The organism is Labrenzia sp. C1B70 (assembly GCF_000475395.1).
Lineage (GTDB): Bacteria > Pseudomonadota > Alphaproteobacteria > Rhizobiales > Stappiaceae > Roseibium > Roseibium algicola.
Genome location: NZ_AXCE01000061.1, coordinates 227,263 through 282,041, shown reverse-complemented (window position 1 = coordinate 282,041; position 54,779 = coordinate 227,263). Strand labels below are relative to the sequence as shown.

Below are 54,779 nucleotides of genomic sequence, written 5' to 3'. Positions count from 1 at the left end.
CCGAGAAATTCGCGCTTACGATCTACGCTTTCACGCATCACTGATGCCACCACAGCTTCGTTCCCATGAATGATCGAATTTGACTGATTTATATTGAAGATAATGTAGTTTCTGAAATTCGCAAATATGCGAAACCCATCCTCTATTGCCTCCTTTAGGTCTTTGGGATCCACTGAAGAATATTGTTCAGAGTGAATTCGAATGCGTTTGCTAATTCGACTGATCTCTGCGCGAAAATGATCTAAACGCCGTTGAACATCGCTACTGTGAATAAGTGTTAGTGTTGCCTGCGTTCTTTCAGATGATATCTTTCCAATTGCCACCGCAAAAAATGCTAATCCTACAAAAACGGATATTCCTGCCAGAATTCTATTCACTCCCAAAGGTACGTAGTCGCCATAACCAAGCGATGAAAACGTAACCACGGAAAAGTACAACGCATCAGAAAACGCTAAATGTTTCATATTTTGCGAGGTGGAAAAGCCACCGCCAAAAGGCGAATAGTAGAAAAAAACTGCTGTGAGAGTGATGTAAAGAGCAAGCGCTAGTATCAAATCCGAATAACCCAGCCGATCAACGAAGCGCCCCAATCTTGTTGTCATGAGCGGTTTCGAGTGAGCAACCTCGATTGGTCGCGATGATTTTTCTTCTGGGTTAGACATTGGCTCTTGAATAAGTTTGATTGCGACGAGGATTCTTAACACTCGTATGTTGTATATGTCTTACTGAATCAATGAAGCCAGCATTCATATAATGAGCAGGACCAGTCAAACGGCGCCCGAAGTTGGCCTCCACGCCCCTAAGAAGAGTGGTTTTAATCAGCCGCTTCGAATACTGTTCAATCCGGCAAACAGCGTTATTCCATATTGCACATTATGCGAATCCGACAGCTTTGAAGTCGCGGGAAAGGCCTCTCCGGTCAACCGGTTCAAATCCGTGTCCCATTAGTCAAGACTTACCAAGCAGGGCCAATCTCGGCCCATAGCCGCCATAGCAGTAGTCTCAATCAACGCCCGTTTTGCGCTCCCATATAGGTCGGGCACCACGTTGAAGCTTACGTCCGAGAGCAGACATTCATTTGAAGTGCAGCAAATTCAAAGGTTGGGCGGGGATTGGTCTTTTGCTGCGGATCGCACGAATGACCGAAATGGGATCGCTTGCAGAATTGCAGCTTGCTTACTCCATCCTGCAAATACAGGCATTCACACGGATCAGGTGCCGGTTGATCTCGAACCTGAGTCGACATTTGGTTTCTTCAAATATTAGTGCAATGCATGGCAAGATTGCGGAAATTAAACGCCACTTCCCTTCAACCATGTTTTCAATCTCCGACATATGAGACTAAACCCAACGTTGGACATAATTTTACTTTCCCGTCACATTATCGGTCGCCGAGGTGTCGAATACGGCAGCGTATGCAAATGATATAACGCGGGGGGCATCGTGATCCGAGAAGCAGTTTTGAGCCGCTTCGACCGTTCGACGGAAGTTGGAAGAACGGAACCACTCCGAGTAGGGGTATTAGTCGATGACGAAGCTGAACACGATGTCGTGTTGAAAGTTTCGGTTGGTCCTGAATGCAGTATAGAGGGCCTTGCAAACGAAATGCTGGGCTCACTTTTGGCTGCTGATCTGGGATTGCCGGTATGCGAACCTTATTTTGTGAGAATTGAAAGGGACTTTCTCGAAGCCGTGACCGAACCTTCGCTGCGGCAACGCCTCGAGAATTCATGCCCAGTTGCGTTCGGTTCCCAACACGCTGGGGTGCAATGGAGACGATGGCTTCAGTCTGATCGGTTATCAGTAAATCAAATTGATCAAGCGATATCGGTGCTGGCGTTCGACGGCTTTATTGGTAACAGTGACCGCAATCCGAGAAATTCGAACATGCTCGTAAGAAATGAAGATTGGCGGCTCATTGATCACGAAAGCGCATTTCGTTTTCGGATGAAGCTGTTCCCTCGTTGTGAACCATGGTCGCCGGGCAACCTACAGATGATGTGCAACTTCGGTGAGGACAGCGAGCACATTTTTGCGCGCCAACTTGCCGGAAGAAACGACCTTGATTTTGCGCCGACAAGAGCCCGATGGGAAGGCTTGTCAGATGTCAGGTTAGCGCAATATGACGCGGCACTACCCGACGAATGGGAGGAGGTTCGTCCTTTCCTAAGCGAGGCTTTGGAGCATATTAAACAGATCAGGGATCAGATCGACCGTTGCATAGGAGAGATCGAGAGAGTGCTGTCATGATAAGAGAGCCTTATACATATGCGATTTTGAGATATCGACATGATGCAGTTGCTGGAGAGCAGATCAATATTGGAATAATTCTCTACGCACCGAAAAGCGGTTATCTCGGGTCTAAGTTCAAGAGGGCGCTCAGCCGGATCACGAAAGTTTTTCCAACCGCTAGCGGTCCAACACTTCGTCACGATATTCGACAAATCGACCGCGCGTTCATGAACCTTGGCAAACACCGTGAGACGGCCGATCTTTTGTCAAAAAGTATGAACGCGCTCTCATTCGGTCACAAAGTTATTGCCGTCGATGACAGTTCTCTTGTTTGGAGTGAACTAGGCTCTGGCGTGACGACAAACCCTCAGAAAACGCTGGACGATCTCCATCAACGCTTTATTGGCCAATACGATGAGGAATCCGTCCATCGCCGAGCAGATGGAGACATTTGGAAGCCTTTTCGCGACAAATTGTTGGAACGAAAAATCGACGGAATATTCCAAAAGAAAGTAATTCGTTCGTCACGCAACGAAGTTGAGTTCGAGCACGCTTGGAAGAACGGAAAGTGGCATTGCATTCAACCACTGTCGTTCGATTTGACAACTGAAGAAGGAGTTCAGGACAAAGCTGCTCGATGGGTCGGAACGATGGTCGGACTTTCCAAAAGCACCGAAGACTTTAAGACGTACTTCCTAGTTGGAGCGCCATCGGATAAAAACATGTTGCCCGCGTATAAACGAGCACTGGAATTCCTACACGATGCACCTCTTGACCCGGAGATAATTCCGGAGAGTGAGATGGATAGCCTCGCTGACGATTTGGCCGATAAAATTAATGCCGATCACTGATTGGTGGAGTAATCTGGGACTTCTGAAGTGTTTCTCTCCAATCTGCTGAAATAACTCAGTCGGCTTTGGCGACCTGCTTGCTAAAGGGGCAACGTACAAATGGCGACCGCGAAGCGGACATGACGAGTTGGCAACATGAAAGTTCTGTAGGGGCCGAGAGTGGTGACCAAGCTATGGCAAGATCATGATCGGGACGCTGTATCGCGGCAAGTCCACTCCGAGCCTTCGACGACACCAAAACGCTCGCGGTTAACGCCGTTTGTTTTCCGAAACGTGGTAAACCTCATAGCTTCATAATAGGCATCCACCACTGCTTCGGTTAGGTATGCCTGTTTCAGTAATCGCTCCTATTTTTATTCCGGCCGTCGAGCACCATCTCTTCTCGATAGATGTCACCGAGACGAGCCTCTGCCAGCCATCGGCGAGCTTTCTGAAGCGGGATTTCGTAGGCTGGGTCATTCCGATCCAGAACTGTGATGGTAAAACAAGTCGCTTCGGCTTCCAGCGATCGTGAGGACCATTTTCGGTAAGGTCCGATTATCCCAGCGGGCCCCTTCAACGCCTCTTGTGCAGATGTCGCAGCGCTGATCCATATGCAATTAATAGCTGCATGTGCACTAAGTGCAACCTGGAAGGATTCTGGAATTCCGTATGAGCCAAAAAGCACAGCGTCCACACCTAGCTGTTCGTATTCCATAAACACCTTCCCGTTGATCGTCGCTGCGGAATTGCTAGTCTAGCAATTAGAAGGAAGGGCGGGGCCATGAAAATTCTACTCGCGACATCCACCATCGCATTGGGCCTATGGCTAGGCAGCGCTAGCGCTTCCGCGGCGCCGTTTTGCCAGGGTGCCAGCGATCGAAATTGCTTCACCGGCAAATTCGGGTTGGTTGATATTCCAGACGATCCCAACCACAAGCTGCTCGAGGCAGATTTCGGCTACATCGATGCCAAGGGCGTGGGCTGGCAGACCAACAAGGCAACCAAGACGGACGGGGCATCGATCCCGCCGCTGCTGCAACCTTTCGTGGGGTCTCCATGGGAAGACAGTTACATCCGCGCCGCGGTGATCCACGACTGGTATTGTGATCGACATGTTCGAACCTGGAAAGAAACACATCGCGTTTTCTATGATGCAATGCTCGCCAGCGGTTTACAAAAACCGAAAGCCAAACTTCTATTTTACGCAGTCTACGCTTTCGGTCCGCGCTGGGGCTATCTCGTTCCTGGCCAATCCTGTGCCGCTGGGAACGATTGCATTCAGATGACGGGAACAGAAGCGGCATTCGTTCAACTGCCCGGCGAACTGCAAGATCAATCCGGAGCTGGGGAATTGCGAGCAATTGAGGCGACGATCGTCCTCAAAGAGGAATCCGCGGATGCATTGACCCTTGATCAGCTCATGGCAATCGCCGACAAGGCCCATCCGAAACAGTTACTTAAGGACGAGAAGCCCACAGGCGGCATTGGGATCACGAAGTGATCCACATATGGTCGCAAAGTGAGGGATGAGACGTACATGATTTTCGATGTGAATGAACGGCAGAAGGCGCTAACCGCCCTGCATGGGCAACATAACGTCGATATGAACTGCGTGAACGTTCCAACGATGAGAACCCAGGCCGTGTGGACGGCTTTTGGACTCGATCCTGCCGTGCACTGCTAAACCCACCCAGGTCAGCTTTGGGCCGAAATCGCCTGCGCCGCCGGGACAGATGAATGACTGTTTCGCTCGGATCATCTGTCACGAGCAGCCTGCTTCCTGACAGTCCCACCTAAGACGTTTGTGGCCCCTGGTGAAAAAATGGGGTGTGATCAATTCGGCGGGCGCTGAAACCAAACTGTTGGCTGCGATGCCTGACCACAAGTAGCTGAGAAATTGCTTTCGCGCTCTTGCGGGCCGCAAGCAGAGTTAGCCTGCGATCATGTTGCGACTACGGTACGAAGATCTCGTTGCAAGATGTTGGTAGCGGAGGAGGGACTCGAACCCCCGACACGCGGATTATGATTCCGCTGCTCTAACCGGCTGAGCTACTCCGCCATCCCGTGCGATCCGGGCCTAGGTGGCCCGCGCGACGTGGGGTGCTTATAGTGAGGCGGCGGGCGGGCGTCAAGCGTTGAATTGGCGTCCGGCCGCAAAGTTTTTTGTCTGGCCTCAGGCCGCGGAAACCGGGGCTTTGACCTGTGGAAAATCGATCGCCCAGTCGCCCGTGCGTTCGGTCTTGTGGATCCAGCCACCGCCTAGAACACGGGCTGTTTCGTCATCCGTATCAAAGAAGACGCAGGCCTGGCCCGGGGCGACGCCGGTTTCGCCGTTGGCAAGATCCACGAACGCCTTGCCGTTCAGGATGCGCAAGGTTGCCGGTGCCGGCGGGCGGGTGGAGCGGACCTTGGCGAAGAGCTCGATCTCGTCGCCTTCGTCCAGCGGCTGATCGCCGATCCAGTTCATTTCGCGCAGCAGGATGGTGCGGGTCGCCAGTGCCTCACGCGGGCCGACGACGACACGGCGCTCGTCCGGGTCGAGGCGCACCACATAGAGCGGGTCCCCCGTGGCAACGCCAAGGCCGCGGCGCTGGCCGATGGTGTAGTGGATGATGCCGTCATGCTCACCCAGCACACGGCCGTCCATATGGACGATCTGGCCCGGTTCGGCCGCATTGGGGCGCAGCTTGCGGATGACCTCGGCATAATCGCCGTTGGGCACGAAGCAGATGTCCTGGCTGTCCGGCTTGTTGGCGACGGTCAGGCCGAATTCGGCTGCAAGCTCACGCACCTTCGACTTGGGCATGCCGCCAAGCGGAAAGCGGATGAAATCGAGCTGGTCCTGCGTGGTGGCGAACAGGAAATAGCTCTGGTCGCGGTCAAGATCGGCCGGGCGGAAAAGCGCGCGCTTGTTGCCCTGCTGGGCGGAGCGGACATAGTGGCCGGTTGCCAGTGCATCGGCGCCAAGATCCTTCGCGGTCTTCAGGAGATCGGTGAACTTGACCGTCTGGTTGCAGGACACGCAAGGGATAGGGGTTTCGCCGGCGATGTAGCTGTCGGCGAAACGGTCCATGACCTGTTCCTTGAACCGGCTTTCATAATCCAGCACGTAATGGGGAATGCCGATGGTTTCGGCCGCGCGGCGGGCATCATGAATGTCGACGCCCGCGCAGCAGGACTTCGCCTTGCTGACGGCGGCGCCATGATCATAAAGCTGCAGGGTGACGCCGATGACGTCGTAGCCTTCGGCCTTCATCAGGGCGGCCACGACCGAGCTGTCGACCCCGCCGGACATGGCGACGACAACGCGAGTGTCTTCCGGGCGGCCGGGCAGATCCAGACTGTTTCGCATCCAGTGTACTTCCAGAAGTTTTTGGCCGATCGCGCAGGCGGGGCGGTTGTCCGTCCCGAGCCTTCCACGCCCTGCCGGGCGGGCGGCGATCAAGGGCCCTATTCAAAGTTGGCGGCACTATACAGATAAGGAGAGCGGCTGCCAATTGCTTCCCCCGCATGGCAGGCACGCTTTGCCTGACCGGCAAAGCTTGCCGCCCGAAACCCGAGGCAGTTTCGCGTCGTCTTTGAAAAAGGTGAGTAAAATCAAGGGGTCTGACAGGGTTTAACGTTTGGCCCGATGTTTGCTTTCTATTCCGGTGACGAAATATGCCCGCCGGTGCGGGCCGGGATCTGGGGGCAAGCGTGCTGCCATTTGGACTGACAACGGATGTTTCTGCCGGGGCGCTGGCAGCAGGTGCGGGCAGCGCACTTGCTGGCGGGCAGGCTTCTGCAGGTGCGGCTGCTTCCTCTGTTGGGGGCAAGGCAAACGGATTTGCCGACGAGCTGAGCTCGATCTCGGGGCAGGGCGCCGCGAAGGGCGCAGGGCAAGACAAGGGTCAAGTCAGTGCCGTGGTTTCCACCAAGACCGGCCGGGCGGTCGATCCGGTGAAGTCGGGGCCGGTTGCCGCGCAGATCCAGACCTCCGTGGTGACAGGCGAGCTTGCATCCGCCGTTGCGGTGGATCCGACGGTCCCGGTTACCGATCCTCTTCTTTCCGGTGATATCGTGGCCGGCACTCCGCCGCTCAACGCGGGGCAACCCGGTGATGCGGATCAGGGTCTGCTTCCCTCTGAAGGTGATGAGGCAGCGCAAACCGCCGACGTTGCCCTGGCTGCGGAATTTGTGCCGGTCGCTCCTGTTGCACCTGTTGTTCCGGCTCCTGCTGGCGAAGGCGCGGCTATCACGCCTGCCTCTGTCGATGCGGGCGCGCCCGGTGCAGCTCTGTCGGGAGGCGCAGGTCTTGCAGGCAGCGTTCCGGCAGTGCCTGCCGCTGGTGCCGCGAGCGGGGCTGCGCCTGTTCCCGCGGCAGATGCAGGAGCTGGTGCCGGTTCCGGAGGTTCTGCACCGGCTACGGCACCGAACTTTGCCGGCGCGCTGAACGGTGTTGAGGCAGGTGCCGCGCAGCCTGAAGCAGCCGGACAGACAGCACCTGCTACAGCGGCGGAGGCGCAGGCGGCAGTTGCACGGCCAGCGCCTGCCACGACAGAGCGCCGCTGGCAGAGCGAACTGCCGAAAGAATTCCGGGCGTCGGTAACGCCCGCCGCTCAGCCAGCCGGCCAGCAGCCGGCCGTGACGTTGCCAGTCCAGGCAAATATGCAGGCCGGCGCGGTGGTTGGCGGTCAGGCGCCGGGGCAGGGGGCTGGTGAAGCGCCTGGTCTCCAGGTTGCCGCGGCAACGCCTGCCGGAACTGTTGCTGCGTCTGTCTCGGGAGTCGCCAAGGCTGTTGCGGCATCTGAAGGCGCGCAGGTTCCTGCAGTGCCTGCCGCACCCGTGGTGGATGGTGAGACGTCAGCCCAGCCGGTAGCGGCGAACACGCAAACGGGTGAGGCGAGCGCACAGGCAGGAACCGCGATGAGTGCGGCCACCACGCAGGTTGCCGCCGCCGTGAATGCGGGTGCCGTTCCTGTTCAGCAGCCGGTTCAGGCAACGCCGCAGCCGGTGTCGTCTGAACAGTTGCTGGCTGGTGAGCCTGTTGCCGAGGAAGGTACGGGTCTCGTCAAACCGGTCACGGGTGAAGCTTCCGGTCCGCAGGGGGCAGGCAATACGCAAGATGCTGCTGCCGGACCTGCTGCCAAGGGCGCGGAGCAAACGGGACCTGAGCCGCGTGGCGCGGCCCTGGCTGGTCCTGTCGCTGCTGCGGCGCTGTCGAATATTGCGGCTGACGAAGCGGATATGCCTGCTGAATTGCAGCACACCAGCATTTCCGGCGAGTTCGGTGCGGCAACGGTACGCGGCGGCGATCTGGCAGGGGCAATGCGGACCGAGAGCCTGCAGGCGCCCAGCCAGAGCCAGTCCGGCCAGGTGGCTACCCAGGTGGCCGCGGAGATTGCGCGCAATCTGAAGGATGGTCAGACCCGTTTCCAGATGCGTTTCGACCCGCCGGAGCTCGGCCGGGTCGAGGTTGAGATGAAGGTTTCTCACGACGGCAAGGTCCAGGCCCACCTGCGTGTCGACCGGCCGGAGACGCTGGACATGTTCCTGCGTGATCAGCGCGGCCTGGAGCGGGCGCTGGAAGCGGCAGGGCTCAACCCGGATTCAGACAACCTGCAATTCTCCCTGAGACAGGACGGCGGCCAGCAGTTCGGCTCCGAACAGGGAGGGGATGGACATCAGCCGGCCTCGAATGGTGGCGGAGGCACGGTTTCCGCGGAAGCCGATCCGATGCTTGAAGACATTGTCAGAATGACCATCGCGGAACAGCGCGGCGGCCTGGACATGAAAGTGTAACGGGGCGAGTTGCTGCCTCAGGAGTGAAAAAATGACAACCGTTTCTCCAACTTCCTCTGCATCGTCGCAAACCGGCTCGGCAACCAGCCAGGCCGGCCTCATCGCCGATTACGAACTGTTCCTGAGCATCCTGACGACGCAGATCCAGAACCAGGATCCGCTGGATCCGCTGGACTCGGCCGAATACACCAATCAGCTGGTTCAGTATTCGAGCGTCGAGCAGGCCATCAAGCAGAACCAGAACCTTGAAGAAATCATTGCCTCGCTGACGAGCAACCAGAGCATGAGTTACGTCAGCTATATCGGCAATGAAGTGACTGCTGATGCTTCCACGACGACCCTGTCGGGCAGTCAGGCCAGCTGGAGCTATAATGTGGCGGAAGATGCGACTGGCACCTTCGAGATCCGCAACACCAGCGGGTCCATCGTCTATAGCGGCGACATCGAGCTGGCAGCAGGCGACGGCACCTTCTACTGGAACGGGCAGACTGATTCCGGCCAGCAGGCCGTGAACGGGCTCTACACCATCTCCTTTAATGTGAAGGACGCCTCCAGCCGGCCGGAAACCGTCAAGACGACCGTATCGGGCATCGTCGACAGCGTGGACTGGTCCAGCGGCGAAGCGGTGCTGAAGGTTGGCAGCCAGGAGTTTCCGGTCAGTTCCGTGGTGTCGGTCGCCCGACCGTCCTGATCAGCCACACATTCTCATTTTTTGAAAACCGCTCCGGATGCCTCCGGGGCGGTTTTTCGCGTTTTCTCGATGTTTCAAGGGACTGAGGGTAATCCGCGGGACATTTGCCGGCACAAAAAACAAGAATGAAGTGTGGCCGGAGGAGGGATGCAATTTTCAGGTTAATCGAATTGCCTTGCAAATTGCACGGTCAGGTAAATATGGTTAACGATTTCATATAATACTATTTAGAATTGGACCCTTTATCTTTGCGAAATCCTAAATATCATTCACTAAATTTAGATTTTATAGTTAATAAAAACACAATTTTGCTTTAGGCGTTTGTTAAGCGTCATCTTGTAGTCTCAAATCAGCCTTGGTCATGGTTAGTGTGAGAGTACAATGACCGAACACATTCGTTCGCGTGTAAAATATGTCATCGGACCGGACGGGAGCCCGCTTACCATTGCGGACCTGCCTCCGACTTCGACAAAGCGGTGGGTCATCCGCCGCAAGGCAGAGGTGGTTGCCGCAGTTCGCGGTGGCTTGTTGTCCCTTGAAGAAGCGTGCCAGAGATACACTCTGACAGTTGAGGAGTTCCTCTCCTGGCAAAGCTCGATTGAAAAGCACGGTCTTGCCGGGCTTCGAGCGACCCGGGTCCAGCAATATCGAAATTGACCCGGAACACGGTTTCTGCAATGCGCCGGTGGGGCGCAATCAAAAGGTCGGCACTGCCGGCCTTTTTATTTGTCTTGCTGTCCGTACGGAACTTATCCAAAAATTAATGAGGTAGGCAGTTTTTCCCCACCTCAGTTGCAGTTTGCATTAATCGAAATGGCGGAAACCCGCCGATCCGCCCCTATTGGAAAGGTTTTGTTAACCACTTGTTAACCACCTGGGCGGCAAATTTTGCCCATCGAAGGTGTGGCGTGCCCAGCCGACTCCAATAATAACGGCAGGGGCATGTTTCAAATGCGGGCGGGCATTCGTGAACGGACTTGTAGAATTCATCAGAACCTTGGGGGCGGCACGCATTGCTGCAATGGGGGCAGTTGCCGCCATCCTAGTCGGCGTCTTCGCCTTCATCATCTTTCGGGTGACGGCACCCCAGATGACGACACTCTACAATGAGTTGACCCTTGAGGATTCCGCATCGATCGTTTCCCAGCTGGAAAGCCAGGGCGTGCAATTCGAGATCGCCCGTCAGGGTGCCTCCATTCTTGTTCCGAACGAGCAGGTCGCCCGCCTGCGGATGCAGCTTGCCGCTGAAGGCCTGCCGACCGGCGGCTCTATCGGCTACGAGATCTTCGACCGTTCAGACACTCTTGGCGCCACCAGCTTCGTTCAGAACATCAATCACCTGCGCGCCATGGAAGGCGAGCTGTCGCGCACGATCGGCTCCCTCGACCGCATCCGTGCCGCCCGTGTTCACCTGGTTATCCCGGAGCGCCAGCTGTTCCAGAGAGACCGCCGTCCGCCGTCCGCGTCCATCGTGCTGAACGTTCGTGGTGCCCTCGGCCCGGGCGAAATCCGCGCGGTCCAGCATCTGGTTGCCACCGCGGTTGACGGACTTGAGCCCGACCGTGTCTCGATTGTCGACGAAAGCGGCCGTCTGCTGGCTTCCGGCGCGGGCAACGACGAAGACGGTCTGATGACGAATTCGCTGCAGGAGCGGACTGTCGAGGTCGAAGGCCGGCTGCGCAACCAGATCGAGGAAATTCTGAACTCCGTCGTCGGCCCTGGACGGGCACGGGTTCGCGTCAACGCGGAAGTCGACTATAATCGCCTGACGGAGACCACCGAGACCTTCGATCCGGACGGACAGGTGGTGCGTTCGACCCAGTCCAAGGAAGAAGCTTCTTCCGCCGTGTCCCGGAACGGGCAGGTTACTGTTGCCAACCAGCTTCCGAACGCCGATGCTGGTCAGGGGCAGGCAGAGCGCGACACGTCGTCCATTACCGAGGAAATCGTCAACTACGAGATTTCCCACTCGACCCGGACCGAAGTTGTCGAAGCTGGCAAGATCAAGCGTCTGTCCGTTGCGGTGCTGGTTGACGGCACCTACCAGCCGGACGGCAATGGCGGCAGCACCTATACACCGCGCGCCCAGGAAACCCTGGACCGGATCGCTGTTCTGGTGCGCTCCGCAGTCGGTTTCGATGCCGAGCGGGGCGACGTTGTGGAAGTCGTGAACCTGCAGTTCGCCCTGCCGCCGCAGGACGACCTGCTGGCTGAAAGTGACAGCCTGTTTGATTTCACCCGCAACGACATCATTCGTTTTGCCGAGCTGGGTGTTCTGTTCCTGATTGCCGTGATGCTGCTGCTCTTCGTGGTTCGCCCGCTGCTACGCCGCATCGTGACACCGGAAGAAAAGCAACCGCAGGAGCTGATGATCGGTCCGGATGGGACGCTGGTAGTGGAGACGGAAGTGCCACAAGAAGAATCGGCTGAAGACGAATTCGTGATCGAATGGCTGGAACAGGCCAAGCAGGAAGGGGCCATGCAGGCAAGCTCGATTGCCAAGGTAGGCGACATGATCAAGGACCATCCGACCGAAGCGGTGACCATCGTTCGCGGTTGGCTGGATGAACAGGCGGCCTGACGGTGAGCGATCAACTCCAGAAACAGCTGCAGGTCAGCGCGGACGAAGAAGAGCGCGAGCTGAAAGGAGCGGAACGGGCAGCCGTTCTGCTTCTCGCGCTTGGCGAGTCCCATGGTGCGCCGATCTGGGCAAAGCTTGACGAGATCGAGGTGCGCCAGGTTTCGGCCGCGATGGCCAACCTCGGTCCGGTCACGCCGAACATGCTGGAGAACCTGTTCAAGGATTTCGTGCGCCGCGTCAGTTCCAAGGGATCACTGACAGGGAACGTAGATGCGACCGAGCGGCTGCTGGCCAGCTTCCTGCCGGGCGAGAAGGTCTCCATCATCATGGAGGAAATCCGCGGTCCGGCCGGGCGTAACATGTGGGAGAAGCTCTCCAACGTGCAGGAGAACGTTCTCGCCAACTATCTGAAGAACGAATATCCGCAGACGGTCGCTGTGGTGCTGTCGAAGATCAATTCCGACCACGCCGCACGGGTGCTGGGCATTCTGCCGGAGGAACTGGCGCTGGAAGTGGTCAGCCGCATGCTGCGCATGGATGCCGTCCAGAAGGAAGTTCTGGAGAAGGTGGAGCAGACGCTGCGCGTGGAATTCATGTCGAACCTCACCAACACCTCGCGGCGCGACAGCCACGAGATGATGGCGGAGATCTTCAACAATTTCGATCGGCAGACCGAAGCCCGCTTCCTGGCAGCCCTGGAAGAGGACAACCGGGAAGCTGCCGACCGCATCAAGACCCTGATGTTCACCTTCGACGATCTGTTGAAGCTGGACGCAGCCAGTGCACAGACATTGCTCAGGCACGTCGAAAAGGACGCCCTGGCCATTGCACTCAAGGGCTCCACGGATACGGCAAGGGAATTCTTCTTCGGCAACATGTCGTCGCGCGCCGCAAAGCTTCTGCAGGACGATATGGATGCGCTCGGACCCGTGCGGTTGCGTGATGTGGACGAAGCGCAGACCGGCATGGTGAACAAGGCCAAGGACCTGGCAGCCAAGGGCGAGATCATGATCTCCAAGTCCAAGGGCGAGGATGAAATTATCTACTGATGCGGCAAACGGCAGGCACTTACAGCAGAATGGGACGCATGACCAACCCATCGAAATTTCTGTTCAACGTCGACTTTTCCGAGCCTGAAGAGCCGGAAGAGGTCGCTCCCGTCGAGCCGGAGATACCGATGATTCCGGTCGCCCAGCATGAGGAATTGCTGAAGAAGGCAAGGGCCCAGGCTTTCGAGGAAGGCCGGGTGAAGGCGCTTCAGGACCTGCAGACCAAGCAGGAGACGTTGCTTACGGCGGAAGTCAATCATCTGGCCGGAGCGGTTTCGCGGGTGCTGGAGACCCTGGACGGGCAGGTGGCGGAACGCGAGAAAGATGCCATCAGTCTCGCTTTTCTTGTGGCCAGGCGTCTGTGTGCCCATCTGATCGCACGCCAGCCGCTGGCCGAGACGGTAGCTTTGGTGTCAGAATGCCTGGGACCGCTGCGCAAGGCGCCGCATCTCGTCATCCGTATCGCCGAGAAGGATGTCGAGGCGCTGAAGGCCCAGGTGGATCCGATCATTCACGAAAAGGGCTTCGAAGGACGGCTGGTCATTCTCGGCGAGCCGGAAATCGGCCGCGGCGATTGCCATATCGAGTGGGCCGACGGCGGGATCAGACGCGACCGCAAGGCGATCGAAGCCGAAATCGATGCCAGCATTCGTTCCTACCTGCGAGGGCGCAGCGCGGAAAGACGAGGCAAAACCTCCGACACGTCGGCGGAAAAGGAAACTGACGCATGAGCGACGAGCAAGATCACAATATCCCGCTCGACGAGCTCGAGGCGCCGCAGCGCCGGCTCGACGATGGCGAAATGCATGTACCGCAGTCCGCGGCTGACCTTGAGGCCGTGTTCGATGTTCCTGTGCGCATTTCCGCCGTTCTGGGGCACTCCAGAATGCATGTCTCGGACCTGTTGAAACTGGCATCCGGAACGGTTCTGGAACTCGACCGGAAGGTGGGGGAAGCCATCGATATCTACGTGAACGACCGGCTGGTCGCCCGCGGTGAAGTCGTCCTGGTGGAAGACAAGCTCGGCGTGACCATGACTGAAATCATCAAGACGGATCGATAGGGAAAGTAACGGATGCGGCTGTTAATTGTCGGAACGCTCGGCGGTCAGCTGACGACGGCTTCCAAGATCGCGATGCAGGGCGGGGCCCAGGTCACCCATGCGGACGGTATCGAAGGTGCCTTGAGGGTGCTTCGGTCCGGGCGCGGAGCGGACCTCCTGATGGTCGAGGTTCATCTCGACATTGCCGGGCTGATCCAGAAACTCCAGAACGAACGCGTGCATGTGCCGGTGGTGGCCTGCGGCGTTGAAACGGATGCACAGGCCGCTGTGTCTGCCATTCGGGCAGGCGCAAAGGAATATATCCCGCTGCCGCCCGATCCGGAGCTGATCGCAGCCGTTCTGGCGGCAGTTGCCCAGGAACGTGGCGACCTGATCTATCGGGACGATGCTATGGCATCGGTGGTCAAACTTGCCGAACAGGTCGCGCCATCCGATGCTTCGGTGCTGATCACCGGTGAATCCGGCACGGGTAAGGAAGTCATTGCCCGCCATGTGCACAAATGCTCGAACCGGGCCTCGAAGCCGTTTATCTCGATCAACTGCGCGGCCATTCCCGAACATCTTCTGGAATCCGAACTCTTCGGCCACGAGAAGGGCGCCTTCACCGGCGCCGTTGCCCGTCGGATCGGCAAGTTCGAGGAAGCCGATGGCGGAACGCTGCTGCTTGATGAAATTTCGGAAATGGACGTTCGCCTGCAGGCCAAGCTCCTGCGCGCCATCCAGGAGCGAGTGATCGACCGCGTCGGCGGCACGCGCCCGGTTCCGGTCAACATCCGCATTCTGGCAACGTCCAACCGGGATCTTGCCGAAAGCGTGCGTCAGGGCCATTTCCGCGAAGATCTTCTGTTCCGCCTCAATGTGGTGAACCTGAAGCTGCCGGCTCTTCGCGAGCGGCCGGCGGACATCATGGAACTCGCCCTGTTCTTCATCAAGCACTACTCGGAAGCCAACGGTGTGCCGGTTCGGCCACTGTCCGTCGAGGCCCGTCAGGCACTGATGTCCAATCCGTGGCCGGGTAACGTGCGCGAACTGGAAAACACCATGCACCGCGCGGTGCTGCTGGCTTCGGGTGGTGAAATCGGCGTCGAGGCGATCCGCATGCCGGACGGCACGCCGCTGAGCGTCTCCAAGGGCGCTGCGGAGCGGGCGGCACAGACGGCGGAAGCCGTGACGCGATCCTTCGTCGGACGCACGGTTGCCGACGTCGAGCGTGATCTCATTCTCGACACGCTGGATCATTGCCTGGGCAACCGGACACATGCTGCAAAAATTCTGGGTATTTCAATCCGGACGCTGCGCAACAAGCTGAATCAATATACCGATGAAGGAATAAGCGTTCCGGGACCGGGCGAAGCCCGGGCCTGATCGCACCGGCAAGAACCATTACGAAGGCCACGTCCGTTGATTGACCCGGGCGGCGGTTACAGGAAACCAGACCACACATGTCGGACACGGCAGCAGGCGAACAGCGCAGACCGGAAGGCCCCGCAGCGGAGCAGCAGACGGCTGCGCCCGCCGCGGCCACCGGTCTTGCAGGCTTCCCCGTCCTTCAGGAGATTGTAGATACCCTTCGCCGGGGTGACGTCGGTCTGGCAACCGGCATTCTCGTCATCCTGACGCTCCTGATCCTGCCGATGCCGCCGATGATGCTGGATACGTTCCTGGCGGTCTCCATCATCTTTTCCGTCATGATCCTCATGACGGGCCTGTTCATCCAGCGGCCGCTGGAATTCTCGTCCTTCCCGACAGTGCTGCTGATTGCGACCATGCTGCGGCTGGGTCTCAATATTTCCTCCACCCGGCTTATCCTGGCGAACGGGCATGAAGGCACTGCGGCGGCGGGCAACGTCATTCAGTCCTTCGGCAATCTCGTCATGGGCGGGAACTTCGTCATCGGGATCATCGTCTTCGCGATCCTGGTGATCGTGAACTTCGTCGTCATCACCAAGGGTTCCGGCCGTATCGCGGAAGTCGCGGCACGCTTTACCCTGGATGCCATGCCGGGCAAGCAGATGGCGATCGATGCGGATCTGTCCGCAGGCCTCATCGACGAAGCCGAAGCCAAGTCTCGCCGCAAGGCGCTCGAAGACGAAAGCGCCTTCTTCGGGGCCATGGACGGTGCGTCCAAATTCGTGCGCGGCGACGCCATTGCCGGCCTTCTGATCACCTTCATCAACATTCTCGGCGGCATCTTCATCGGTGTTGCACAGATGGAGCTGACCTTTACCGAGGCCGCCAACAACTACACGCTGCTGACCATCGGCGATGGCCTTGTCTCCCAGATTCCGGCACTGATCGTTTCCACGGCAGCCGGCCTTCTTGTTTCCAAGGCAGGTGTGCATGGCGCTGCCGACAAGGCGCTGACCAGCCAGTTCACCGGCTATCCGAAGGCACTCGGCATGTCGGCCGCGGTTATGGTGATCCTGGCGCTGCTTCCGGGCATGCCCATGGTCCCGTTCTTCGGTCTTGCAGGTCTTGCCGGTTACCTGGCCTTTTCCGTCGGGTCGAAGAAGAAGAAGGCCGCAGCAAAGGCCGAGATGGTCAAGGCCGTGGAAGCTGCGCCGAAGCCGCCGCCAGAACCGCCGATTACCGACGCCCTGAAGATGGACGAACTGCGGATCGAGCTCGGCTATGCCCTGTTGCCGCTGATCAATGGCAAGGCAACGGGCGACAACGATGTTCTGACCGAGCAGATCAAGGCATTGCGCCGCCAGATCGCGGGCGACATGGGCGTGATAATGCCGCCGGTGCGCATCCTAGACAACATTCAGCTTGGCGCGAACGATTACGTCATCAAGGTGAAGGAAGTCGAAGCCGGCCGCGGCGTGCTTTACCCGAACCACTTCATGGTCATGGATCCCGCAGGTGGGCAGGTCAAGCTGCCGGGCACGCACACCACGGAACCGACGTTCGGCTTGCCGGCAACCTGGGTGGAGGCCCAGTACCGCGAGGATGCTTCCCTGCGCGGCTACACCGTGGTGGATCCGGCAACCGTTCTGTCCACGCATCTGACCGAGACGATCAAGGCCAACATCAGCGAACTCCTGACCTATGGCGACGTGCAGAAGCTGCTCAAGGAGCTGAAGGGCGAGCAGGCCAAGCTGGTCGAGGACCTGATCCCGTCGCAGATCACCGTGTCCGGTGTCCAGCGTGTGCTGCAAACCCTCCTGGGCGAGCGGATTTCGGTTCGCGATCTCGGAACCATTCTGGAAGGGGTGTCCGAAGCAACCGGCATGACCCGCAACACGGACACCATTGCCGAGCACGTGCGCACCCGTCTTGGCAGGCAGATCTGCGCCGCCAATCTGGCGCCCGGCGGCTATCTGCCGCTCATCGCGCTATCGCCGCAATGGGAGCAGGCTTTCCTGGAATCCATCATCGGCGAGGGGGACGACCGCCAGCTTGCGATGCAACCCAGCAAGCTGCAGGAATTCGTCGGCAGGGTCCGCGATGCGTTTGAGCAGGCTGCGCAGCAGGGCGAGGTTCCCGTGTTGCTGACATCCCCGCAGACCAGGCCGTTCGTTCGCTCCATCGTCGAGCGTTTCCGTGCCCATACGACGATCATGAGCCAGGCGGAAGTTCACCCGCGGATCAAGCTCAAGACAATCGGTTCGATCTGAGGCGGGGCAATCATCAGTGCGTTCAACAAGGCTCTGTTGAACACCCGCTGATGTCATGCCCGGTGTGCTAGACGACCACGTTAATCCTGGCCATGGCGGCGGTCTGACTGGCGTATGTGCCCAGCCGGCCCTGGTTCTGCAGGACAAACAGCGAATTGGCCTGAGAGGCCTGCGTGTTGATCGATTGCATCACGTAAGCGAGGTTGTTCAACTGGTCGATACGCTTTGCGGCTGTCTGACGCCGCTTTGTCCAGGCCTTGTTGTAGTCGGCCAGGGACACCTTGCGACTGGAGCTGAAACGTTTGGAATAATCTCGTTGGAAGTAGTTGCCGACCTTAGCCATGCGATTGCCTTTTCAAAAGACTGAAACAGCATAGCTCCCGAAGGAATGAACAAGCTCTTAACGCGCGTTTCTACAGAAAACGCTACGTAACTTTTTTCGAGAAAATATCATCTTCCCGGGCCTTTGCCCGGCGGTTTAGCCGGGAAAATCTAGACGAGTACGTTGATGCGGGCCATCGCGGCTGTCTGGTTCGCATAACCACCCAGCCGGCCTTGGTTCTGCATGACAAACAACGTGTTCGTCTGAGCTGCCTGCGTATTAATGGTCGCGAAGGTGGATGCCAGATTCCGAAGCTGCTGCATTTTCTGCGACGATGCCTGACGGCGCCCGTTCCAGGCCTTGTTGTAGTCAGACCAAGTCGACTTCCGCTTCGTGCTGAAAGTTTTGTGGTAGTCCCGCTGGACGTAGTTTCCGACCTTTGCCATGGCAGCTCCTTCCTGGAGATCTGAACAGACTGTGTGCGAAGATGGTTAACAAGCCCTTAAATCAGCGCAATGTGCACAGGGCGGCTTGGCGACAAACGTTCCAGCTGTTAAGCCCGGAAAAACACGCGAGATTCTGGAGTTTTCATGTCGACGCAAGCGCTTAACCTCGATGGCTACACGGATATTCCGGAGGGCAAGGTTGCCTTCGTGGTCACGTTCCTGGAAATGCTTCAGGCACCTGAACAGCCTCTTGCGCCATCACGCCGCGATGTGACATTGCAGCGGTGGCAGACGCCGGATCTTGACAGCTACCGAAAGCTTTTCCGGGAGGTTGGTGAAGACTGGATCTGGTTCGGCCGGCTGGTTCATGACGACAAGACGCTGGAACAGTTGCTCGCCGAGCCTGCCCGCGAGAACTACCTGCCGATCATCGATGGCAAGCCGGTCGGTACGCTGGAGCTGGATTTTGCAAACCCGGAAGAGCCCGAACTTTCCTATTTCGGCCTGGTCCCCGGCGCGATCGGTGGCGGGCTTGGCCGCTGGCTGATGGCCCAGGCGCTGGACATCGTCTGGTCACGCCCGGAAACGAAACGGCTCTGGGTGCACACTTGCACCGGCGACAGCCCGCAGGCGCTGATCTTTTACCAGGCCTGCGGTTTCAAACCCTACAAGCGCGCTATCGAAGTTGCCGAAGACCCGCGTCTGCAGGGGCTTCTCGGCCGCGAGCGCGCCCCGCATGTGCCCGTAATCGAGTGAGGACGCGCTTCAGCGGGGTCTCGAAGGAATGGGGCTGCCCGCTCGCAAGCGCGCCCGTCTAGGCACTTGCCCGAACCCGCTCCGGAAAGGCATCTGCAATGGCCTTGCGGTTTGCCTCCAGCACGCCGCGCTCGGTGATGAGGCCGGTCACGAGACGGGCAGGGGTGACGTCAAAGGCCGGATTTCCGACAGGAGATCCGTCCGCAACGATGTCCACCGTTTCGATCTCGCCTGTGCTGGTGCGGCCGGTGATGCGGCTGACTTCTTCGCCGCCGCGTTCCTCGATCGGGATCTGCCGGATACCGTCCGACAGGGAAAAGTCGATGGTCGGTGACGGCAGCGCGACGTAGAAGGGCACACTGTTGTCCTTTGCAGCCAGTGCCTTCAGATAAGTACCAATCTTATTGCAGACATCACCGGTGGCCGTGGTGCGGTCCGTTCCGGTGATGACGATATCGACCTCGCCATGCTGCATCAGGTGTCCGCCGGCATTGTCGACAATCACCGTGTGCGGCACACCATGCTGACCGAGCTCCCAGGCGGTTAGAAAAGCCCCCTGATTGCGCGGTCGGGTTTCGTCGACCCAGACATGAACGGGAATGCCGCCGTCATGGGACATGTAGATCGGCGCCGTCGCGGTGCCCCAGTCGACGGTGGCCAGCCAGCCGGCATTGCAATGGGTGAGGATGTTGACCGGCTCACCGGCGCGTTTCAGCCGCGAGATCGCGGCAATCAGCTCCATCCCGTGCATGCCGATGGCCATGTTGATGGCGATGTCCTCGTCGCAGATGTCATTGGCCAGCTTGAAGGCGGCTTCCTCGCGGATTTCAGGTGCCAGCCGGACCAGTGTCCGACGCGCCTTGTCGAGGGCCCATTGCAGGTTGACCGCTGTCGGCCGGGTTTCCAGCAGGGACGAGCAGGCAGCATGGAGATTGTCGTCTGAAGCGTCAGTCCGCATGGCCAGCGCGACACCGTAGGCGGCTGTTGCACCAATCAGAGGCGCGCCGCGCACCTGCATGAACCGGATCGCATGGGCGGCGTCTTCCATTGTATGCAGTCGGATGGTCTCGAACGTGTGCGGAAATCTTGTCTGATCGATGATCTCGACCGAGCCGCCATCTTCCGCCAGCCAGATCGTGCGATATTTCTTGCCGTCCACGTTCATGAGCGAAACTCCGCAATCGCAATATGTTTTTTGCATAACCCATGAACAGGCTTCAGGCCAGTCGCGCGTTACTGGCGCGACTGTCAAAAATACCTTAATCTCCGTTAACCATGTTTGGATCATTGCCAGTGGATAGCTCGCAGGTGGAGGCCATGCGGCTGTTTCACTCGGGATAGAGTCAGTTAAGACTTGATTCACCAACGGCAGTACAACGGAGTCACGTGTACCCCATGTCTGAAATGCAGGATAACGTTGTCCCACATACGCGCATGCGGTCCTTGCGCGATGCGATCCGGAAGGTTCAGCTTGGCGAAGTCGAACGTTCGGACGTGGTTGTTGAGCTCCAGGAGACCGAGCGTGCCCGGCTGGACATGCTTGCAGACGAACTCAAGGACGTTTTCAGGGAAATCCCGGAAGATGACGACCAGTTTTCCCTTCAGATCATCTCCGGTTCCACGCCACGGCTCTGGATCGATGCGACCAGCCACGTGGCCGTTGGCGGTGACAGGCGCACCTATAGGTTCCTGAAGGACACGCGCCTCGGCCGGGTGGTCATTCTGGAAACGGCCAACATCGATGACATGGCAGACTGCCTGACCGAATATATTGCCGAACGCGTGCTGGAGCGGGAAAAGGCGCTGGAAGGCGACTGGCTCAACAACCGGCTGCGGCAGGTCGCACTCGACAGCAAGGTCGTGCGTGTCAAGGAAAGCCGTACACCGTGGATGGCGGTCGCAGGTGCCTTCGGGATCGGTCTTGCGGCGGGTGTCATCGGCCTCATTGTCTTTGCCTGGTTCGCCAATCCGCTCTAAGGCGGCTTTTGTGAAAGACGCCCAGCACTCTCCAGTCTCGATCCTGCTTACCGCAAACCTGTGAGTGCCTTTCTGGGCAACTCGTCAGGCCTGCAGGAAGGGCCTCAGGGCCTGCCGCCCGGAATGGCGACTTCTCGTTCCGCGAGCAGCTTCACCGGCTCGTCTGGCGCGGCAAAGCCATGCTCTTCCATTTGGCAGGACCAGCCCTCGTTTGTCTTTTCGATCCGGAACAGGTTGTAGCGCGCCGCCGGTTTCTTGCCGCCAGGTGCGCTCGTGGCAGATGGCACACCAACCACCGGGACAAGCCCGTCCGGTCCCTCGATATGCTCGAAACTGTCGACATGGGTGTGGCCGTGCAGGATCAGCTCGGCACCGGCTCTCTTGACGACGGCGCGCACCCTGGAGGCGTCCGACAGGCGCTTGTGCCAACGGGTGGCATGGGGGAACGGCGGGTGATGCAGCATCACCACGCGGAAGAAACCGTCCCGGCCAAGGTCGTCGAGAATTGCCCGCAGACGCTTGCTCTGCTTGCTGCCGACACGGCCCGTAGCGAACCAGGGGCCGCTGGCACGACCGGTCGTCACGCCGACAAGGGCGATGCCGTCCCGCTTGCGCACATAGGGAAAGGTTGCTTCCGAGTTGGTGCCGTTTGACGGCACATTGCCTGCGCCATCGCCGCGCATGTACGGCCACCATGCCGCACGGGCCCTGCGCACGGCTCCAGGCACATAGGCGTCGTGGTTGCCCGGAACGACGGAGACATCCTCCGGCGGGCCGATATCTTCAAGCCAGGTCCGCGCACCGGAAATTTCCAGGGGCAACGCGATATTCACCAGGTCGCCGGTGACGGCAATATGGTCGGGCGCCTGCGCCTGCAAGTCATCGACGAGTTGTTCGAGATAACTGCCGCCCATGACCCTCGACCGATTGCGGCGCCAGTTGAGGTAACCAAGGATCCGCTTGGAAAAAAGCTGCAGCAGCTTGGGGTCCGGAAGCGGGCCGAGATGGGGGTCGGAAAGATGAGCGAGCGTGAATGTGGACATGGTCGCGCATCTTCAAAACGAAAAGCGCCGCGTCAAGGGGAAATGACGCGGCGCTTTCAAGTGAGTTCAGGAACTGCCGGGAAACCGGTTACTTGACCGGTTTGACTGCCTTTGCGGCTTTCGGCGCTTTCTCGGTGTTATTGTCTGCGGAGCGCGTGGTTTCGCGCAGCGTCGCGCCAACAACATTCACGAATCCGAACATGGGTCTTCTCCGTACAGGTTCCTTCGACCGACCTTAGTTGGTCGGGAAAGTGGTCAGGGTTGCGACGATGCGCGGGTTGGTCAGGTCGATAGCCGGCTTCCACTGGTAATTGTTGCGGTTGCGGCGGCGTTTTCCAAACAGAGCGTTCAACATTTTATTTTCCTTCAGGTTCGGGCGGTCAGAAGGGCTGCCCTCGAATTCATCAACTTGCCCGATATATATGCATGCGGTGCACAAAGGAGGAGCGTTATTCTCACGGGTCAGCCCTGCGGGGATTGCATGGGTTAAAAAAGTTTTATTTCCCCTCTGGATCCGGTAACGTCCTGAAAATGTTGAAGATATTATCAGTCTTGCCGAAGTCGGTGACCACACGCCTGATCCAGGGAATTGGACTTGTCCGAAACCCGTTCACGCTTGGGGTGCGCGTGATCGTTGAAGACCGCAACAGCCGGGTCCTTCTGGTGCGGCACAGTTATGTCACGGGCTGGTACCTGCCGGGTGGGGGCGTGGACAAGGGCGAGACGATGGAAGAGGCTGCCTGCCGGGAGGTTCTGGAAGAAGCAGGTGTCGTCTCGGTCAGCCGCCCGCAGCTTCTCAATATCTTCCTGAACCAAGAAGCGACAGGCCGGGATCATGTCGGGCTTTATCACATGCCCGAGTGGAGACAGGCCGACACCTTCCTTCAGCCCAATGCGGAAATCGAGGAAGCGGCGTTCTTTGAGCTGGAGGCTTTGCCGGAGGGGCTTACGCAGTCCACAGCCCGGCGGCTTGACGAGTTCCGGTCCGGCCGCGAACCGGAAAGCGGCAAGTGGTGAAGCCTGCCACCACCAAGTTTGTCATGTCGTCTTCCGGGTAAGCCGGAGCCGGCTCACCTGGAAGTTTCGTACCTGATCAGGCAGCTGCCTTGAAACGCTCACGGTCGTGAGGGCGGGTGAAATCCAGGGCCGGCCCGACAGGGACGATCCTGGTCGGATTCACGCTCTCATGTGAGCCGTAGTAGTGCTGCTTGATCGTTGTCATGTCGACCGTGTCTGCAACACCCGGGACCTGATAAAGCTCCCGCAGGTAGTTCGACAGGTTCGGATAGTCGTCGATCCTGCGGATATTGCATTTGAAATGCCCGACATAGACCGCGTCGAAGCGCACCAGCGTCGTGAACAGTCGCCAGTCGGCTTCCGTCAGCTGGTCTCCGACCAGGTAGCGCTGACGGGACAGGCGGTCTTCCAGCTCGTTCAGTGCCTTGAACAGCTCCGTGACGGCTTCTTCATAGGCTTCCTGAGTGGTCGCGAAACCGGACTTGTAAACACCGTTGTTGACTGCGTGATAGACGCGCTCGTTGATACTGTCGATTTCGGTGCGCAAGGCAGTCGGATAGAAATCAAGGTGTGAGCCGGTCAGGTCGTTGAACGCCGAGTTGAACATCCGGATGATCTCGGAGGACTCGTTGCTCACGATCGTGTTCTGGTGCTTGTCCCAGAGGATCGGCACGGTCGCACGGCCGCTGTAGTGCGGGTCGGCCTTGGTGTAGACGTGCCAGGCGTATTTCGCGCCGGTCAGCGGATCTATCTCCGGAAACTCCCAGCCGTTCTCCAGCATGAGCGGCTGTACGGCGGAGACGGAAATCAGGTCTTCCAGTTTCTTGAGCTTTCGGAATACCAGCGTGCGATGCGCCCAGGGGCAGGCATAGGAAACGAACAGATGATAGCGATCCGCTTCAGCCTTGAAGCCACCGTTGCCCGTGGGGCCGGCAGTGCCGTCCGCCGTGATCCAGTTCCGAAACGCCGCGTCCTTACGGACGAAGCGTCCACCGGTGGATTTCGTGTCGTACCATTTGTCTTTCCAGACGCCGTCGACCAGCAGTCCCATGATGCGCTCCCTTGTTGTGCTTCGTCTGGTTAGGTTGTGCACACGGGCGGAAAATCAATCAATTGAATGCTCTGTTCCAGCTCGGTGAACAATCAGCGGACCGTTGAGAAGGGACAAAAAAGGCTGGACCGAAGCAGCAATTGCGTGGTAACCGCTTCTCCTCTTTCTGGAAATATCGGCTTTCGAACACGCTGATATCGCAACGAGACTGGGATAAATGACCGCAGGTCTTACGCTTCGACGACGAACCAGCCGACGAGATAACTCTCGTCCGCACCGTCGCGGCTGACCTGATCCTGGATCTTCCTTACGTTTTATCCAGGCACTGGCAGGCGCGCATTTCTCCAAAGACTGCATGCTTGCTGGAACCAGCCAAATGAAACAGACCACATGGGTCATCCGGCCCGAAGACGCGACAGACACCTCCGCAATTGACGATCTGCAGGCCGAAGCTTTCGGCCCAGGCCGGTTCGCGCGAACCGCTTTCCGGATCCGCGAAGGCGTCCCGCACCGTCCGGATGTCTCTTTCGTCGGCCTTGCGGGTGAGCAGGTGGCAGGGTCAATCAGACTGACACCGATCAGGATTGGCGAGAGTGACGCCCTGCTACTCGGTCCGTTGACCGTATCTCCCGACTTCAAGAACCGGGGTCTCGGCAAGGCGCTTATGCGTACGGCGATGGAAGCGGCGGCTGCGGCTGGAGACAAGGTCGTGCTGCTGGTCGGCGATGCGCCTTACTACAGCCCCTTCGGCTTTCAGCAGGTTCCGTTCGGACGCATTACGTTGCCCGGGCCCGTCGACCCGGCGCGGCTCCTCGTCGCGCTGTTGAATGACGGCGACATTCCGAGCGGAATGGTGCACGGCGGAGCCTCTGTTGCGGTCGCTTCCTGAGGTTGTTTCTGCCTGACGCGGGGCGGGGCGACGGTGGGTGTGGCCCATCCTTCGAGACAGGCCTTCGGCCTTCCTCAGGATGAGGTCGAGGGGAAGCTACCGGCCTATCAATATTCTCTTCCTCATCCTGAGGAGGCCTTCAAGCCGTCTCGAAGGATGGGCCCCAAATACAACAGATCGGTTCGTACTTAGCTCAAGCGGATTGCCGACCGCCGCGAGGGTGGTCGGCGCAAAAGCTACCGCCCTTCGCGATACCAGGTCAGGGACAGGGCACCCAGCAGAAGCGCAAGACCAAGCAGTCCGATCATCAGCGGATAGCGGTCGATGCCGTTGAGGACGCTCGCCTCAGTGGCCTTCAGCCCCAGCCAGCCATTGCCGGCGTAGCTCGCTGACGGACGCATTGAAACAATGCGCGGGACGGTCAAGTCTCCGCCGACATCCCGCAAGCGCTCAGACGCTCCACCCGTCGCTTCGCTGAGCGGGGCCAATGGCTCGGTGGTGGACAGAACGTCGGTATATTCACGCGGGTTCTGGGGCCCAACGTGGATCAGCGCACTCATGTCGCCTTCGGTGATCGAGAACAACCCGGTTTCACCGGCAGGCATGCCGCCACGCCACAGGCCTGGTTCCTGTTCGGTCAGAACGATCTGCGACCGGTCGCCTGTCGGCGAGACGACCGTGACTTCCCCGACGGTCTCGCCCAGGGTCTGGCGTTCGATGACCAGTTCCGGTCCGCGCATGGATACATTCAGCGCTTCTTCTTCCAGATCCGGCTCCTTCATCAGCCAGTGGGCCAGACGGCGCAGCAGCGGAACATGCGGACCACCGCCTTCATAACCACGTGCCCAGAGCCAGACGTGATCGGACAGCAGCATGGCCACTCGGCCTTCGCCTTCGCGGTTGAGAACCAGCAGCGGCGTGTCGCTCGGTCCGGACATCAGCGTCTGGCCGGCGTCGAGTTCAGTGTCGACCACGCGGAACCAGCGGCTCCATGCGGGCGGGTCCTGTTCGGATCCGGGCAGCCCACGGGTGACCGGGTGGCGCTTGCCGAGGTCGGCGAGGGTGGCGTGGTAGGGTTGTTCGAGAATGGTGCCGGTCGGACGGGCCGGAAGGATCGGCGCCAGTGGCGTGCGGTAAAGGCTGCCACCTTCGGCGTAATCAGGACCGCCGGCCAGCAGCATTGCACCGCCATCGCGCACATAGCGGGCGATATTGTCGAAATACAGCATCGGCAGAACGCCGCGGCGCACGTAGCGGTCGAAGATGATCAGGTCGAATTCGTCAATCTTCACCGAGAAGAGTTCCCGGGTCGGGAAAGCGATCAGCGACAGCTGGTTGATCGGCGTTCCGTCTTGTTTTTCCGGCGGGCGCAAGATGGTGAAGTGAACCAGATCCACCGAGGCATCGGACTTCAGAAGGTTGCGCCAGGTGCGTTCACCGGCATGCGGTGACCCGGAAACAAGCAACACACGCAGATTCTCGCGGATGCCGTCGATGGTCACAACGGCCCGGTTGTTGAGCGTCGTGAGTTCGTCGGTCAGCGGCTCGGCGTCGAATTCGAAGATATTGTTGCCGCCATGGGCGATCTCAACCGGAATGTCGATCTTCTCGCCTGTCCGGGCCGTGCGTTCGGTGACGACATCGCCATCGCGTTTGACGGTCAGGCGCACCTGGTCGCCAGGTCCCGTGCCACGGCCCTGGTCGACGACAGTCAGGCTGACGATCTGCTCTGAATCGACCAGGCCGAACCGCGGGGCCTTGTCGAGTACGATGCGCCGGTCCCGTTCATCAACCGTACCGGTGATAAGGCCATGAACCGGGGCGTCGAAACCCAGGGCGCCTGCGTTGCCGGGGATGTCGTGGATCTGGCCGTCGGTCACGATGATCGCACCACCAACCCGATCCGGCGGAACGTCTGCAAGACCGTTTGCCAGGGTCTGGAACGCCTCGGTGCCATCGCCCGAACCGGAGTTGCGCGCTTCCAGAACGCGCAGGTCAAAGCCATCAAGGGCACCGATGCGGCGGGTCAGTTCTTCCACGGCCTCATCGGTTGTCGACTGGCGATCGGAGAGGCGTTGGCTCTGGCTCTTGTCGACGACAAGAGCAACGACGCTTGAGAGCGGTTCCCTGTCTTCCCGCTCAACAGCAGGGTTGGCCAGCGCCAGCAACAGCAAGGCCATTGTCAGGGTGCGCAGCAACCAGCCACGTAAATTCAGAAAGCCGGAAAAGGCAGTGAGAAGAACAGCGATAACGCCGCCTGCCACAAGGGCCCAGAGCGGAACGAGGGGATCGAAGGCGAGTGACCAGACCATCTAGTCTCCTATTGTCCCAAACGCTCAAGCAGAGCGGGAATGTGCACCTGATCGGCCTTGTAGTTGCCGGTCAGGCTGTACATGACGATGTTGACCCCGGAACGGAACGCGTAGTCCCGCTGCATGGGATTGTTGGGCACCGTCGGATACATGAACTCACCTGCCTCGGTGATTGCCCAGGCAGCGGCAAAATCGTTGCCGGTAATGAGGATCGGTGACACGCCGTCACCCGCCCGCACCGGCCGGTCGCCCCTGGCTGCAACTTCTTCCAGGCTTTCCACCCAGAGCGGGCTGGTCGCATACCGTCCCGGGAACGAATCCAGCAGGTAGAAAGCCTTCGTCAAAACGTGATCGGGCGGCACCGGCTCAAGCGGGGGAACGTCCAGGTCTTCCAGGATTTCACGCAGCTTCAGCGTTGCCGGCGTCGAGGCAAAGCCGTTGGCCGAGGCATTGATGTGATCGCGCGTGTCGAAGAGGATCGTTCCGCCGTTGCGCATGAAAGTGTCTATGCGGGCAATTGTCTGATCGTTCGGTTTGTCGGCAGCCGCATCAATCGGCCAGTAGAGCAGGGAATAGAACGCAAGTTCGTCGCGTTCGATGTCGATGGCAATCGGTGCCCCAGGTTCAAGCGCAGTGCGTTCCGACAGGAATTGAGTCAGTCCCGAAAGCCCCGCTGAGCTTGCATCGTCGATCTCCGGATTGCCCGTCAGCACGTAGGCCAGGCGGGTTTCCAGGGTCGATTCCAAGGCCAGAAGATCATCCGAGCTTGATTGCGCCCTGGCTTGATCAGCGCCGGCAGAGGCCAGGAGACCTGCTCCGAAAGCCAGAACAAGAGCCGTGGCGGCGGTGCGGCTGCGCAAGCCGAGACGGCTCAGGCCACCGGCCAGCAGGAAGACGGCAATTGTATCGAGGATCATCAGCAGGAAAGCCAGCGTGAAGAACAGGGCTCTCAGATCAAAGGGATCGGAGGTCGGGTATGCAGTTTGCACGGTTCGGTCGCCCAGCGCCGAGAGGTCGAGCGGAAGGAGCTCATCGTCTCGCTGCATCAGATTGAGCGCACGGAAGCCGTCTTCCGTGCCGTAAAGACCGGGCGGTGTTCTGCGGCTAGCTTCCGCATCCCGGAAAACAGATGCGTTCACGGGCGTGACTTCTACCGGCGGCGGGCCGAAACGGCCATAACCGTCCAGCAGGCGCAAGGGCGGCAACACGCTCGTTGCCGGCGTGCCATCTTCGGCGGTTTCAGAGGCGGCGGCCACGTTCGAGACCGACAGGATCCGCCGCAGCATGTTCAGGAAGACGCCAGACAGCGGCAGGTTCGACCAGGAGGAATCCGCTGTGACGTGGAAGAGCACCATCGACCCCGCGCCGATGGGAGCCGCCGTCACGAGGGGAGTGCCGTCTTCGAGCATGGCCCAGGTGCGTTCAGGCAGATCCGATGTCGGCTCGGCCAGTACCTGCCGGGTCACAGTAACCTCCTGTGGGACCCGCAAGCCCGCGAAGGGCGATCCTTCCGGAAAGTCTGCCAGATGTTGTGGCTGTTTCCAGCTGAGTGAACCACCAAGGGACCGGTCACCTGCGCGCAAACGAACGGGAATGAGATCGTCACTGCCACCCGCGGTCCGCGGGCCGGCGAAGCGGACAAGCGTGCCGCCGTTTTCAATCCAGTCGCGAAGTGTCTCGGTCGTCGATTCAGGCAAACGGCCAACGTCGGCCAGAACCAGCACGGAAATGCCCTGCTCGATCAGAGAAGGTACAGCGTCGGCAATATCCGCATCGCGCGGGCGGCGTATGTCCGAGAAGGGTGCAAGGGCGCGCTCCAGATAATAAAGGGGCGACAGCAGCGGCTGATCCAGATCGCCCGACTGGCCTGAAATCAGTCCGACCGTGCGTCGGCGCCAGCTGTCATCCACCAGTTGGACGGCGCCCGCGGCGGCCTCACCGGTGATTTCGACCCGGGCAATGTCGTTGCGCAACTCGCTTGGCAGTTCGAAGCGCGCCTGTGTTTCGGTCGCGCCAGCTTCAAAATTCGCTTGCACTTCGCCAAGGACAAGGCCCTTCAGATCGAGAGCCTGAAGTGTTGCGGAGCCCAGTCTCTGGTCCGGGTGGCGCACAACGGTCAACGACAGGGCGTCGGCGTCGTTGTTGAGGTCCTTCAATCCCATGGGTGTGTCCAGACCTGTCAGGACCGTTATCGGAGCCGTGCCGGAAATCTGTGCGAGATCGGTTAGAAACGAACCTTTGGTGCTGGTGTTGTCCGACAGCCAGATCACGGCACCGGGCGGTGTCTCCTGGGCTGCCTTGCGCAGGCCGATGCTGAGTTCGGCGCGCTGCGGCGGATAGGGACGCGGTTCAAGTGCGCGCAGTTTTTCCAGAGCCGTTGTTGCTGCCTCCGGTGTGAAACTCTGGCCGGGGCCTTCGGCGGAGGCTGCAAACAGGATTGGCTGACCGCTCTGTTCTGCTTCGCTCAGGATCTGCTCGGCTGCATTGACCTGCGCGGTCCATCCCTTTGCGGATGTCCAGCCGTTGTCAACCAGAACCCAAAGGACACCTTCGCCGGTTTCAAGCGGTTCGCTGGAGCGCCAGATCGGTCCGGCCAGGGCAATGATGAGGATGGCTGCCATCAGCAGGCGGAGCAGTGTCAGCCACCAGGGGCTGCGCTGCGGTGTTTCCTCATGCTGATCGATGCCGATCAGCAGCCGGGTCGGCGGAAACCGGATTTCGCGTGGGCGCGGCGGTGTCAGGCGCAACAGCCACCAGATAACCGGAAGCAATGCCAGCGCGGTCAGGATCCAGGGGGCGGTGAATGTCAGAGGCAATCCTGCGAACACGGGTCAGATGCCTCCTTTTGGCAGTACGTCCAGCGCACCGGACAGGGCACTGTGAAGCACGAGCAAAGGTTCGGACGCCGGACGGTCGGTGTGGTGCAGGACATATGTCCAGCCGGCACGCCTTGCGATGTCACGAATTTCCGCGCGGTGGGCTTCCAGCCGGTTGCGATAATCCTCGCGCCATTTTTCCGCGCGTCCGGCGGTCAGCCGAAACCCCTTTTCCGGATCGGTGAATTCGACCCTGCCGTCAAACGGGAAGGTTTCCTCGATCGGATCGAGGACCTGAACCAGGTGACCACGCGCACCAGTGCTGGCAACACGGGCAACCCATGCCGCGACTTCCTCGATCGGGTCCAGAAAATCGGACACCAGAACCACATCGGCAAACCGTTGCACGGCAGTGGTGTCCGGATAGGCGATCGGTTTGGAAAGATGGGTAAGTGCATCGGCAAGGCGTTCAGCGGCGCGCCGGTCGGAAAAGGCTCTGGTGAGGCCAGGCAGTCCGATCCGTTCGCCTGTTTCAGCCAGCATGTCGGCAAGTGCAAGCATCAGCACAATGGCGCGGTCGCGCTTGGCGACACCTGCAAGGCGGGAGCGGAAGACCATGGAGGGCGAAAGATCTGCCCAGAGCCAGACCGTGTGCGCGGCCTCCCATTCGCGTTCGCGAACATAAAGATGATCATCGCGTGCGGAACGGCGCCAGTCGATGCGCTTTGCCGGTTCACCCATGTTAAACGGGCGGAACTGCCAGAAGCTTTCCCCCGGGCCCGCACGCCGACGGCCATGCCAGCCGGCGATGATGGAACTGGCAACATGGCTTGCCTCGACCAGCAGATCCGGCAGGGCATCGGCGACCGACCGGGCCTCGCCGATGACGTTCGGCCAGGTATCGGCATCAATGCCTGTCTGGTTGCTGCCCTGCGTACTGCTCGAATCCATGCGGTCGGCTTCCTGGCTGGTTAAGGGGAGGGGATCAGGCGATCAGTTCCTTGACCCGTCGAATGACGTCGCGAACGGTGTGACCGTCGGCTCTGGCCGCGAACGTCAGTGCCATGCGATGCTGAAGGACCGGTTCGGCAAGAGCCAAGACGTCGTCGACGGAAGGTGCGAGACGCCCGTCGACAAGCGCGCGGGCCCTGACGGTCAGCATCAGTGCCTGGCTGGCACGCGGTCCCGGACCCCAGGCGATCAGGTTGGTGAGATCGGAAGGTGCGGAGCTGTTGTCCGGGCGTGCGGAGCGCACAAGCTTCAGGATTGCTTCCACCACGGATTCGCCTACCGGCATGCGCCGAACGAGCTGCTGGTATTCCATCAGTTCTTCCGCGCGCATGGCTACCTGGGCCTTGGCCTGATCGGCACCGGTGGTTTCCAGCAAGATCCGGCGTTCGGCCTCAAGATCCGGGTAATGCACGTCGATCTGCATCAGGAACCGGTCGAGCTGGGCTTCCGGCAGCGGATAGGTGCCTTCCTGTTCGAGCGGGTTCTGCGTGGCAAGCACGTGGAAGGGGCGCGGCAGGTCATGCGGGTGCCCGGCGACGGTCACATGATACTCCTGCATGGCCTGCAGAAGCGCCGACTGGGTGCGCGGGCTGGCACGGTTGATTTCGTCAGCCATCAGCAACTGAGAGAAAACCGGACCGGGAATAAAGCGGAACGAGCGGCTGCCGTCGGCACCCTGTTCCATTACTTCGGCACCGAGAATGTCGGACGGCATCAGGTCTGGCGTGAACTGGATGCGCCGGGCGTCGAGGCCCAGAACGGTGCCGAGCGTTTCCACCAGCTTGGTCTTGGCAAGGCCGGGCACACCGACAAGAAGGCCGTGGCCGCCAGCCAATATGGTGACGAGCGACTGCTCCACCACATTTTCCTGACCGAAGATGATCCGGGCGATATCGACCTTGGCATCGCTGATCCGGTTGACGGCACGTTCGGCTTGTTCGGCGACGGCGGCGAGATCTTCTTCGCTTGGGCTGGAGGGAGAAATAACGCTCATGGATCACCTTTCCCGCAATCTGCGTTTCGACTGCCTGTCCGGCCCTGGGGCTAACAACACCCCTGACCTTTGTTGCTGCGACTCAAGCAGTCTGACACCATATAAATCAGTAGATAAGGCGCAATTGTGCGCCATACAGTGGAAAGGTCCAAGAATCTTTCCTCACTTTGGGGAAAAGGTCGGGCCTGCGGGAAGCCGGGAGCAGGCGAAGAAGATCCGGGCGGTAGCGGAATTGTCAAAAATTCCGGTACCTTGATGAAGACGACAAGGGCGAAACATCCATGGCGGAGGCAACCGCAAAAACGGACGGGGCACTGCCCGAAGGTTTAAAGGCACTGATGAGCCGGGCGGACACAGGCGGCAAGGGACCACCTCCGGTCGAGAAGTGGAATCCGCCGTTTTGCGGGGATCTGGACATCCGCATTGCCCGTGATGGCACGTGGTATTATCTCGGTTCGCCGATTGGCCGCATGCCTCTGGTGAAGCTGTTTGCCTCAGTGCTGCGCAAGGACGAGGACGGCCGGCATTATCTGGTCACGCCAGTCGAGAAGATCGGGATCACCGTGGAGGATGCCCCGCTTCTGGCCGTCGAGATGGCGGTGGAAGGCGAGGCGGAAGAGCAGCAGCTCACGCTGCGGACAAATCTCGGTGATCTGGTCGCCGTTGGTGCGGACCATCCTCTTCGATTTGAAAAAGAACCGGACAGCGACGGTTTGAAACCCTATGTTCACGTCAGAGGGCGCCTGGAGGCCTTGTTCACCAGAGCGCTGATGTATCAACTGGCGGATCTTATGGAAGAGCAGGAAACAGATGACGACACCCGGATGGGGGTCTGGAGCGGTGGCCGGTTCTTTTCGGTAAATCCCGCCTTCCTGAGCGTTCAGGACTGACCGAATGAACTGTTTCGTACGACCGGAAACCCCGATTGCATGACTGCATTCCTGACCAAACCACCTGCGGATTCCGCACACTGGACTTCCCTGTTCAGGACGCGGCTGGATGATGCAGCGCTTCGCGACATCGAACGCGAGACCGGTGACCACATTCTCAATCCGGACCTTGGTCCCTATGCAAAGTGGGACGGTCCACCGCGCGATGCGGCAGTTCTCATCGGTATCGTGGAACGCAGCGACGGGCCCAATGTGGTGTTGACGCAGCGAACCGGTCACCTGAAATCCCATGCCGGACAGGTTGCCCTTCCCGGGGGCAAAATCGATCCGACTGACAATGGACCTGTTGAAGCAGCGCTGCGGGAGGCAGACGAGGAAATCGGCCTTGCTCCGGAGCGCGTCGAGTTGATCGGCAATCTGGCGCCCTATCTCACCGGTTCGGGGTACCGTGTTATTCCGGTGGTCGGCACCATTCAAGACGGCGCAGCCTTCCGGCCCAATCCCGGCGAAGTCGAGAGCGTCTTCGAAGTGCCATTGGGCTTTTTGATGGATCCCGCGAACCATCAGAAACTCAGCCGCGAGTGGCAGGGAAAACGCCGCTACTTCTACGCAATGCCCTTCGGAGAACGTTATATCTGGGGCGTCACCGCGGGCATTATCCGCTCCTTGTACGAAACGGTCTACCGCTGATGGTTCGTGTGTTCATACTGCATCTGTTACTTTTCCTTCTTCCTTTCATCACCTACGGACTCTGGCTGTGGCTGAGCAAGCGCAACACCGAGCCTGGCCGCTGGTCTGCCAAGCCGATGGCGTGGCTCACGCTGGTGGGCCTCGTTCTGGTCATTACCGGCCTGGTCGGCATGGCATCCTTCGATCACGCACCGGATGGGGCCAATTGGCGGCCATCGGAAATGCGCGATGGTGTGTTTATTCCGGGCCGGTACGAATAACGCGATGACAACGACTGCCGATCAGATCCTGCAACAGGCGGACTGGCTGAAAACACCGGGAATACAGGCGGTGTTTGCGGCGATCGAGCAAGACGGCGACGAAGCCCGCGTTGTCGGTGGAGCCGTTCGAAACACGTTACTCGGTCACCCTGTTCCAGATGTCGATATCGCGACGACTGCCTCGCCCCAAACAGTGATGGAACGCACGCTGGCCGCGGGCTTGAAGCCGGTTGGAACGGGCATTGACCACGGTACAGTGACGGTGGTCAGCAACGGTTATCCCTACGAGGTCACGACGCTGCGTGAGGACGTGGAAACCTTCGGCCGTCAGGCCCGTGTCGTTTTCGGCAGGAACTGGACGCGCGACGCGGAACGTCGCGACTTCACTCTCAACGCGCTCTATGTCGACTGCGATGGCCGATTGCACGATCCACTTGGTGGACTGGACGATTGTCTGAACCGGCGTGTGCGTTTCATTGGTGAGCCGGACAAGCGCATACAGGAAGACTATCTGCGCATCCTCCGTTTCTTTCGGATCTATGCGGCCTACGGTGCCGGAGAGATGGATGCGGACGGGCTCGGGGCCTGCCTGCGCCAGCGGGACGGCTTGCGGCATCTGTCCGCAGAACGTATCGGCCACGAGATGCGGCGGCTGCTTCGCGCGCCTCTGGCAGGATCCGCACTGAAAATGATGAACGATTGCGGCCTTTGGGAAATCGCGACGGGCGGCCTTGCCCGCATCGATGATTACCTGGCACTGCGCAGCCTGGAAGCCACCGCAAGTGATGTGACCGATCCGGAGCTCGGGCTGGTGGTGCTTGCCGGTTTCGTGCGCGAGGACGTGGAGCGCGTTAGCGACCGGCTTCGGCTGTCGAATGCCGAAAGGGACCGGATGCGGACCGCCTGGGCGGCGATGAAATGTCTTCGCCAGGCCGATGGTCTGCCCGAGGCCGAGCACTTGGTGTATCAGTTCGGCCGTCAGGGCGCGGTCGACGGCCTTTTGGGGCGCTGGGCCGGGTTGCGTGCGCAAGGATCAGATCCAACGGAGATCTTTGGCGGGCTGCTGGAGCGGTTGCGGGAGGTTGCCGTGCCTGAATTCCCGGTCAAAGGCGCAGATCTGATTGCAGCCGGGCACTCACCCGGGCGCGCGTTGGGGGATAGCCTCAAGGCTCTGGAGGCCGATTGGCGCGACAGCGGTTTCTCGCTCTCCAAACAGGATTTGCTGACGCGGGCAGGCGCTGCGACTTAATGAAATCTTATTGAGATTGCGTCACATCGTGATGGTGATTTCCTGTTGGGCGGGTTTTCCGGTTAACTTGTCGTGAGAAGGCGTGTGCGGAATACAATGAGGCGATGAATGGAAATTGTCCTGATCTCAGACGGCCCGCTTCCACTCGATTCTCCGGTCAGAAAACTTCCGTTCTTCTTTCCCGCGCGCCTGATCGACATGTCCAAGGTGTCTGCGAAGACGGTCGGCGAAGGCCGTGTCGCTGTCGTGGAGTTGCTGGACGCGACTGATGCGGGGCTGACCGCGCTCAAGAAATCCTGGGCCAGCATTGCGGAAATCCCGGTGATCTGCCTGGTGTCCAAGAAGAACCGGCGTGAAGTGATCCAGGCGGCAGCGCTCGGCAAGACCGACATCATGGAGCGTGACACGCCACTGGCAATTCTGGTGCGCAAACTCAAGGCAATCATTCCCGACGACCCGCTTGCCAACGTTCCAAAAGGACTTCCGGCGAAGACACTTGAGGCCTACAGGAAAGGCAACTCCTTCCTGGAAAGCATCGCGCTGTCTGCAACGGAAGGATCCAACATCCAGATCAGCCTGATGAACGAGGGGGCGGCGGAGATCCTGTCGTCGCTGTCACTTGACGGTCTCTCACCCTGGCTGGAAGCCGTGCAATCTCACCACAGTGGAACCTATTGTCATTCCCTGATGGTGGCCGGTCTCGCCGGGGCTTTTGCGAAGCATCTCGGCTGGAGCAAGGCGGATTGCCAGGAAGTGATTGCCGGCGGTCTGCTGCATGACATCGGCAAGATGCGCATCCCGCTGACCATCCTGGACAAGGCCAACAAGCTGACGGACGCCGAGCGCGCCATTATCGACAAACATCCCATGTTCGGTCGCGAGATTCTGAAACCGCGGCTCGAAGTGTCGGTCGACATCAAGAAGATGGCCATCCAGCATCACGAGTTTCTGGATGGATCAGGTTATCCCGATGGGCTGAAGGGAGACAGGATCTCGCCAAAAGTCCGCCTGATGACCATTTGCGACATATTCACAGCGCTTACCGAGACCCGGTCCTACAAGGACGGCATGCCGGTTCGCGCTGCCATTGGCGTCATGCTGGAGATGGGCAAGAAACTCGACCAGGTCATGCTGAAGCAATTCGCCCAGATGGTCCTCGATCGGGATTTCGGCGAAGTCAGCCGGCAGCCTCAGAAGGTGAAAGGCACCTCGGCCTTCTGAGTTAGGGCCATTTTACAACGGGGGGCATGGACGAGAGGATCGAGGCAACGTTGCCGCCGGTCTTCAGTCCGAAAATCGTCCCGCGGTCGTAAAGCAGATTGTACTCCACGTATCGGCCCCTGCGGACCAGCTGTTCCTCGCGCTCCATGTCGCTCCACGGCTTCTGGAAATTGCGGCGGACGAGTTCCGGATAGATGTTCAAGAAGGCCAGGCCGACATCCCTGGTGAAGGCAAAATCGTCTTCCCAGGTTCCGCTGTTGAGGTAATCGTAGAAAATGCCGCCGATGCCGCGCGCTTCGTTGCGATGCTTCAGGAAGAAATAGTCGTCACACCAGGCCTTGTAGGCATCATAGTCGGCAACATCGTGTGCGTTGCAGGCAGCGCGCATGGCTTCGTGAAAGGCAACGGTATCGGGGTCGTCCTGCGTTCGCCGTGCGTCCAGTACCGGCGTCAGATCTGCGCCGCCACCGAACCACTGACGGGTGGTGACCACCATGCGGGTGTTCATGTGAACGGCGGGGACATGCGGGTTCTGCGGGTGAGCGATCAGGCTGATGCCGGAGGCCCAGAAGCGCGGGTCCTCGTTGGCGCCGGGGATCTGACCGCGAAATTCGGGCGAGAATTCACCGTGTACGGTGGAAATATGGACGCCGACCTTCTCGAAAACGCGGCCATGCATCATGGACATGACGCCGCCGCCGCCCTTTGCCCCGGTGCTGTCGGTGCGCTCCCAGGGCGTGCGTTCGAAGCGCCCGGCGGGCTGGTCGGCCAGCGGACCGGCGAGATCGCCGATCTCGTCCTCCAGGTCTTCAAAAGCCTTGCAGATACGGTCTCGCAACTCCTTGAACCAGGCCGGTGCGGTTGCCTTCTTGTCCTCGATGCCGTCCGGGATGGGACCGCCGCGGTTTTCAGGTGTGGGTGCGTTCATGTGACTGCCTGGACTGGTTGGGGCCTGCCGGGCCGGCGGGCATGCATGTGATTGCTATCTTTGAGTGTACCCTTGGCTTTTAGGAAATGTGCCTGATTGCCGCAAGGCTTCACCCAGCACCATGCCTGTTGAGACGGCGACGTTGAGCGAGCGCATGCCGTCGGCCATGGGGATCGTCAGCCGGGCATCGGCAAGCGTGTGCACGTCCTCCGGCACGCCCGAACTTTCCCGGCCCATCATCAATATGTCGTCTGGCTGAAACGCGAAATCCGCGTAGGGCACTTCCGATTTTGTCGTCAGCAGGATCAGCCTGCGCTTGTTCGAACGTCGCCAGTCATCGAATGCGGCAAACGAGATGTGGCGGACCATCGCGGCCCTTTCCAGGTAATCCATGCCGGCCCGCTTGAGAGCGCTGTCGGAGATCGGAAATCCCGCAGGTTCGATCAAGTGCACAGTGACGCCCATGCAGGCAGCAAGACGCAGGATCGTTCCGGTATTTTGCGGGATGTCCGGTTGGTAAAGGGCAATGTCTGGCATGGGTATCCGCATTGGTTTCGGGAGACCGGCTCAATAGCAGCAGGCATAACATTTGTCACAGGAAGACCGGTTTCAATGCCCGGTACAAGGCCGGAAGCTGCGGGTTTGGGGCAAATCGTTACATATTTTCATTGGGCCAATTTCGCGCGTGGCGCGTAGGATGACGTGAAGAATCGCTCCAGCCTCCATGGAGACGCCACGTGTCCCCGCTCTTTCGCGCTTTTGAATCCTGGATAGATCCTTTCCGGGAGCCGTCCAAATCCGACATGCCCCATGGCGGGTTTGCCTTCCTGATGTATTTCGTCACGCAGGTGCGCTGGCCGTTCATTGCCATGCTCGCCATCGGCGGGGCGACCGCCTTTGTTGAAGTGGCGATCTTCAATTTTCTTGGCCGCATCGTGGATCTTCTGGAAGAAGGCAATCGGGCGACATTCTTCTCCGATCATTTCTGGACACTCATGACCATGGCCTTCGTGGTGCTGGTCGTGCGCACGCTCACCAATTCGCTGATGGCGCTGGTGGAAGAACAGGCGATCGTGCCCGGGTTCTTCAATCTGGTGCGCTGGCAGTGCCATCAGCGGGTGATGAAGCAGAGCCTTTCCTATTTTCAGGACGATCTCGCCGGGCGCCTGTCGCAGAAGGTGATGCAGTCGGGCATGTCGGCGGGCGATTTCATGACCAACCTTTTGCAGGTGGTCTGGTTCATTGTCGTTTATGCCATCACGACGCTCGTGCTGGTCGCGGATCTGGACCTTTGGCTGGGCGCACTCGTGGCCATCTGGCTGCTTTGTTTCACCGCAACCGCCATCATCTTCGTGCCACGGGTTCGTGCTGCGGCAAAGGATTCGGCAAATGCCTATTCGGGCGTGACCGGACGTCTGGTGGATACCTACACCAATATCCAGTCGGTCAAGCTGTTCGGATCATCGGAAGAAGAAAGCCGGGGAGCGCGGGCCTCGGTTGAGACGATGATTGCCAAGATACGGGTCTTCACCAGGCTTTTGACCACAATTCGCATGATCATGACGCTGGTCAACGGAGTGATGATCGTTTCGATTGCGGGCCTGGCGCTGTCCATCTGGCAGGACGGCGGTATCAGCGCCGGTCATGTGGCCTTCACGCTCAGCCTGATCCTGCGGCTGAATATCCTTTTGAACCGGCTGTTCAACCAGCTCAACGGCCTGTTCCGCCACTTCGGATCGCTGCAGGACAGCATGGAGACCATCGTCAAGCCAGTGACCCTGACAGACAAACCGGCGGCGCCGGAGCTGAAAGTTACTGCGGGGGAAGTGCGGTTCGATAAAATCCGGTTCCACTACGGCAAGGCGGGCGGTGTCATCGATCATCTCGACCTGACGATCCAGCCGGGTGAGCGCGTCGGTATCGTCGGCCCGTCAGGGGCGGGTAAAACCACGCTGACAAGCCTGCTGCTTCGGTTCTTCGACGTGGAGGCGGGGCGTGTTCTCATCGACGGACAGGACGTGCGCGATGTGAACCAGGAATCGCTGCGCCGGTCGATTGGCATGGTGACCCAGGATCCGTCCTTGCTGCATCGTTCGATCCGCGAGAACATCCTCTATGGCCGAACGTCGGCCAGTGAAGAAGAGTTGCTGGAGGCGACGCGCAAGGCCCACGCGTCCGGTTTCATCCAGAGGCTGGAAGACAGGCGCGGCCGCAAGGGGTTCGACGCCTTTGTCGGCGAGCGTGGTGTCAAACTGTCCGGCGGTCAGCGTCAGCGCATTGCAATCGCGCGTGTGCTCCTGAAAGACGCCCCGATCCTCGTTCTGGACGAAGCGACCTCGGCCCTCGATTCGGAAGTCGAGGCTGCCATCCAGGAGAACCTGCAAGGATTGATGACAGGCAAGACCGTGATCGCGATCGCGCACCGCCTGTCGACCATCGCCGCCATGGACCGACTGATTGTCATGAACAGGGGTCGGATCGTTCAGCAGGGGACACACGAGACACTCCTGGAAGATGCAGACGGCCTTTACGCGCAGCTCTGGCACCGCCAGTCCGGCGGATTTCTGGAACCGGAAAGCGAATTCGCCTGAGTTGAAGCTCGCCGCAGCAGCTCAGCTCAATTCCTGCTGATCCAGTGCTCTTGCCGAGGCGTAGAACCGACGAAACAAGGCAGTGCAAAACCAGGGGGCCGATCTTGAAATACGTCACGGCATACATCGCAACAATGCTCGTTTTTCTTGCCGTGGACTACGTCTGGCTGACGCAGGTATCCACCCGGTTCTACCTTGACCGTATTGGCCATCTGATGATGGAAAAGCCCAACATCGCCGCCGCGAGTGTTTTCTATCTGGTGTATGTCGTCGGCATAGTGATCTTCGCGGTTGCGCCCGCGCTCAAGGCAGACAGCCTTGTGACCGCCATTATTTTCGGAGCGCTGTTCGGGTTTTTCACCTACGGCACTTACGACGTCACCAACTACGCAACGCTCAGGGAGTGGCCGGTTTCCGTTGTTCTCGTCGACGTTGCCTGGGGGGCGGTCCTGTCCGCGGTTTCGGCCGGTGCGGGCTTCACGATCACCCGGCTGATGTCCTGATCCGCTAGACGCGAAACGCAGGGCACAACAGTCTCGTCAAAAATATCAAGACTACGTAGTTCTCCGAGGACTGGCCGTTACTGAATTTTTACGTGCAGAGCGGTAGTGTTTCATCTTGCGATAACGGCGCTGAGCAACAGCGGCCGTAAGCGGGGCTGAAAAATTACTGTCGGGGTTTCCACGTGACGCTTTCAATCAAGGGCCGGTTCGTCGCCATGGTTCTGACGGCTGCCGCCATCATGATGGCCGGTACCGCATTTGCTTTCTATACCTTCCGCCAGGCCTTCATGGAAAAGATCGGCACACCCGCCGGTGCGCAGGACTTTCTGACAGGCAATGTTGCCGGAAAGATCGACGGGCTTATCCTGGATCAGATGATCACCATCGGTCTGGTCGTGCTGCCGGTCGGTCTGGCCTTTCTGGCATTTGCAGTCATTTTGGCCGTGGGGCTCGCCCGGCCGATGAACCGGTTGCAGACTGGCCTCGACATGCTGTCCGAAGGCAATCTCGACATCCAGATCGACGGTGCCCATCGGAGCGACGAAATCGGAGCCATTGCACGGTCCGTGACCGCTTTCCGGGCCAATCTCGCCGAACGGGCCAAAGAGCAGGCAAGGCAGGAACTTGCCCACCAGGAAGCCCTCAGCGAGGAGCGCAAGGCGCTGATGCAGGATGTTGCCGATGATTTCGAGAAGTCCGTCATCGGTGTGGTTTCTGCCTTGTCGACGGCTGCCAAAAGCGTTGAAGGCAATTCGGCGGATCTGAACAGGGCGGTGAACTCGTCCATGCAGGCGGTTCAGGAAGTACATCAGGCAACATCGGAAGCCAGCAGTTCCGTCGCTTTCGTGACGAGTTCGGCAGACCGGCTGTCCGGTTCGCTGAGCCGTGTGCGTGAGGACGTCGATCAGGCAACGGACATTGCCAGCACCGCGGTGGCGGAAGCCCGGAAAACCGACGAGATTGTCGGTCGGCTTGCGGAAACCGGCCGTGCCATCGGCGAAATCGTCGAGTTGATCAGCCAGATCGCAAGCCAGACCAACCTGCTTGCGCTCAATGCGACCATCGAGGCTGCAAGGGCTGGCGAAGCCGGGCGGGGATTTGCCGTCGTTGCGAATGAGGTCAAGGCCCTTGCCGAGCAGACGACCAGGGCGACCGAAGACATCTCCGCGCAGGTGACGGCGGTGCAGGAAGTCGCGGAGCTTTCCGAAACCGCCATCCGTTCGATCGCGGAAACCATTGGCCGCGTCAGCGAGATTTCCGGAAAAATCCGCGAAGCGGTCGAGGAACAGACAACGGCCACCCACGAGATCAGCAGCAATGCACTGACGGCGCGGACCAGTTCCGATCAAGTGGCCGAAAACGTCGATACCTTGAGCGACGTTATGGAGACCAGCCGGACGGCTACCGATGAAATGAACGGTGCTGCTGCCGAACTCGGGCAATTGTCAAACAGCCTACAAGAACAGGTTCGGCAATTTCTGCAAAGCGTGCGGGCTGCCTGAGAGACTGCCGCGGAACGCCTTGTGTATTGGTATAAATGACAGTAACCCAATAAAATCACTTGCAGTTTAGAGATTGGTTCAGTTTTGCTCCCGTAGAGTAAGCGTAACTAATATCTTGGCTGAAGACGGAATATGGCAGAATTCTTAGCGAATGTGCCGGGTCAACATCTCCTGCTCGCATTGGGCACCGCTCTGGTTCTCATGGCCGTATGCTATTTATGCGGCCGAAAGCAGCGGGACGGCTCGGCTCCTTCCAACGTTTCCAGATTTGGCAACGATGCCGCAATCCTTCAGCTTGTCGTGGAGCATGCCCATGAAGGACTGGTCATGCAGGACATCGACGGACACATCGAATGGACGAACCCGGCCTATTCCCGCATCACCGGTTTCAGCGCTGAGGAAATTCGCGGCCGGCGGCCTCAGGAATTCATCTTGCCGCCGGAAAACCAGCTCTCCCCGGACGAGATTGAAAACTTCCGCTACGACCTGACGAAGTTCCGGTCGGGAACCGAAGAGCTGATCCTCAACCGGCGCAAGAACGGCGAATTGTTCTGGAACCAGCTGACCTTTGCTGTGGTCGAGGGAAAGACGCTGGAAGAAACCAAGATCATTCTGATTTGCCGGGATGTAACCAGCCAGGTAGAGCATGTGAAGGAGCTGGAGAATGCGCGCATCCGTTTGAAACATCAGGCGGAGCATGACGACCTGACCGGCGTTGCCAACCGGGCCAAGCTGAATGCCTACCTGAAGGAGCGCGTTGCAGAAGGTACGGACGGCAGCGCTCAGATCGGAATCATTCATTTTGATCTGGACCACTTCAAGGACATCAACGACAGCCATGGACACGGAGCAGGCGATGCCGTGCTGCGCCATGTGGCCATGGTGATGAGCCGTGTGCTGGGCAACAAGGGGTTGGTCGCACGTATCGGCGGGGATGAATTCGTCGCGGTGGTCGCGGACCCATCCGGCCCAGGCGAAATGGAAGATCTGGGCAGCCGGATCCTTGAGGGACTGGCCAAGCCGGTGAGAGTGGACCGTCACGAGTTGCGGGTTGCCGGCAGTGTCGGGCTAGTGCTGGCGAAAACGGCGACTGCGAGTGCGTCGGAACTGATCAATTGTGCCGATATTGCTCTTTATGCTGCCAAACGTTCGGGCCGTAGCCAGATCTCCTGGTACACGGATGCGCTTGGAGCGGCACATCGCCACCGGCGCATGATCCAGGCACAGCTGGACGAGGATCTTGAAAACGGCGGTCTGTCTTTGATGATGATACCGCAGTACGACCTGGAGAGCCGGCGGATCATCGGATACGAAGTTACTGCCTGCTGGCTGCATCCTTCCGAAGGGCTCGTGGACCCGGTCAGCCTTCTGTCGACGCACGAAGACGTCAAGAGAATCGCCCAGATCGAGCGTTTCGCGCTGCTGGAGGGTCTTTCCCAGGTCCGGCGACTTCGAGAGCTCTCGAATACGGCGTTCTTCCTGTCGGTGAACCTGAGCGGAGCCAGCCTGAAGGAAAAAGGCTTCGTTGAACAACTTCGTCAAGCTGCCTGTGAGGCTGGTTTCAAGACCGACGACATCGTGGTCGAGCTGGACGAAAAAATCATCCGTTTCGACGAACCGGACGGCCTCGCCGGATCTGTCGACCTTCTGAGGGAAATCGGTTGCAGGGTTGCCCTGGACAAGTTCGGCGGCGGACATGGCGGTGCCGGTCAGCTTATCTATCTGAACGCGGATCAATTGAAGCTGTGTCCGATGCTTATTGCAGGGCTTGAGGACAGCAAGGAAAAACGGCAGCTGGTTCAGTCGGTCACCCGGCTTGCCGGCAATCTGGGGCTGAAGATTTCCGCGGCGGGGGTCGATACGACAAAGCAGGTCGATCTGCTCAAGCAATTCGGCTGCACGACGGTGCAGGGCAAGGTCATTGCGGATCCGCTATCGCCGCATGAAGCAGAAATTCACATGCGCGAGTTCGAGCTGCTGGAGTATCAGTCCTAAGCTCTCTGCCGTTGGGAGAGGTTTGGGGGTCTGTGGCCGATGGGCAACAGATCGATATTTCGTGCTGCAATTTGACGCATTTTTGCTTTTCAAGTTCTCCGAAAGCAGGTACCAACATCCCCAGTCAACTCATGGTGGTTGGCTTTGTTTCCCCAGCAGCCGCCCGGCTGCGCAACCAGGAGGGCACTAAATGACAGATCGCTGCATGATCCACCCATATGCCGCTCTCCAGGCTTGCCCAGGTATCACTGTCCGCTTCCGCTAGGAAGCCACAGACCTTCTTCAAATTCCTGACTTTTGCGGTGACCGGCTGAAGCCGTTCCCATTGAGCTGCATGCGTTGCCGCGCGTGTCTGCCGTCACCACGTTTACGATCCCATTTCGGAGATGATCCGATGTCATTCCATTTCACGCCGGACCTGTCCCCAGCGACAGGCCGTCCGGATATTGAAGTGTCTTTACCAGAAGAGCCACGACAGGCTTTTCCCCGCCGTGCGATGCGTGCCGCTGTCGCCGCTGGCGTCTTTCTGGGAACCACTTTTGCGATCGCCGTCGTGTTCTTCATTCCGGTCATCGTCTTCAATCTGAGCCGGATCGAGGCTCTGGAAATCGCCGGCCGACACATACCGGTGACGCAGTTTGCCGATGAACTCGGCGCGCTTTTCTGGGGCACCTTCATCGTGGCTCTCGCCTTTACAAGTTTCATCGCCAGTCTGCTGCTGTTTGCGACTGGCCGCATAATTCGCCCGCATAGAAAACCTGTGCGCACTGACGATGCCCTGGTGCATCTCAATGTGTTACGGTTGAGCGGGGCCGAGAGGTAATCATGTTCGAGCGTTTCGAAAAACTCGTGGACCCCTTCGAGAAGACTGTTCTCGAAGTGCCCCCGAAGGGCTTCTGGGCCTTCTGTTGGTACTACACCAAACCTGTCTGGCCGATCCTGGCCGGTGTGTCGCTTCTCGGCACGCTGGTCGCGATCGTGGAAGTCTATATCTTCACGTTCCTGGGCGACCTGGTCACCTGGCTGGAAAAATCCGATCCGGATACGTTCGTCAGTCAGAACTGGCGCACGCTCCTCTTCATGCTGCTGATCCTGCTGGTGCTGCGCCCGCTGCTGGAGGTTATCTGGCAGCTGCTGTTTCACCAGGGGCTGATGGGCAACTATCCCATGTCCATCCGCTGGCGGGTGCATCGATACCTGCTGCGCCAGAGCGTGTCGTTCTATCAGAACGATTTCGCGGGCAGGATCGCGACGAAACTGATGCAGACAGCGCTTGGTGTGCGTGAGGTCGTCTCGCGCATGGCCGATATCATGGTCTATGTCGCAGTCTACTTCACCGCGGCCGTGATCGTGGTCGCGGGAGCCAATATCTGGCTCAGCCTGCCGTTCCTGGTGTGGATCTGTGCCTATCTGCTCACGATCCGCTTCTTCATTCCGAAGTTGCGGGACGTGTCGAAGGAGCAGGCTGATGCACGCTCCCTGATGACCGGTCACGTGGTTGATGCCTATACCAACATCACCACGGTGAAGCTGTTCTCCCATGCGGAGCGCGAAGAAGCCTATGCGCGCACGTCGATGCTTGGCTTCCTGAAGACGGTCTTCCTGCAGATGCGGCTGGTGACGGGACTGAATATCGTCCTGGTGTTCATCAACATGCTGCTGCTGACCTCCATCGGTGGTCTTTCGATCATTCTGTGGCAGGCCGGCACTGTGACCATCGGCGAAGTCACCATTGCGGTTGCCTTCGTGCTGCGTCTTCAGGGGATGTCCCACTGGATCCTTTGGGAGCTTGCAGGATTGTTCGAGAACATCGGCACCGTGCAGGATGGCATCTCCACCATTTCGCGGGAACGCGAGGTGATGGACGTCAAGAACGCCAAGGCGCTCGAGGTCGGGCAGGGCGAGATCCGTTTCGATCGCATCCGGTTCCATTATGGCAAGGAAGCCGGCGTGATCGAGGACCTCAGCCTGACGATCCATCCGGGTGAGAAGATCGGTCTGATCGGTCGGTCGGGTGCAGGCAAGTCGACGCTGGTCAACCTGATCCTGCGCTTCTACGACCTGGAAGGCGGCCGGATCCTGATCGATGGCCAGGACATCGCCAATGTCCGTCAGGACGACATCCGGGCCGAGGTTGGTGTGGTGACGCAGGATACCTCGCTCCTGCATCGGTCGATCTTCGACAACGTGGCCTATGGCCGTCCGGATGCGACGCGGGAAGAGGTGCTGGCAGCGCTTGAAAAAGCACATGCACTGTCCTTCGTCGACGAGCTGGAGGACATGGAGGGCCGCAAGGGTCTCGATGCTCATGTCGGCGAGCGGGGCGTCAAGCTGTCCGGTGGCCAGCGCCAGCGGGTGGCCATTGCCCGAACCCTGCTGAAGGATGCGCCGATCCTGGCGCTCGACGAGGCGACATCCGCTCTCGACAGTGAAGTGGAGCTGGCCATTCAGGAGAGCCTGTTCGATCTGATGCAGGGCAAGACGGTGATTGCGATTGCCCACCGTCTGTCCACGATCGCGGCCATGGACCGGCTGATCGTGATGGACAAGGGTCGAATCATCGAGGAGGGGTCCCATCAGGAGCTTCTGGAGCGGGGCGGACTTTACGCACAGCTCTGGGAGCACCAGTCGGGGGGCTTTCTGTCCTCGGTTCAGGCCGCCTAAATCCAAAGACCAATGGCAAGAGCGGGATTCAATCGGATTCCGCTCTTGCACTCATTCCCCAAAAAAGGGCAGAAAAGCGGCGCGGCGGTTGTTTTGCCTGCGACATATGCGTTTCGAGGCGTTTGTTGAACTGGACAAGCGTTTCGAAGGGTGCAAAAAGACAAGCCGCTTGGCCGGTGCGGAATAGCCCGTATCCGGCCCCCGATGAGCCCGGCATGGTTCCGTTCCCTTCTTGGGCAAAGAAGGGGTCCCGGACGTGATGCGGGCTTTCGGTACAGGTTGAACAGGTTTCGAGAGGACGCGACCTTGGCACATACGGATCAGGCGGAACCGACCCGCCGCGATTTCCTCTATATTGCGACCGGCGCCATGGGCGTCGTTGGCGCTGGCGCGCTGGCATGGCCGTTCATCGATCAGATGAACCCGGATGCCTCCGCATTGGCTCTGGCTTCCATCGAGGTGGATATCTCTGCCGTGGAAGAGGGGCAGTCGATTACAGTCAAATGGCGCGGTAAGCCGGTATTCATCCGCAACCGTACCGAAACGGAAGTGGAAGAAGCCAAGGCTGTTCCCCTGGCTGATCTTCCCGACCCGCTTGCACGAAATTCTAACCTGCCGGCGGACGCGGAAGCGTCTGACGCCAACCGTGGCGTCGAAGGCAACGAGAAATGGCTCGTCCAGGTCGGTATCTGTACCCACCTCGGCTGCGTGCCGATCGGCAGCTCCGGCGACTTCGGCGGCTGGTTCTGCCCGTGCCATGGGTCTCACTACGACACCGCCGGCCGTATCCGTAAGGGCCCGGCTCCCGAGAATTTGCTGATTCCGCCGCTCGAGTTCGTCAGCGACTCGACGATCAAGATCGGCTAACGGCATAGATTTTTAGGAGACAGCCATGGCTGGACATTCAAACTATGTACCGCAGAGCGCTCCGGCAAAGTGGCTGGAAAGCCGCCTGCCGGTCATCTCGCTCGTTCGCGGCTCTTTTGTTGATTTCCCGACGCCGAAGAACCTGAACTACTGGTGGACCTTCGGTGGCATCCTGTTCTTCGTGCTGATCGCGCAGATCATCACCGGCATCGTGCTGGTGATGCACTACACGCCAAGCACCGATGCAGCCTTCAACAGCGTCGAGCACATCATGCGCGACGTGAACTTCGGCTGGATGCTGCGTTACCTGCATGCAAACGGCGCGTCGATGTTCTTCATCGCCGTGTACATCCACATCTTCCGTGGTCTTTATTACGGTTCCTACAAGGCGCCGCGCGAGATCTCCTGGATCCTCGGCGTGATCATCTTCCTGATCATGATGGGCACTGCCTTCATGGGTTACGTGCTGCCGTGGGGCCAGATGTCCTTCTGGGGCGCAACGGTTATCACCAACCTGTTCTCGGCCATTCCGCTGGTCGGCGAAGAAATCCGCACCTGGCTGTGGGGTGGTTTTGCGGTCGACAACCCGACCCTGAACCGCTTCTTCTCGCTGCACTACCTGCTGCCGTTCATGATCTTCGGTGTCGTTATCCTGCACGTGTGGGCGTTCCACACCACGGGTAACAACAACCCGACAGGCGTTCAGCCGAAGACCAAGCAGGACACGGTTCCGTTCCACCCGTACTACACGATCAAGGATCTGTTCGCGATCATCGTGTTCATGATCCTGTTCGCATGGTTCGTCTTCTACGTGCCCAACTACATGGGTCACCCGGACAACTACATCGAAGCAAACCCGCTCGTGACCCCGGCGCACATCGTTCCGGAATGGTACTTCCTGCCGTTCTACGCGATCCTGCGCGCCATCCCGGACAAGCTCGGCGGTGTTGTCGCCATGTTCGGTGCCATTGCAGTTCTGTTCGTTCTGCCCTGGCTTGACACGTCCAAGGTTCGCTCCGGCACCTACCGCCCGCTGTTCAAGCAGTTCTTCTGGATCTTCGCTGCCAACGCCGTTGCGCTTGGCTATCTCGGCGCCATGCCGGCCGAAGGCACCTACGTTCTGCTCGCCCGGGTCTGCACCGCCTACTACTTCGCCCACTTCCTGATCATCCTGCCGATGCTCGGGTTCCTGGAAAAACCGCGGCCCTTGCCGGCCTCGATTTCCGAAGCGGTTCTGAAGGGCGGAGCCGGCAAACCGGCTGGTGCGACTTCAGCACCGGAAACGAAGTAACGCGGCCCGGATCAGGAGTTAATTGAGACAATGAGCACCATGATCAAAATGGTTCGTTCCTTCGCTGCGGTGGCGGCTGTCGCCATCGCGACCCCGGTCTTCGCAGCAGGCAACGCCCCGCACATCGAGCGGGAGCAGTGGTCCTTCTCGGGTCCGTTCGGTTTCTACGACCGTGGCCAGCTGCAGCGTGGCTTCAAGGTCTACCGGGAAGTCTGTGCTTCGTGCCACGGCCTGAAGCAGGTTTCTTTCCGTAACCTTGCTGAAGACGGTGGCCCGAGCTTCACCGAAGACCAGGCCAAGCAGATCGCGTCCGAGTACACCGTCATCGACGGTCCGAACGACGACGGCGACATGTATGAGCGTCCGGGTATCCTGGCGGACAAGTTCCCGTCTCCGTTCCCGAACGAGCAGGCTGCCCGCGCTTCCAACGGCGGCGCTTACCCGCCGGACTTCTCGCTGCTGGCAAAGGCCCGTGCTGCGCACCGCGGTTTCCCGTGGTTCGTCTTCGACGCCTTCACCCAGTATCAGGAGCAGGGCCCGGATTACATCTACGCGCTTCTCACCAGCTATCCGGAAGAAAACCCGGCATGTCTGGGTGAGGACTTCACCGGCAACTACAACCCGGCATTCCTGGGTGGTTCCGTTACCGCTGAAGCTTGTGCGCACGAGCATCTGACAGGTGGTCCGATCGGCATGGCCGCACCGTTGTCCGACGAGCTGGTCGAATACACCGACGGCACACCGATGACGGTCGACCAGTATGCGCATGACGTCGCTGCATTCATGATGTGGGCCGCCGAGCCGCATCTGGAAGAGCGCAAGAAGATCGGCTTCCGGGTCATGATCTTCCTGATCGTCTTCGCCGGCATGCTCTACTTCACGAAGAAGAAACTGTGGCGCAACGTTGAGCATTGATTGATTGCCGCCTAAGTGCATGATGAAAGCCGCCGGACCTTCCGGCGGCTTTTTCTTTGAGGGGTAATGCAATGCGCCGCGCATTGATGTTTCTGGCAATTCTCCTGCTTCCTGTCCCCGCAAATTCGCAATCGGCCGCAACCCACATGGTCGAGGTTCTGGACATGCATCTTGCCATGCGCGCTGCGCTGCGAGCCGTCGAGGTCTGCAACGAGGCAGGTTTTCAGGCCGGAGCTTCCGTGGTGGACCGTTTCGGCGTCGAGCAAGTGACACTGCGCAGCAACATGGGCGGTGCGCATGTTGCCGAAACCGCCCGTCGCAAGGCCTGGACCGCCGCTTCTTTCAACCTTCCCAGTTCGGATCTTGGTTCGCTCGCCGGACCGGGCGGAGAGGCCAGTCTTGCAGCTATTCCAGGGGCGTTGCCTCTGGCTGGGGGGCTGCCCATCGTCTCGGCGACCGGAATGCTTCTCGGAGCGATTGGCGTTGCCGGAGGCGGTGGCGGCGAGAACGAGGCGAAATGCGCCAAGGCCGGGCTTGACGCCATCGCGGATCAATTGAAATAAACCATCGCTGATGCGGGCCTGTGTCCCGCAGGAATTGATTTTGAATCTGTTTGGAGTGGTTATGGCAGACGCAGTATTGGGCATTATCGGCGGGTCTGGAATCTACGACCTTCCGGGTCTGGAAAACTCCGAATGGATCGCCGTCAACAGCCCCTGGGGCACGCCATCCGATGAAGTGCGTATCGGCACCATTGATGGTCTCAAGGTGGTTTTCCTGCCCCGTCATGGGCGCGGACACGTCTATTCGCCGACAACCATCAACTACCGCGCCAACATCGACGTGATGAAGCGCTGCGGTGTCACCGATCTTCTGTCTGTCTCTGCCTGCGGATCGCTCAAGGAAGAACATGCTCCGGGCACCTTCGTGCTGGTGGACCAGTTCATCGACAGGACGTTTGCGCGGGAGAAGAGTTTCTTCGGTACCGGCTGTGTCGCGCATGTGTCCATGGCGACACCGGTCAGCCCGAAGCTGGTCGATGCAGTGGCGGCAGCCGCGAAAGCTGAGGGCCTCGCCTATGCCAAGGGCGGCACCTATCTGGCCATGGAAGGCCCGCAGTTCTCTTCTCTAGCGGAAAGCCAGCTCTACCGGTCCTGGGGCTGCGACGTCATCGGCATGACCAACATGCCGGAAGCAAAGCTTGCCCGCGAGGCGGAGATTTCCTACGCCACCATCGCGATGGTCACCGACTATGACAGCTGGCACCCGGACCACGGCGAAGTCGATATTCAGGCCATCATCAAGGTTCTTCACGAGAACGCGGAAAACGCCCAGAGGCTTGTTGCCCGTGTCGCAAGGGATCTGCCGCGCGAACATCAGTCCTGCCCGGCCGGGTCGGATACTGCGCTGGAGTTTGCCATGATGACCGCACCGGACAAACGCGACCCGGCGCTGGTGGCGAAGCTCGACGCTGTCGCAGGACGGATCCTGAACCGGACCTAACCGGATTGCCGGCCGAAAGTGTGGCCAGCATAACCCCTTGAGACAAAGCGAAATTGCTTCGACCGGCAGGTCAAACTTGTTATAACCACCGGCCGGGGCAGATGCCTGGAACTATTTTAACAGAGAGATATCCCGATGACCGCACAGACCATTCAGGATGAGCTTGTCAGTGCAATCCGCACGATCAAGGACTATCCGAAAGAGGGCATCCTGTTCCGGGATATCACGACGCTGCTCGGCGATGCCCGTGCCTTCCGCCGGGCGGTCGATGCCCTGGTACAGCCCTGGGCCGGCTCCAAGGTCGATCAGATTGCAGGCATCGAGGCGCGCGGTTTTATTCTCGGGGGTGCGGTCGCGCACCAGCTGTCCGCCGGCTTCGTGCCGATCAGGAAGAAGGGCAAGCTTCCGCACGAAACCGTCCGGATCGCCTATTCCCTGGAATATGGCCTGGATGAGATGGAAATGCACAAGGATGCGATCAAACCGGGTGACCGTGTCATCCTGGTTGACGACCTGATTGCTACCGGTGGAACGGCAGAGGCTGCCTGCAAATTGTTGCGGTCCATGGGCGCCAACATCGAGTCGGCGTGCTTTATCGTCGATCTGCCAGATCTCGGCGGGCGCAAGAAACTGGAAGCGATGAACGTTCCAGTGCGCACCCTCGTGGAATTTCCGGGTCACTAGGTCTGTCATGGCGGGAGGAGCCGAGGGCAGAGACGTGATACCGGACTTTTCAGCGAAATTTCAGAAGGATTTCGAGACCCTTCTGAAATGGCGACGGGACGTGCGCCGTTTCAAGCAGGAGCCGTTGCCGGCAGGCGCTCTCGACCATCTTCTGCAACTGGCAGACCTCGCCCCCTCTGTTGGCAACAGTCAACCCTGGCGAATTGTTGTTGTCGACAGTGCCGAGGCGCGTGGGCGGATCATCGCGAGCTTCGAAGCGGAAAATGAAGAAGCCGCCAGGACCTACAGTGACGACAAGGCGCTCGCCTATCGCCAGCTCAAGCTGGCGGGGCTGAAGGAAGCCCCCGTGCATCTGGCGATTTTCTGCGACGACGACCCGGAACAGGGCCACGGACTGGGCCGGCTGACCATGCCGGAAACGCTGGCCTATTCCACGGTCAGCATGATCCACACATTCTGGCTGGCGGCTCGTGCCGAAGGTGTCGGGGTTGGCTGGGTGTCGATCCTTGATCCGGACGCGGTGACAGAGGCGCTGCAGGTTGACGCCGGTTGGCGCCTCGTGGCTTATCTATGCGTCGGTTATCCGGAAGAAGAGCATATCGACCCGGAGCTGGAGCGAGCGCGTTGGCAGGCGCGCACGCCTCTGGCATCCCGCGTCATTCACCGATAGGGCATCCTGCGGCCAGACGACCGCAAAAAGGATGCTCGCAAATTATGGAAGCGATCGGCAAATGCTTGTTCAATTGGCGACGATTGAAGGGCCGCTGATCTGGAGGCAGGGCAGACCATGAGCGTGATCATCCGACGGATCAACGAGGAAGACAAGGAAGCTGTGTTCCAGCTTCTGGCAGACCGATGGGCAGGCCCCGAAATGCTATTGGACGGCGAGATCGTCGATGCGTCGAGCCTGCCGGGTTATGTTGCCTACGCAGGCGACGATCTTGTGGGGCTTGTCACGCTGATCAAGCGGGAAAGCGAATGGGAAATCCTCACGCTGGACTCGCTCAGCCGCTGGGGTGGCACCGGAACACTGCTGCTGAACGCCGTGGTCGATGAAGCAAAGGCGTCCGGCATCAACCGGCTGACCGTCCGTACGTCCAACGACAACCTCGACGCCTTCCGCTTCTATCAACGGCGCGGCTTCCGTCTGGAGCGGATCGCGCAAGGTGTCATCGACGCCGAGCGCGAAAAGAAGCCGGAAATCCCGCTGCGTGGCGACTACGGTATCGAAATCCGCGACGAAGTCCTGTTTGCCCGCAGCCTTTGAGGTGCTGGCGACATCCCCTTTCTTTCCCACCTTTTCTGCATCGGTCTTGCCAGCCCGAACACCTGTCCGAGTATCCTGTTATTGCCGGACGATCGCGCCGACGGCGTTGACCAAAAGTCTTGAGGCGGTCAGCGCGCTGAGGCCGTCGATATCGTTCGGCGGGTAGAATTCGACAAGGTCAAACCCAACGATCCTTGCGCGTCTGCCCAGACCCGCAATCAGATCGATCACCTGCGTGTAGGTGAGCCCGCCGGGCGTGCGCGCGGCAACGCCGGGCATGATTGCCGGGTCAAGGCCGTCACAGTCCAGCGTGACGACGCAGCGCGCGCCTTGCGGAATATGCTTCAACGCGGCCGAGATGCCTTCTGCGTGGACCTCGCGCGCTGTGACAAAGCGGCTGCCATAGGTTTGTGCAGCCTCGATTTCGTTTTTGCCGGCGCTGCCAACGGCACGCAGGCCAACCTGAACGAGGCCCGCAACATGCGGCATCTCACTGATGCGGCGCATCGGGCTGGAGTAGCCGTAGCGCTCGCCGTCGACCTCATCGCGCCAGTCGATATGGGCATCTATCTGCAGCACCCATAGGGGCCCCTGAGCAGCGAAGGCGGAGAGGAAGGGGATTGGTAGGGAATCATCACCGCCAAGCAGGATCGGAACGGCTGGCAGTGCCAGGATTGAGCGTGTTTGTGCCTCGATCCGTGCCCGGTTGCCTGCGTTGTCGTGCAGCCGGGTGTCGATATTGCCGATGTCGGTGCAGCACACCGGCTGACCCTCGAAAAGCGGTCCACCGAGATCGAAGTCCCAGTGGCCGACGAGGCCGGCATCTTCCTGACTGGCTGCGCGAATGGCATCGGCTGCTCCGGTGTACCCGCTGCTGTCCTTGCCAGGGTAAGTGCTGCCGTGTCCGGCACCGAAGATCACAGCACGTGGTGTCCGGTTTTCTGGAAGCTGTGCGGGAAAGTCGAGAAAAGGCACTCGGTCGGTCCTGTTCGGTTTCTTGCGGGCGGTAATCTGCAGAAAGGCAAATTACCGGGCGTTTGAGAACGCTTTCGATGCCTGACAGCATCAGCCTCAGCTTAATCGAAGACCGGGGTCTGCCAAAGTTCAAGGACAAAAACCGGCTCCCGCGTCAGCTCTTGCCGGATGGGGAGCGGAATTTGCATTGCGGCGCACAATAGTTATACTTGCTCATTCCCAAGTTCATTTTTCCTGAACGGAAAAATTCCGCACATTTGTGCTCAGAATTCCTGAGGAGGATAATTTATGCCCGTCGCC

At 59.4% G+C, this 54,779-nt stretch carries 50 protein-coding genes and 1 tRNA gene (1 of these 51 running past the window's edge); 36 read left to right on the top strand and 15 right to left on the bottom strand.

What is annotated here, in order from left to right; translation table 11 throughout:
- The coding region (locus Q666_RS65775) for a potassium channel family protein (RefSeq protein ID WP_161633191.1) at positions 1–602 on the bottom strand (602 nt) is incomplete at its 3' end.
- Positions 603–1,443: 841 nt separating this feature from the next.
- On the opposite strand from Q666_RS65775, the gene Q666_RS66120 reads away from it, so the two are divergent.
- The 3 genes from Q666_RS66120 (at position 1,444) to Q666_RS60930 (ending at position 4,566) form a co-directional block, all read left to right on the top strand.
- The gene (locus tag Q666_RS66120; RefSeq protein WP_152533458.1) at positions 1,444–2,250 is read left to right on the top strand and encodes a HipA family kinase; all 807 of its coding nucleotides are present in this window, start codon (positions 1,444–1,446) and stop codon (positions 2,248–2,250) included.
- Positions 2,247–3,083 carry a DUF3037 domain-containing protein gene (locus tag Q666_RS60940; protein ID WP_022998164.1) on the top strand — a complete coding sequence of 279 codons (837 nt, stop codon included), beginning with the start codon at positions 2,247–2,249 and terminating at the stop codon, positions 3,081–3,083. Before Q666_RS66120 ends, Q666_RS60940 begins: the two co-directional genes overlap by 4 nt.
- 763 nt (positions 3,084–3,846) lie before the next feature.
- Positions 3,847–4,566: a DUF1353 domain-containing protein gene (locus Q666_RS60930; RefSeq protein WP_035909872.1), complete on the top strand. Its 720-nt coding sequence runs from the start codon at positions 3,847–3,849 to the stop codon at positions 4,564–4,566.
- A gap of 481 nt (positions 4,567–5,047) precedes the next feature.
- Here Q666_RS60930 and Q666_RS60925 read toward each other — a convergent pair.
- Together Q666_RS60925 and mnmA are read right to left on the bottom strand one after the other, a co-directional pair.
- Positions 5,048–5,124: transfer RNA gene (locus tag Q666_RS60925), tRNA-Met, on the bottom strand.
- Between the two features lie 114 nt (positions 5,125–5,238).
- Positions 5,239–6,417: a tRNA 2-thiouridine(34) synthase MnmA gene (gene mnmA, locus Q666_RS60920; RefSeq protein WP_035909942.1), complete on the bottom strand. Its 1,179-nt coding sequence runs from the start codon at positions 6,415–6,417 to the stop codon at positions 5,239–5,241.
- 308 nt (positions 6,418–6,725) lie between these two features.
- Here mnmA and Q666_RS60915 point away from each other — a divergent pair, with 308 nt between their 5' ends.
- The 9 genes from Q666_RS60915 to flhA all read left to right on the top strand — a co-directional run bounded on the left by Q666_RS60915 (position 6,726) and on the right by flhA (position 17,850).
- Positions 6,726–8,846, top strand: a complete 2,121-nt coding sequence (locus Q666_RS60915) for a flagellar hook-length control protein FliK (RefSeq protein WP_022998159.1) — start codon at positions 6,726–6,728, stop codon at positions 8,844–8,846.
- 31 nt (positions 8,847–8,877) lie between these two features.
- Complete coding sequence (locus tag Q666_RS60910) at positions 8,878–9,537, top strand: flagellar hook capping FlgD N-terminal domain-containing protein (RefSeq protein WP_022998158.1); 660 nt, start codon at positions 8,878–8,880, stop codon at positions 9,535–9,537.
- Positions 9,538–9,918: 381 nt separating this feature from the next.
- The gene (locus Q666_RS60905) at positions 9,919–10,194 is read left to right on the top strand and encodes a DUF1153 domain-containing protein (protein ID WP_022998157.1); all 276 of its coding nucleotides are present in this window, start codon (positions 9,919–9,921) and stop codon (positions 10,192–10,194) included.
- A 310-nt stretch (positions 10,195–10,504) separates the two neighbouring features.
- Positions 10,505–12,118 carry a flagellar basal-body MS-ring/collar protein FliF gene (fliF, locus tag Q666_RS60900; RefSeq protein ID WP_031268276.1) on the top strand — a complete coding sequence of 538 codons (1,614 nt, stop codon included), beginning with the start codon at positions 10,505–10,507 and terminating at the stop codon, positions 12,116–12,118.
- Positions 12,119–12,120: 2 nt separating this feature from the next.
- Entirely contained in the window at positions 12,121–13,167 is a 1,047-nt protein-coding gene (fliG, locus tag Q666_RS60895; RefSeq protein ID WP_022998155.1) for a flagellar motor switch protein FliG, read from the top strand.
- A 38-nt stretch (positions 13,168–13,205) separates the two neighbouring features.
- Positions 13,206–13,898 (top strand): FliH/SctL family protein, encoded by a 693-nt coding sequence (locus tag Q666_RS60890; protein ID WP_208984228.1) that lies wholly within the window; start codon positions 13,206–13,208, stop codon positions 13,896–13,898.
- Positions 13,895–14,230 carry a flagellar motor switch protein FliN gene (fliN, locus tag Q666_RS60885; RefSeq protein WP_022998153.1) on the top strand — a complete coding sequence of 112 codons (336 nt, stop codon included), beginning with the start codon at positions 13,895–13,897 and terminating at the stop codon, positions 14,228–14,230. Before Q666_RS60890 ends, fliN begins: the two co-directional genes overlap by 4 nt.
- A 12-nt stretch (positions 14,231–14,242) precedes the next feature.
- The gene (locus Q666_RS60880; RefSeq protein WP_022998152.1) at positions 14,243–15,595 is read left to right on the top strand and encodes a sigma-54 dependent transcriptional regulator; all 1,353 of its coding nucleotides are present in this window, start codon (positions 14,243–14,245) and stop codon (positions 15,593–15,595) included.
- 77 nt (positions 15,596–15,672) lie between these two features.
- Positions 15,673–17,850, top strand: a complete 2,178-nt coding sequence (flhA, locus tag Q666_RS60875; protein ID WP_022998151.1) for a flagellar biosynthesis protein FlhA — start codon at positions 15,673–15,675, stop codon at positions 17,848–17,850.
- 67 nt (positions 17,851–17,917) lie between these two features.
- Here the strand turns inward: flhA and Q666_RS60870 are convergent, their stop codons facing one another.
- Entirely contained in the window at positions 17,918–18,193 is a 276-nt protein-coding gene (locus Q666_RS60870) for a hypothetical protein (RefSeq protein WP_022998150.1), read from the bottom strand.
- A gap of 149 nt (positions 18,194–18,342) precedes the next feature.
- Entirely contained in the window at positions 18,343–18,618 is a 276-nt protein-coding gene (locus Q666_RS60865; protein ID WP_022998149.1) for a hypothetical protein, read from the bottom strand.
- Between the two features lie 144 nt (positions 18,619–18,762).
- On the opposite strand from Q666_RS60865, the gene Q666_RS60860 reads away from it, so the two are divergent.
- On the top strand, positions 18,763–19,374 hold the full coding sequence (locus Q666_RS60860; protein ID WP_022998148.1) for a GNAT family N-acetyltransferase: 612 nt from the start codon (positions 18,763–18,765) through the stop codon (positions 19,372–19,374).
- Positions 19,375–19,432: 58 nt separating this feature from the next.
- Here Q666_RS60860 and mtnA read toward each other — a convergent pair whose 3' ends face one another.
- The gene (mtnA, locus tag Q666_RS60855; RefSeq protein ID WP_022998147.1) at positions 19,433–20,539 is read right to left on the bottom strand and encodes an S-methyl-5-thioribose-1-phosphate isomerase; all 1,107 of its coding nucleotides are present in this window, start codon (positions 20,537–20,539) and stop codon (positions 19,433–19,435) included.
- Positions 20,540–20,769: 230 nt separating this feature from the next.
- On the opposite strand from mtnA, the gene Q666_RS60850 reads away from it, so the two are divergent.
- Entirely contained in the window at positions 20,770–21,351 is a 582-nt protein-coding gene (locus Q666_RS60850; protein WP_023014621.1) for a hypothetical protein, read from the top strand.
- Positions 21,352–21,455: 104 nt separating this feature from the next.
- Here Q666_RS60850 and Q666_RS60845 read toward each other — a convergent pair whose 3' ends face one another.
- The gene (locus Q666_RS60845; RefSeq protein ID WP_022998145.1) at positions 21,456–22,394 is read right to left on the bottom strand and encodes a metallophosphoesterase; all 939 of its coding nucleotides are present in this window, start codon (positions 22,392–22,394) and stop codon (positions 21,456–21,458) included.
- A gap of 531 nt (positions 22,395–22,925) precedes the next feature.
- On the opposite strand from Q666_RS60845, the gene Q666_RS60840 reads away from it, so the two are divergent.
- Entirely contained in the window at positions 22,926–23,411 is a 486-nt protein-coding gene (locus tag Q666_RS60840; protein WP_022998142.1) for an NUDIX domain-containing protein, read from the top strand.
- 76 nt (positions 23,412–23,487) lie between these two features.
- Here the strand turns inward: Q666_RS60840 and Q666_RS60835 are convergent, their stop codons facing one another.
- Positions 23,488–24,462, bottom strand: coding sequence for a glutathione S-transferase family protein (locus Q666_RS60835; protein WP_022998141.1), 975 nt, complete (start codon positions 24,460–24,462; stop codon positions 23,488–23,490).
- Positions 24,463–24,838: 376 nt separating this feature from the next.
- Between Q666_RS60835 and Q666_RS60830 the strand changes: the two genes are divergently transcribed.
- Positions 24,839–25,351, top strand: a complete 513-nt coding sequence (locus tag Q666_RS60830) for an N-acetyltransferase (protein WP_031268273.1) — start codon at positions 24,839–24,841, stop codon at positions 25,349–25,351.
- 236 nt (positions 25,352–25,587) lie between these two features.
- Here Q666_RS60830 and Q666_RS60825 read toward each other — a convergent pair whose 3' ends face one another.
- From Q666_RS60825 to Q666_RS60810, 4 genes are read right to left on the bottom strand one after another with little or no spacing between them, the layout of a single operon-like run.
- Complete coding sequence (locus tag Q666_RS60825) at positions 25,588–27,663, bottom strand: membrane protein (protein ID WP_022998139.1); 2,076 nt, start codon at positions 27,661–27,663, stop codon at positions 25,588–25,590.
- Positions 27,664–27,671: 8 nt separating this feature from the next.
- Positions 27,672–30,491, bottom strand: a complete 2,820-nt coding sequence (locus Q666_RS60820; RefSeq protein WP_031268271.1) for a DUF4159 domain-containing protein — start codon at positions 30,489–30,491, stop codon at positions 27,672–27,674.
- 3 nt (positions 30,492–30,494) lie between these two features.
- Positions 30,495–31,430 carry a DUF58 domain-containing protein gene (locus Q666_RS60815; protein WP_022998137.1) on the bottom strand — a complete coding sequence of 312 codons (936 nt, stop codon included), beginning with the start codon at positions 31,428–31,430 and terminating at the stop codon, positions 30,495–30,497.
- A 34-nt stretch (positions 31,431–31,464) separates the two neighbouring features.
- Positions 31,465–32,484 carry a MoxR family ATPase gene (locus Q666_RS60810; protein ID WP_022998136.1) on the bottom strand — a complete coding sequence of 340 codons (1,020 nt, stop codon included), beginning with the start codon at positions 32,482–32,484 and terminating at the stop codon, positions 31,465–31,467.
- 281 nt (positions 32,485–32,765) lie between these two features.
- Here Q666_RS60810 and Q666_RS60805 point away from each other — a divergent pair, with 281 nt between their 5' ends.
- The 5 genes from Q666_RS60805 (at position 32,766) to Q666_RS60785 (ending at position 36,794) form a co-directional block, all read left to right on the top strand.
- Positions 32,766–33,374: a DUF1285 domain-containing protein gene (locus tag Q666_RS60805; RefSeq protein ID WP_022998135.1), complete on the top strand. Its 609-nt coding sequence runs from the start codon at positions 32,766–32,768 to the stop codon at positions 33,372–33,374.
- Between the two features lie 39 nt (positions 33,375–33,413).
- Complete coding sequence (locus tag Q666_RS60800) at positions 33,414–34,064, top strand: CoA pyrophosphatase (protein ID WP_022998134.1); 651 nt, start codon at positions 33,414–33,416, stop codon at positions 34,062–34,064.
- Positions 34,064–34,324: a DUF6111 family protein gene (locus Q666_RS60795; RefSeq protein ID WP_022998133.1), complete on the top strand. Its 261-nt coding sequence runs from the start codon at positions 34,064–34,066 to the stop codon at positions 34,322–34,324. The genes Q666_RS60800 and Q666_RS60795 overlap by 1 nt, the downstream gene beginning before the upstream one ends.
- Positions 34,325–34,328: 4 nt before the next feature.
- Positions 34,329–35,573 carry a CCA tRNA nucleotidyltransferase gene (locus Q666_RS60790; protein WP_022998132.1) on the top strand — a complete coding sequence of 415 codons (1,245 nt, stop codon included), beginning with the start codon at positions 34,329–34,331 and terminating at the stop codon, positions 35,571–35,573.
- 108 nt (positions 35,574–35,681) lie between these two features.
- The gene (locus tag Q666_RS60785; RefSeq protein ID WP_022998131.1) at positions 35,682–36,794 is read left to right on the top strand and encodes an HD domain-containing phosphohydrolase; all 1,113 of its coding nucleotides are present in this window, start codon (positions 35,682–35,684) and stop codon (positions 36,792–36,794) included.
- A 1-nt stretch (position 36,795) separates the two neighbouring features.
- On the opposite strand, the gene hemF is transcribed toward Q666_RS60785, so the two are convergent.
- Both hemF and Q666_RS60775 read right to left on the bottom strand, forming a co-directional pair.
- Positions 36,796–37,722 carry an oxygen-dependent coproporphyrinogen oxidase gene (gene hemF, locus Q666_RS60780; protein ID WP_022998130.1) on the bottom strand — a complete coding sequence of 309 codons (927 nt, stop codon included), beginning with the start codon at positions 37,720–37,722 and terminating at the stop codon, positions 36,796–36,798.
- Between the two features lie 54 nt (positions 37,723–37,776).
- Complete coding sequence (locus Q666_RS60775; RefSeq protein WP_022998129.1) at positions 37,777–38,259, bottom strand: tRNA (cytidine(34)-2'-O)-methyltransferase; 483 nt, start codon at positions 38,257–38,259, stop codon at positions 37,777–37,779.
- 200 nt (positions 38,260–38,459) lie between these two features.
- Between Q666_RS60775 and Q666_RS60770 the strand changes: the two genes are divergently transcribed.
- From Q666_RS60770 to Q666_RS60705, 14 genes are all read left to right on the top strand, one after another.
- The gene (locus Q666_RS60770) at positions 38,460–40,313 is read left to right on the top strand and encodes an ABC transporter ATP-binding protein (protein ID WP_031268270.1); all 1,854 of its coding nucleotides are present in this window, start codon (positions 38,460–38,462) and stop codon (positions 40,311–40,313) included.
- Positions 40,314–40,417: 104 nt separating this feature from the next.
- Positions 40,418–40,816, top strand: a complete 399-nt coding sequence (locus Q666_RS60765; RefSeq protein WP_031268269.1) for a DUF2177 family protein — start codon at positions 40,418–40,420, stop codon at positions 40,814–40,816.
- 182 nt (positions 40,817–40,998) lie between these two features.
- A complete protein-coding gene (locus Q666_RS60760; protein WP_022998126.1) occupies positions 40,999–42,318 on the top strand; it encodes a methyl-accepting chemotaxis protein in 1,320 nt (439 codons plus the stop codon).
- A 132-nt stretch (positions 42,319–42,450) separates the two neighbouring features.
- Positions 42,451–44,313, top strand: a complete 1,863-nt coding sequence (locus Q666_RS60755) for an EAL domain-containing protein (RefSeq protein ID WP_022998125.1) — start codon at positions 42,451–42,453, stop codon at positions 44,311–44,313.
- Positions 44,314–44,707: 394 nt separating this feature from the next.
- Positions 44,708–45,136 (top strand): hypothetical protein, encoded by a 429-nt coding sequence (locus tag Q666_RS60750; RefSeq protein WP_145903536.1) that lies wholly within the window; start codon positions 44,708–44,710, stop codon positions 45,134–45,136.
- A 2-nt stretch (positions 45,137–45,138) separates the two neighbouring features.
- Positions 45,139–46,977 (top strand): ABC transporter ATP-binding protein, encoded by a 1,839-nt coding sequence (locus Q666_RS60745; protein WP_022998123.1) that lies wholly within the window; start codon positions 45,139–45,141, stop codon positions 46,975–46,977.
- A gap of 306 nt (positions 46,978–47,283) precedes the next feature.
- Positions 47,284–47,844 (top strand): ubiquinol-cytochrome c reductase iron-sulfur subunit, encoded by a 561-nt coding sequence (gene petA, locus Q666_RS60740; RefSeq protein ID WP_022998122.1) that lies wholly within the window; start codon positions 47,284–47,286, stop codon positions 47,842–47,844.
- A 25-nt stretch (positions 47,845–47,869) separates the two neighbouring features.
- The gene (locus Q666_RS60735) at positions 47,870–49,135 is read left to right on the top strand and encodes a cytochrome b/b6 (RefSeq protein ID WP_022998121.1); all 1,266 of its coding nucleotides are present in this window, start codon (positions 47,870–47,872) and stop codon (positions 49,133–49,135) included.
- Positions 49,136–49,165: 30 nt separating this feature from the next.
- A complete protein-coding gene (locus tag Q666_RS60730) occupies positions 49,166–50,050 on the top strand; it encodes a cytochrome c1 (RefSeq protein WP_022998120.1) in 885 nt (294 codons plus the stop codon).
- Between the two features lie 71 nt (positions 50,051–50,121).
- Positions 50,122–50,613: a heme-binding protein gene (locus Q666_RS60725; RefSeq protein WP_022998119.1), complete on the top strand. Its 492-nt coding sequence runs from the start codon at positions 50,122–50,124 to the stop codon at positions 50,611–50,613.
- Between the two features lie 61 nt (positions 50,614–50,674).
- Complete coding sequence (locus Q666_RS60720) at positions 50,675–51,553, top strand: S-methyl-5'-thioadenosine phosphorylase (RefSeq protein ID WP_031268268.1); 879 nt, start codon at positions 50,675–50,677, stop codon at positions 51,551–51,553.
- 135 nt (positions 51,554–51,688) lie between these two features.
- Complete coding sequence (locus Q666_RS60715) at positions 51,689–52,237, top strand: adenine phosphoribosyltransferase (RefSeq protein ID WP_022998117.1); 549 nt, start codon at positions 51,689–51,691, stop codon at positions 52,235–52,237.
- A 7-nt stretch (positions 52,238–52,244) separates the two neighbouring features.
- Positions 52,245–52,907, top strand: coding sequence for a 5,6-dimethylbenzimidazole synthase (bluB, locus tag Q666_RS60710; RefSeq protein ID WP_022998116.1), 663 nt, complete (start codon positions 52,245–52,247; stop codon positions 52,905–52,907).
- Between the two features lie 117 nt (positions 52,908–53,024).
- Entirely contained in the window at positions 53,025–53,504 is a 480-nt protein-coding gene (locus Q666_RS60705; protein WP_022998115.1) for a GNAT family N-acetyltransferase, read from the top strand.
- Between the two features lie 78 nt (positions 53,505–53,582).
- Here the strand turns inward: Q666_RS60705 and Q666_RS60700 are convergent, their stop codons facing one another.
- Positions 53,583–54,479 carry an agmatinase gene (locus tag Q666_RS60700; RefSeq protein ID WP_031268259.1) on the bottom strand — a complete coding sequence of 299 codons (897 nt, stop codon included), beginning with the start codon at positions 54,477–54,479 and terminating at the stop codon, positions 53,583–53,585.
- 288 nt (positions 54,480–54,767) lie between these two features.
- On the opposite strand from Q666_RS60700, the gene Q666_RS60695 reads away from it, so the two are divergent.
- Positions 54,768–54,779, top strand: partial view of a methyltransferase gene (locus tag Q666_RS60695; RefSeq protein ID WP_022998113.1) — the start only. The gene runs 1,011 nt beyond the window's last position; 12 of the gene's 1,023 nt are visible here — the first part of the coding sequence; its start codon is at positions 54,768–54,770; its stop codon lies off the right edge, out of view.

Coding starts and splice junctions, on each gene's coding strand:
- Q666_RS60720 (WP_031268268.1), top strand. CDS start 50,675: ATGGCAGACGCAGTATTGGGCATTATCGGCGGGTCTGGAATCTACGAC.
- Q666_RS60815 (WP_022998137.1), bottom strand. CDS start 31,430: ATGGATTCGAGCAGTACGCAGGGCAGCAACCAGACAGGCATTGATGCC.
- Q666_RS60865 (WP_022998149.1), bottom strand. CDS start 18,618: ATGGCAAAGGTCGGAAACTACGTCCAGCGGGACTACCACAAAACTTTC.
- Q666_RS60840 (WP_022998142.1), top strand. CDS start 22,926: ATGTTGAAGATATTATCAGTCTTGCCGAAGTCGGTGACCACACGCCTG.
- Q666_RS60850 (WP_023014621.1), top strand. CDS start 20,770: ATGTCTGAAATGCAGGATAACGTTGTCCCACATACGCGCATGCGGTCC.
- Q666_RS60745 (WP_022998123.1), top strand. CDS start 45,139: ATGTTCGAGCGTTTCGAAAAACTCGTGGACCCCTTCGAGAAGACTGTT.
- Q666_RS60750 (WP_145903536.1), top strand. CDS start 44,708: ATGTCATTCCATTTCACGCCGGACCTGTCCCCAGCGACAGGCCGTCCG.
- Q666_RS60790 (WP_022998132.1), top strand. CDS start 34,329: ATGACAACGACTGCCGATCAGATCCTGCAACAGGCGGACTGGCTGAAA.
- Q666_RS60775 (WP_022998129.1), bottom strand. CDS start 38,259: ATGCCAGACATTGCCCTTTACCAACCGGACATCCCGCAAAATACCGGA.
- Q666_RS60870 (WP_022998150.1), bottom strand. CDS start 18,193: ATGGCTAAGGTCGGCAACTACTTCCAACGAGATTATTCCAAACGTTTC.
- Q666_RS60730 (WP_022998120.1), top strand. CDS start 49,166: ATGAGCACCATGATCAAAATGGTTCGTTCCTTCGCTGCGGTGGCGGCT.
- Q666_RS60835 (WP_022998141.1), bottom strand. CDS start 24,462: ATGGGACTGCTGGTCGACGGCGTCTGGAAAGACAAATGGTACGACACG.
- Q666_RS60930 (WP_035909872.1), top strand. CDS start 3,847: ATGAAAATTCTACTCGCGACATCCACCATCGCATTGGGCCTATGGCTA.
- flhA (WP_022998151.1), top strand. CDS start 15,673: ATGTCGGACACGGCAGCAGGCGAACAGCGCAGACCGGAAGGCCCCGCA.
- Q666_RS60910 (WP_022998158.1), top strand. CDS start 8,878: ATGACAACCGTTTCTCCAACTTCCTCTGCATCGTCGCAAACCGGCTCG.
- Q666_RS60880 (WP_022998152.1), top strand. CDS start 14,243: ATGCGGCTGTTAATTGTCGGAACGCTCGGCGGTCAGCTGACGACGGCT.
- bluB (WP_022998116.1), top strand. CDS start 52,245: ATGGCGGGAGGAGCCGAGGGCAGAGACGTGATACCGGACTTTTCAGCG.
- Q666_RS60705 (WP_022998115.1), top strand. CDS start 53,025: ATGAGCGTGATCATCCGACGGATCAACGAGGAAGACAAGGAAGCTGTG.
- Q666_RS60795 (WP_022998133.1), top strand. CDS start 34,064: ATGGTTCGTGTGTTCATACTGCATCTGTTACTTTTCCTTCTTCCTTTC.
- mtnA (WP_022998147.1), bottom strand. CDS start 20,539: ATGAACGTGGACGGCAAGAAATATCGCACGATCTGGCTGGCGGAAGAT.
- Q666_RS60715 (WP_022998117.1), top strand. CDS start 51,689: ATGACCGCACAGACCATTCAGGATGAGCTTGTCAGTGCAATCCGCACG.
- Q666_RS60810 (WP_022998136.1), bottom strand. CDS start 32,484: ATGAGCGTTATTTCTCCCTCCAGCCCAAGCGAAGAAGATCTCGCCGCC.
- Q666_RS60890 (WP_208984228.1), top strand. CDS start 13,206: ATGACCAACCCATCGAAATTTCTGTTCAACGTCGACTTTTCCGAGCCT.
- Q666_RS60860 (WP_022998148.1), top strand. CDS start 18,763: ATGTCGACGCAAGCGCTTAACCTCGATGGCTACACGGATATTCCGGAG.
- Q666_RS60940 (WP_022998164.1), top strand. CDS start 2,247: ATGATAAGAGAGCCTTATACATATGCGATTTTGAGATATCGACATGAT.
- Q666_RS60755 (WP_022998125.1), top strand. CDS start 42,451: ATGGCAGAATTCTTAGCGAATGTGCCGGGTCAACATCTCCTGCTCGCA.
- Q666_RS60905 (WP_022998157.1), top strand. CDS start 9,919: ATGACCGAACACATTCGTTCGCGTGTAAAATATGTCATCGGACCGGAC.
- fliN (WP_022998153.1), top strand. CDS start 13,895: ATGAGCGACGAGCAAGATCACAATATCCCGCTCGACGAGCTCGAGGCG.
- Q666_RS60800 (WP_022998134.1), top strand. CDS start 33,414: ATGACTGCATTCCTGACCAAACCACCTGCGGATTCCGCACACTGGACT.
- Q666_RS60735 (WP_022998121.1), top strand. CDS start 47,870: ATGGCTGGACATTCAAACTATGTACCGCAGAGCGCTCCGGCAAAGTGG.
- Q666_RS60825 (WP_022998139.1), bottom strand. CDS start 27,663: ATGGTCTGGTCACTCGCCTTCGATCCCCTCGTTCCGCTCTGGGCCCTT.
- Q666_RS60915 (WP_022998159.1), top strand. CDS start 6,726: ATGCCCGCCGGTGCGGGCCGGGATCTGGGGGCAAGCGTGCTGCCATTT.
- Q666_RS60830 (WP_031268273.1), top strand. CDS start 24,839: ATGAAACAGACCACATGGGTCATCCGGCCCGAAGACGCGACAGACACC.
- mnmA (WP_035909942.1), bottom strand. CDS start 6,417: ATGCGAAACAGTCTGGATCTGCCCGGCCGCCCGGAAGACACTCGCGTT.
- Q666_RS60845 (WP_022998145.1), bottom strand. CDS start 22,394: ATGTCCACATTCACGCTCGCTCATCTTTCCGACCCCCATCTCGGCCCG.
- hemF (WP_022998130.1), bottom strand. CDS start 37,722: ATGAACGCACCCACACCTGAAAACCGCGGCGGTCCCATCCCGGACGGC.
- Q666_RS60725 (WP_022998119.1), top strand. CDS start 50,122: ATGCGCCGCGCATTGATGTTTCTGGCAATTCTCCTGCTTCCTGTCCCC.
- Q666_RS60785 (WP_022998131.1), top strand. CDS start 35,682: ATGGAAATTGTCCTGATCTCAGACGGCCCGCTTCCACTCGATTCTCCG.
- Q666_RS60805 (WP_022998135.1), top strand. CDS start 32,766: ATGGCGGAGGCAACCGCAAAAACGGACGGGGCACTGCCCGAAGGTTTA.